The organism is Psychrobacillus syltrankelensis (assembly GCF_055454035.1).
On the sequence record NZ_CM144227.1, the window covers coordinates 2,750,858 to 2,807,615 of the forward strand.

Consider the following 56,758-nt stretch of genomic DNA (forward strand, 5'->3'; position numbering starts at 1 on the left):
CCAACTATTAACAGAGGGAATGCGTATGATGGCTTTTGTAGGATTTGTCATGATTACTGCAAATGGTTTTGCTGCAGTTATTAACGCAACTGGAGATGTAGAGAATCTAGTAAATGCTTCAGCAAGTTTATTAAAAGGAAATGTGAGTTTAGCGGTTTTAATTATGTTATTCGTAGGCTTATTTGTAACTCTTGGAATTGGATCATCCTTTGCAACTATTCCAATCATTGCCGCTATTTTCGTTCCACTGGCGTTGGAACTTGGCTTAAGCCCATTAGCAATCATTGCGTTAATTGGAACAGCTGGTGCACTTGGAGATGCTGGTTCACCGGCATCGGATTCAACTCTCGGTCCAACTGCTGGGTTAAACGCAGATGGACAACATAATCATATTTGGGATACATGCGTACCTACATTTATTTGTTACAACATACCGTTAATTCTCTTTGGATGGATCGCGGTTACATATGTACTATAGTTAGGAAAAGAATGGACGCTCATTTAATTGAGCGTCTTTTTTAAAAGACAAGAAATTATATGAAATTGGTATACTAGGAATCTAGTATTCACAACGACTTGAATGCTTTCAAATAGTGACTCTCTTATGAAGGATCTCCCATATAGATAATGTCTTCCCGGATTTAGCGCTCTGGTATTCGCTTTCCGCGGGGCGAGCGACGAGCCTCGGGCCAACACGATGTTGGTCATGAAGGCGTTGCCTCAGGATGAGGCGTCTTAAGCCTTCCTTCCTATTAAACGCTTCGTGCGGGGTCTCGTCTGTCTCGCTGATCCCGCAGGAGTCTCATACCGCCGCGCTATCTCCTTAAGAGTAGTAAAGAGATAGTGATGGAATTCTATAGAACTAAAGCATTAGTTTGCACACTCCAAGATAAAAGCTATTTTGCGATTCTCGTTGCTGACTTTGCAATTGGTATTCTCTATCTTGCGAATATGTCTATAAGGATAAGGGGAACGGCAAGAATGTTGCCCATAATTTTTTTCCTAAGGTTAACATGTAATTGGTGTACCAAGCGTTCGCGCATATATTAGTTATTTGGAGAAGCGTCCGCTCGACTCCTGCGGGAAAGCGGAGTAATCGAGACCCCACAGGAGCAGAGCGACGAGGAGGCTCGATACTTCGCCCGCGGAAAGCGAGCGGACGCTTCGGAAAACAACTGAGTGGAGACCCCAGTGTTCTTATAGGACGCTTGCGCTTTTCTTATATAGAAGTAAGGCTAACAACTTAATTTAGCTTTTCATTTGAAATAATAACGAAAGTTTTGTTTACTGATAAACGGCTTAAAGAAGCTTGTTCATTAGTTAAGAGATATAATATATCAACATTTAAAAAGAATTTCATAAAAACACTTGCGAAAACTTTTTTTATTGTATATAATGTTGAATGTTGGTCTTTGACTGCGATGAAGCGAGAGGTTACCGACACACCCGGCCGCTTTGCCATGGCGAGTGTACGGAAAATTTTCGTGGAGAATGTCTAGAAAATAGGCGAAAAGGAGGGAAAATAATGGCAAAACAAAAAATTCGTATTCGTTTGAAAGCGTATGATCATAGAATCCTTGATCAATCTGCTGAGAAAATTGTGGAAACTGCTAAACGTTCAGGTGCAAGTGTATCGGGTCCGATTCCACTTCCGACTGAAAGATCTGTTTATACGATTCTTCGTGCTGTTCATAAGTATAAAGATTCTCGTGAGCAATTCGAAATGCGTACGCATAAACGTCTTATCGATATCGTTAACCCAACACCACAAACTGTTGATGCGTTAATGAAGCTTGACTTACCATCTGGCGTTGATATTGAAATCAAACTTTAATGGTAAAAATAAAAAATAACAAATTATTATAGGAGGTGTGACGGATGACCAAAGGAATCTTAGGTAGAAAAATCGGTATGACGCAAGTATTTGCTGAGAACGGTGACTTAATCCCTGTAACTGTAGTTGAAGCTTCTCCAAACGTAGTGCTTCAAAAGAAAACAGTTGAAACAGACGGTTACGAAGCAATTCAGTTAGGTTTTGAAGATAAGCGTGAAAAGCTTTCTAACAAACCAGCAAAAGGGCACGTAGCTAAAGCAAGCACTGCTCCTAAGCGCTTCATCCGCGAATTCCGCGGCTTGGATACAGCTAATTACGAAGTTGGTCAAGAAGTCAACGTTGAAAGTTTCGCAGAAGGCGATGTAATTGATGTAACAGGTGTTACTAAAGGTAAAGGTTTCCAAGGTGTTATTAAACGCCACGGACAATCTCGTGGACCAATGGCCCATGGATCTCGTTATCACCGTCGTCCGGGTTCAATGGGGCCAGTTGCTCCGAACCGCGTATTTAAACAAAAGAAATTACCTGGTCAAATGGGTGGGCACGTAGTTACAATCCAAAACTTAGAAATCGTAAGAGTGGATGCTGAACGTAACTTACTACTTATTAAAGGTAATGTTCCTGGTTCTCGTAAATCATTAGTAGTTGTAAAAACTGCTATTAAATCGAAATAATCTCTGAAGAAAGGAGGAAACAGGAATGGCAAAAGTATCTTTATTCAATCAAACAGGAGCTTCTGTTGGCGAAATCGAGTTAAACGACAAAGTTTTCGGAATTGAGCCAAACGAATCTGTTTTATTTGAAGCTATCATTGCTCAACGCGCATCACTTCGTCAAGGTAATCACAAAGTGAAAAACCGTTCTGAAGTAGCTGGTGGTGGCCGTAAACCTTGGAAACAAAAAGGAACTGGTCGTGCTCGTCAAGGTTCAATTCGCTCTCCACAATGGCGTGGTGGTGGTATTGTATTTGGTCCGACTCCACGTAGCTACAGCTATAAGTTACCAAAGAAAGTACGTCGCTTAGCTCTTCTTTCAGCTCTTTCATCTAAAGTTCATGAAGAAAGCATCGTAGTACTTGAAGGATTAGCTTTTGATGCACCAAAAACAAAAGATTTCGTGAAAGTATTAACTGGACTTTCAATCAATAAAAAAGCATTATTTGTAACTGCTGATTTAGATGAGAACGTTGCACTAGCTGCTCGTAACATCCCTGGAATCACAGTTGTGTCTGCAACAGGCATTAATGTATTAGATTTAGTTGGTCACGATAAATTAGTGATGACTAAAGCTGCAGTAGAAAAAGTAGAGGAGGTGCTTGGATAATGGAAGCACGTGATATTATTAAACGTCCGGTCATTACCGAGCGTTCTTCTGAAGTTATGGCAGATAAGAAGTACACTTTTGAAGTGGACACTCGCGCTAATAAAACACAAGTTAAATATGCAGTTGAAGAAATCTTTGGAGTAGATGTTGAAAAAGTAAACATCATGAACTACAAAGGTAAATTCAAACGTGTAGGTAAATTCGGTGGATATACAAACAAACGTCGTAAAGCGATTGTTACATTGACTACTGACAGTAAAGAAATCGAGTTATTCGAAATCTAATCCTTACAATAAGGAATTAATACTCAAGAAGGAGGGAATAAAATGGCGATTAGAAAGTATAAACCAACGACAAACGGACGTCGTAATATGACTTCATTAGATTACGCTGAAATCACAACTGACAAGCCTGAGAAATCATTACTTGCTCCTGTGAAACGTAAAGGCGGCCGTAACAATCAAGGTAAAATTACTGTTCGTCATCATGGTGGTGGACACAAACGTCAATACCGTATCATTGATTTCAAACGAAACAAAGATGGTATACCAGGACGTGTTGCTACTATTGAATATGATCCAAACCGCTCTGCGAATATCGCATTGATCAATTATGCTGATGGGGAAAAACGTTATATCCTAGCTCCTAAAGGCTTAGAAGTTGGAATGACAATCGTGTCAGGTCCAGAAGCTGATATTAAAGTTGGAAACGCACTTCCATTACAAAACATCCCAATGGGTACTACTATCCATAACATCGAAATGAAACCTGGTAAAGGTGGTCAGTTAGTACGTTCTGCTGGTACATCTGCTCAATTACTTGGTAAAGAAGGTAAATACGTAATCGTACGTTTACAATCTGGTGAAGTTCGTTTAATCCTAGGTGTTTGCCGCGCAACTGTTGGCGAAGTAGGAAATGAACAACACGAACTTGTAAACATTGGTAAAGCTGGTCGTAATCGTTGGTTAGGTAAACGCCCAACTGTACGTGGATCTGTAATGAACCCTAACGATCACCCACACGGTGGTGGTGAAGGACGTACGCCAATCGGTCGTAAGTCACCTATGTCTCCATGGGGTAAACCAACTCTTGGATACAAAACTCGTAGTAAGAAAAACAAATCCGACAAACTTATCATTCGTCGTCGTAAAAAATAAAGTGGTTTTACTACGGTTCAAAGAACGAACCGTGGTGCAATCACGGAGGGAGGTTCCAGCATGGGTCGTAGCTTGAAAAAAGGACCTTTTGCAGACGATCATTTATTAAAAAAGGTCGATGCTCAAAAGGACTCTGAGAAAAAACAAGTGATTAAGACTTGGTCTCGCCGTTCTACTATTTTCCCTACTTTTATCGGATTAACTATCGCGGTATATGACGGACGCAAACATGTTCCTGTATACGTGACTGAAGATATGGTAGGTCATAAACTAGGCGAGTTTGCACCAACACGCGCTTATAAAAGTCATGGTGCAGATGATAAGAAAACAAGACGCTAATTTGAGAGGAGGTCATTCAAATGTCACAAGCAAAAGCTATTGCTAAAACAGTGCGCATTGCTCCTCGTAAAGTAAGATTAGTCGTAGATTTAATCAGAGGTAAGCAAGTCGGTGAAGCAGTTGCAATTTTACAACTAACTCCTAAAGCAGCATCACCTGTTGTTGAGAAAGTATTAAAATCTGCTATTGCAAACGCTGAGCACAATTATGATTTAGATATTAACAATCTTGTTGTTTCCGAAGTCTTTGTTGATGAAGGTCCAACATTAAAACGATTCCGTCCACGTGCAATGGGGCGTGCAAGTGCTATAAACAAACGTACTAGCCACATTACAGTAGTGGTATCTGAGAAGAAGGAGGGATAATCCGTGGGTCAAAAAGTACATCCAATAGGATTACGAGTAGGTATTATTCGTGACTGGGAGTCAAAATGGTACGCTGGTAAAGACTATGCAACTCTACTTCACGAAGACTTAAAAATTCGTAAGCACATTGAAACTCGTTTAAAAGACGCTTCAGTTTCTACAGTAGAAATTGAACGTGCAGCGAAACGTGTAAACATTACAATTCACACTGCGAAACCAGGTATGGTAATTGGTAAAGGTGGTACAGAAGTTGAAGCACTTCGTAAACACTTGAACGATACTACTGGCAAGCGTGTACACATCAACATCGTAGAAATTAAAAGAGCAGACTTAGATGCTAAATTAGTAGCAGAAAGTATCGCACGCCAATTAGAAGGCCGCGTATCTTTCCGTCGTGCTCAAAAACAAGCAATTCAACGCACAATGCGTGCAGGCGCTAAAGGTATTAAAACTCAAGTATCTGGACGTCTTGGCGGCGCTGACATTGCTCGTGCTGAACACTATAGTGAAGGTACTGTACCACTTCATACATTACGTGCTGACATTGATTATGCACATGCTGAAGCTGACACAACTTATGGTAAGCTAGGCGTTAAAGTATGGATTTATCGTGGTGAAGTCCTTCCAGTGAAGAAGAACTCTGAGGAAGGAGGCAAATAATATGTTAATGCCTAAACGCGTTAAATACCGTCGTGAACACCGTGGAAAGATGCGTGGTGAAGCTAAAGGCGGGAAAGAAATAGCATTTGGTGAATTTGGTCTACAAGCTACAGAAGCTAGCTGGATCACAAGCCGTCAAATCGAATCAGCTCGTATTGCAATGACACGTTACATGAAACGTGGCGGTAAAGTATGGATTAAAATATTCCCACATAAACCTTACACGAAAAAGCCTCTAGAGGTTCGTATGGGTTCCGGTAAAGGTGCTCCTGAAGGTTGGGTAGCTGTTGTTAAACCAGGAAAAATTATGTTTGAAATTGCTGGTGTATCTGAAGAGATCGCTCGTGAAGCGTTACGCTTAGCATCACATAAGCTTCCTATTAAATGTAAAATAGTTAAACGTCAAGAAATTGGTGGTGAATCTAATGAAAGCTAATGACATCCGTGAACTTACTACTGCAGAAATAGAACAAAAGGTAAAATCACTGAAAGAAGAGCTTTTCAACCTTCGCTTCCAATTGGCGACTGGTCAATTAGAAAACACAGCTCGCATTCGTGAAGTACGTAAAGCGATTGCGCGTATGAAAACTGTGGTTCGCGAAAGAGAAATCAGTGCAAACAACTGATAAAGGAGGTTTTCAGGCATGACTGAGCGTAATCAACGCAAAGTATACACTGGCCGTGTAGTTTCTGACAAAATGGATAAAACAATCACTGTTTTAGTTGAAACGCATAAAAAACATAAATTATACGGTAAACGTGTTAAATATTCTAAGAAATTTAAGGCACATGATGAGCAAAACGAAGCGCAAATCGGCGATATCGTTCGCATCATGGAAACTCGTCCGCTATCAGCTACAAAACGTTTCCGTCTAGTAGAAGTTGTAGAAAAAGCGGTTATTATCTAATAATAAAATTCGGAACTCAATAATTCCGAAGGGAGGTTACCTAAGTGATCCAACAAGAAACTCGTATGAAAGTTGCTGACAACTCAGGTGCACGTGAAGTTTTAACAATTAAAGTACTTGGTGGTACTGGTCGTAAAACTGCTAATATCGGCGATATCGTCGTATGTACAGTTAAGAAAGCAACACCAGGTGGCGTTGTCAAGAAAGGTGACGTCGTTAAAGCTGTAATCGTTCGCACTAAAAGCGGCGTGCGCCGTAAAGACGGAACTTATATCAAATTTGATGAGAACGCATGCGTTATTATCAAAGATGATAAAGGACCGCGTGGAACTCGTATTTTCGGACCAGTTGCTCGTGAATTACGCGATAGCAACTTTATGAAAATCGTATCTTTAGCTCCAGAAGTTCTTTAATTTACATGAAAGTGCCAATCAAGGAGGTGCGACAGAATGCATGTTAAAAAAGGCGACAAAGTTAAGGTAATCTCAGGTAAAGACAAAGGGAAAACAGGTGTTATCCTTTCTGCTTTTCCTAAGAAAGACCGCGTGTTAGTTGAAGGTGTAAACATCGTCAAAAAACATATGAAGCCAAACCAAGCTAATCAGCAAGGCGGAATTGTGAGCCAAGAGGCTGCAATTCACGTTTCGAACGTTATGTTAATCGACCCAAAAACTGGCGAGCCGACTCGCGTAGGTTCTAAAGTAGAAGATGGCAAAAGAGTTCGTGTTGCTAAAAAATCTGGTGAAATTATTAAATAAGTAAAAAGAAGGGAGGTACACACATGAACCGCCTAAAAGAAAAATTTCTTAAGGAAGTTTCTCCTGCTCTAATGAGCAAGTTTGAATATAAATCAGTAATGCAAGTACCTAAAGTTGATAAAATTGTTATCAACATGGGTGTGGGTGAAGCTGTATCAAATACAAAAGCACTTGACGCTGCTGTTGAAGAGTTACAAATCATCGCTGGTCAAAAGCCTGTAGTTACTAAAGCTAAAAAATCAATCGCTGGTTTCCGTCTTCGTGAAGGAATGCCAATCGGTGCAAAGGTTACACTACGTGGAGAACGTATGTATGACTTCTTGGATAAATTAATTGCTATCTCACTACCACGTGTACGCGACTTCCGCGGTGTTTCTAAAAAAGCATTTGACGGACGTGGTAACTACACTCTTGGAGTAAAAGAGCAATTAATCTTCCCTGAAATCGATTATGATAAAGTTTCTAAAGTACGCGGTATGGACATCGTAATTGTAACAACTGCGAACTCTGACGAAGAAGCTCGTGAGTTATTAACACAATTCGGTATGCCGTTCCAAAAGTAAAATAAGGGAGGCGAAAACGTGGCTAAAAAATCAATGATCGTTAAACAACAACGTACGCCAAAGTTCCAAGTGCAAGAATACACACGCTGTGAGCGCTGTGGACGTCCGCACTCTGTATATCGTAAATTTAAGCTTTGCCGTATTTGTTTCCGTGAACTTGCATACAAGGGACAAATTCCTGGCGTTAAAAAAGCAAGCTGGTAATCCCCTAAACTGGGAAGGAGGTAAATGTAATGACAATGTCAGATCCAATTGCAGATATGCTTACACGCATTCGTAATGCTAACATGGTTCGTCACGAGAAATTAGAAGTTCCTGCTTCAAACTTGAAAAAGGAAATCGCTGAAATTTTAAAACGCGAAGGTTTCGTACGTGACGTTGAATATGTAGAAGATAGCAAACAAGGAATTATCCGTATCTTCTTAAAATATGGTCAAAACGACGAACGCGTTATTACTGGTTTGAAACGTATTTCAAAACCTGGTCTACGCGTTTACGCAAAAACAAACGAAGTGCCTAGAGTATTAAATGGTTTAGGAATTGCTTTAGTTTCTACTTCAAATGGTTTATTAACAGATAAAGAAGCTCGCGCTAAACAAGTTGGCGGAGAAATCGTAGCTTACGTTTGGTAATAATCAACAAACGAATGGAGGTGCAACAAAATGTCTCGAGTAGGTAAAAAACCAATTGAGGTTCCTGCAAACGTTACTGTGACTGTTAACGAAGACAATACAGTAGTAGTTAAAGGACCAAAAGGTGAATTAACAAGATCTTTTAACCAAGATATTAAAATTGAGCAAGAAGGTACTGTAATTACTTTAGTACGTCCTTCAGAGTCAAAAGACCACCGCACAATTCATGGAACTACACGTGCTCTATTAGCTAATATGATCACTGGTGTTTCTCAAGGATTTGAACGTGGACTTGAATTAGTTGGGGTAGGTTACCGTGCACAACTACAAGGTACTAAACTTGTACTTAATGTAGGGTACTCACATCCAGTTGAGTTCACTCCTGAAGATGGAATTGAAGTTGAAGTTCCTTCGAATACAAAAATTATCGTTCGCGGTATTAACAAAGAACGCGTTGGTGCATTAGCATCTAACATTCGTCAAGTTCGTCCACCAGAGCCTTACAAAGGTAAAGGTATTCGTTATGAAGGCGAAGTTGTACGCCGCAAAGAAGGTAAAACAGGTAAATAATGCATTTCGCATTAGAAAGGAGTGACCACTGTGATTACGAAACAAGACAAAAATCAAGTTCGTAAAAAACGTCATGCACGTGTTCGTACAAAAATCACGGGTACTACTGAACGTCCTCGTTTAAATGTATTCCGTTCTAATAAACATATTTACGCGCAACTTATCGATGACTCAAAAGGTCTAACAATCGTTAGTGCGTCTACTATGGATAAAGACTTTGATGGAACAGCTGGAAATGTTGAAGCTGCAAAATCAATTGGTGAAACAATCGCAAAACGCGCTGTTGAAAAAAACATCAAATCTGTTGTATTCGACCGTGGCGGTTACTTATATCATGGACGTGTTAAAGCATTAGCTGAAGCCGCACGTGAAAACGGCTTAGAATTTTAAGAAGAAGGAGGGACATATTTCATGCGTGGTATTGACCCAAACAAACTTGAACTTGAAGAACGCGTAGTTACGATTAACCGTGTTGCTAAAGTTGTAAAAGGTGGACGTCGTTTCCGTTTTACTGCATTAGTAGTTGTCGGTGACAAAAACGGACATGTAGGATTTGGTACTGGTAAAGCTCAAGAGGTTCCAGATGCAATCCGTAAAGCTGTTGAAGATGCGAAGAAAAACTTGATCGAAGTACCAAGAGTTGGCGGAACTACTCCTCACCAAGTCATTGGACGCTTCGGAGCTGGTTCTATTCTAGTTAAACCTGCAGCACCAGGTACAGGAGTTATCGCTGGTGGACCGGTTCGTGCGGTACTAGAATTAGCTGGTATCACTGATATTCTATCTAAATCACTTGGATCTAACACACCTATCAACATGGTTCGTGCTACAGTACAAGGACTAACTCAACTAAAACGTGCTGAGGACGTTGCTAAATTACGTGGTAAATCAGTAGAAGAACTGTTAGGATAAGGGGGGAAATTACAATGGCAACTAAATTAGAAATTACCCTTACTAAAAGCTTGATTGGTACTAAACCAAATCAACGCAAAACTGCAGAAGCTCTTGGATTACGTAAATTACACCAATCAGTTGAGCATCAAGACAATGCTGCTATCCGCGGGATGGTTGGCAAAGTAGCTCACTTGGTAACTATAAAAGAAATTTAAGGTTTAATTTAAGAATAAGGAGGTGCCACCATATGAAACTACATGAGTTAAAACCATCAGAAGGATCACGTTCTTCACGTAAGCGTATAGGACGCGGTATCGGTTCTGGTACTGGTAAAACATCAGGTAAAGGTCATAAAGGTCAAAACGCTCGTTCAGGCGGAGGGGTTCGTCCAGGATTTGAAGGCGGTCAAAACCCATTATTCCGTCGTTTACCAAAACGTGGATTTACGAACATTAACCGTAAAGAGTTTGCAATTGTGAACCTTGACACATTAAATCGTTTCGAAGAAGGCACAGAAATAACACCTGCTCTATTAATCGAAACAGGTGTTGTGAGTAGTGAAAAATCTGGTATTAAGATTCTAGGTAATGGAACTCTTGACAAGAAGTTAACTGTAAAAGCTCACAAATTCTCTGCGTCAGCTAAAGAAGCAATTGAGAACGCTGGCGGACAAACTGAGGTGGTTTAATGTTTCAGACAATCTCTAACTTTATGCGTGTGCGAGATATTCGAAATAAAATCATTTTTACTTTATTGATGTTAATTGTCTTCCGTATTGGTACATATATACCAGTACCGAATGTTGATGCAACTGTATTAAAACAAGCAGATCACTTAGGTGTGATTGGATTTTTAAATACATTCGGTGGTGGGGCATTAAAAAAATTCTCCATTCTAGCAATGGGAATTATGCCATACATCACTGCATCAATTATTGTTCAGTTATTACAAATGGATGTTGTTCCGAAGTTTACAGAGTGGTCGAAACAAGGGGAAGTCGGTAGACGTAAACTTGCACAATTCACTCGTTACTTCACCATCATCTTAGCTTTTATTCAAGCAATCGCAATGTCATATGGATTTAACCGTATGTTCAGCGGTTCTTTAATAAAAAACGAAGGCGTCATGACTTATCTTGTAATTGCAATTGTGTTAACTGCTGGTACCGCATTTCTAATGTGGTTAGGTGAGCAAATTACGGCAAAAGGTGTTGGTAATGGTATTTCTATTATTATCTTCGCCGGTATTGCCGCTGCTATTCCAAATGCAGTAAACCAAATGTATGCATCACAAATTCAGGATGCTGGAGATGCACTGTTTATCAATATAATTGTGTTAGTGTTACTTTTAGCGGCAATTATCGCTGTAACAGTTGGTGTAATTTATGTTCAACAAGCGTTGCGTAAAATACCGATTCAATACGCGAAACGTGTTGCTGGTACTGCTCAAACAGGCGCCCAACAAACACACTTACCTTTAAAAGTAAATGCTGCGGGAGTTATCCCAGTAATTTTTGCATCTGCGTTCCTTATGGCACCACAATCTATTGTTTTATTTTTTGGTCAAAATAAGGTAACTGATTTTATAACGCATGCATTAAATTACACACAACCTATTGGTATGACTTTGTATATTGCTCTAATCATTGCGTTTACTTACTTCTATGCATTCATTCAAGTGAATCCAGAGAATGTGGCAGACAATTTGAAAAAGCAAGGTGCGTATATTCCAGGGATTCGTCCAGGAATTAACACACAAAATTATTTAACTAGCGTATTATATCGGTTAACATTTGTTGGTTCAATATTCCTAGCGCTTATAGCGATTATGCCTTTATTGTTTGTCAAATTTGCGGGACTTCCACAAACGGCACAAATTGGCGGAACAAGCTTACTTATCGTGGTGGGTGTTGCACTCGAAACGATGAAACAGCTGGAATCACAATTAGTTAAACGTCATTATAAAGGCTTTATGAAATAATGTTGGTTTTTAGGAACAGAATAGTTCCTAAAAATCTACAAAATAGTCCTGGGGGGGCATTTCCGTATGAATATCGTTTTAATGGGTCTGCCAGGTGCCGGAAAAGGTACTCAAGCTGACAAAATTGTTGAGAAGTACGCAATCCCTCATATTTCTACAGGCGATATGTTTCGTGCAGCTATTAAAGATGGCACGGAACTTGGTTTAAAAGCAAAATCGTTTATGGATCAAGGTGCATTAGTACCTGATGAAGTAACGATTGGTATTGTCCGTGAAAGATTAAGTAAACCAGATTGTGAAAAAGGATTCTTACTTGATGGTTTTCCACGAACAGTTCCTCAAGCAGAAGCACTAGATGCTCTACTTGCGGATCTAGGGAAATCGATTGAGCATGTGTTGAACATTCAAGTTGAACAAGAAGAATTGATTAAACGTCTAACTGGTCGTCGTATTTGTAAAGAATGTGGCACTGCTTATCATTTAGTCTTTAACCCACCTGCTAAAGATGGGGTATGTGATAAAGATGGTGGAGAACTTTATCAAAGAGCGGATGATAATCCCGAAACGGTGACTAACCGTCTGGAAGTAAATATGAAGCAAACTCAACCTTTGCTTGATTTTTATGAGAACAAAGGTATTTTATCAAATATAGATGGACAGCAAGAAATTACAAAAGTTTTTGCTGATCTTGATGCTCTGTTACAGGGCAACCGCATCTAGCCCGGTGCCTGTCGCAGACGACTAATTGCCGGGCAGTATGCAAAGAACGAAAATGTTTTTTTCGAGAGCTGCAAAAGCATATTGCGCCCGGTATACGAACGGAAGAAAAGAAATGTATCAAAGCGAGGACCCCCTAGTCCACGTGCATTTCTGATTCTGAAGGGGTATAATGGGTTTCGTGGAAGCATCTATGTAACGAACGGGTACTATGGAACTCATCCAACACTTTCGTACGATTATGTTGACATGAGGGAGACAGGTTTCTACCAGTCAGTCTACTCCGTGGATTGCTAAAAGCGAAACCTTACGAGTGTCTTTCGAACATCTCTCATGATTTCCAAACATATGCTTGAAACGAATAGTTTCGTTCCATTAGAGGCTATACTAACAGCAAATTACGTTTGTATTTTGATGAGAACCTGATTTGTATATAGAAGGGAGACAGGGTTGATGGCGAAAGATGATGTAATTGAAGTCGAAGGAACAGTTGTTGAGACTTTGCCAAACGCGATGTTTAAGGTAGAATTAGAAAACGGTCATACAATACTTGCGCATGTATCGGGTAAAATTCGCATGCACTTTATACGCATTTTACCTGGAGATAAAGTCACAATTGAACTATCTCCTTACGATTTAACACGCGGTCGTATCACGTACCGTTTTAAATAATCTTTTGCACTCCGGACTACTAAGGAGGTTAGGTTAGATGAAAGTGAGACCATCTGTGAAACCGATCTGCGAAAAATGTAAGGTTATTCGCCGACGCGGTAAAGTTATGGTAATCTGTGAAAATCCTAAACACAAACAAAGACAAGGCTAATTAGAAGGAGGTGCACGACACATATGGCACGTATTGCTGGTGTTGACATTCCACGCGATAAACGCGTTGTTATTTCATTAACATACATTTTCGGAATTGGTAAAACTACTGCACAAAAAGTATTAGCAGAAGCTGGTATTTCTGAAGAGACTCGCGTACGCGATCTTACAGAAGACGAGTTAAACAAAATCCGTGAACAAATCGGTGTATACAAAGTAGAGGGTGACCTTCGTCGTGAAGTATCACTTAACATCAAACGTTTGATGGAAATCGGTTCATTCCGAGGTATCCGTCATCGTCGCGGCTTACCAGTACGTGGACAAAATACGAAGAACAATGCTCGTACTCGTAAAGGTCCTCGTAAAACAGTTGCGAACAAGAAAAAATAATCGGTAAAGGAGGTTTCTTCTTAACATGGCACGTAAACAACAAACACGTAAGCGTCGTGTGAAAAAGAATATCGAATCCGGTATTGCTCACATCCGCTCAACATTTAATAATACAATTGTGACTATCACGGACATGCAAGGTAATGCACTTTCTTGGTCAAGTGCTGGAGCTCTTGGATTCAGAGGTTCTCGTAAATCTACTCCATTCGCTGCACAAATGGCTGCTGAAACAGCTGCAAAAACTTCCATGGAACATGGCATAAAAACATTAGAAGTAACAGTTAAAGGTCCTGGTGCAGGTCGTGAAGCGGCTATCCGCGCACTTCAAGCTGCAGGTCTAGAAGTTACAGCTATTAAAGATGTAACACCAGTACCACATAATGGTTGCCGTCCACCAAAACGTCGTCGCGTGTAATAGGTGAAACTCAAATAATTGTTTGAGAACATCATTTATTGTACAGACTGAGGTTGTGCAAACAGCAAACAGTTAAACGATCGAATTCATGATGGAAAGAACCTATACATTCGATGTTTTGAGGGAGGGTAAATTGGAATGATCGAAATTGAAAAACCAAAGATTGAAAGTGTAGAAATCAACGAAAATACCAAGTTTGGTAAGTTTGTTGTAGAACCGCTGGAACGTGGCTATGGAAATACTTTGGGTAATTCTTTACGTCGTATCCTTCTGTCTTCTTTGCCAGGAGCTGCAGTTACTTCTATTCAAATTGATGGCGTTTTACACGAGTTTTCAACTATTGAAGGCGTAGTGGAAGATGTTGCATCAATAATTATGAATGTGAAGAAACTAGCTTTAAAAATCTACTCTGATGAAGAAAAAGTCATTGAGATTGATGTAAAAGGAGAGGGAACGGTTACAGCTGCTGACATTACTCATGACAGTGATGTTGAGGTTTTAAACCCAGAACTCTATATTGCAACAATCGGCAAAAATGGTCATTTCCGTATGCGTATGTACGCAGGTCGAGGCCGTGGCTACACTCCTGCTGATCAAAACAAACGTGAGGATCTTCCTATCGGCGTAATCCCGATCGACTCTATTTATACTCCAGTTTCACGCGTTAATTTTCAAGTGGAAAATACTCGTGTTGGCCAATCGGCGAACTACGATAAATTAACTCTTGATGTGTGGACAGATGGCAGCACCGGTCCAAAAGAGGCGATTTCGCTTGGAGCAAAAATACTAACAGAGCACTTAAATATTTTTGTAGGGATGACGGATGAGGCAAAAACTGCTGAAATCATGGTCGAAAAAGAAGAAGATCAAAAAGAAAAAGTATTAGAGATGACTATCGAAGAACTTGATCTTTCTGTTCGTTCTTATAATTGCTTAAAACGTGCGGGTATTAATACAGTACTTGAGCTTGCTAGCAAATCAGAAGACGATATGATGAAGGTAAGAAACCTTGGACGTAAATCTTTAGAAGAAGTAAGAGCAAAGTTAGATGAGCTTGGCTTAGGATTACGTAAAGAAGACTAAGCGAATTTTGATATAGCTAGATTTGAACTATTCACCGAAGGAGGGAAACATCCATGGGTTACAGAAAACTTGGACGTACAAGTTCTCAACGTAAAGCGATGTTACGTGACTTAACAACTGACTTAATCATTCATGAGCGTCTTCAAACTACTGAAGCACGTGCAAAAGAATTACGTTCTGTTGTTGAAAAAATGATCACTTTAGGTAAACGCGGAGATTTACACGCACGTCGTCAAGCAGCTGCTTACATTCGTCGTGAAGTAGTAACTTCTACTGATGAAGAAGGTAATGAATCGACAATTTTTGCTTTACAAAAATTGTTTGATGATGTAGCACCACGCTATGCTGAACGTCAAGGCGGTTATACTCGTATTATGAAAGTTGGACCTCGTCGTGGAGACGGAGCACCAGTAGTAGTAATCGAGTTAGTATAATTTTATTTAGCTGGCGTATTTACAAAATACGCAAAGCGAATTTGATTTATATTTAAAGTTGAAGAGAGGGATTGGTGTTTCTACCACCCTCTTCTTTTTTCAAACATATTTATTAGATTTATACGACAATATAAAAGCTGAGTGTTATGATGAGCGGACTTTTACCTGATTGAATTGTGCCTACATAATTCAAAATCTGGATACTTAATTACGTCAAGGCGTAATTAATAAGTAGCGTCTCGTCTAGCTCTACGCACCTCATTTTTCTGATTGGTCTTGAGCAGCCAATCTTGAAAACGTTATAGAAGAGCGCATTTCTCAAAATGAGGTGCGCGCTTTTTTATTTTATCGTAAAATGGTAACAAGAGTTTAGAACAGCTGAGATGAGTCAGAGGAGGTAAAGGATGAAAAGCGAAATTATTTCTTTACAAGAAGTAACTTTTACATATGCAAAAGAAACAGATGATAAAAATGTACGTCCAGCCATAGATGATGTGTCATATACAATATACGCGGGAGAATGGGTAGCAATTGTTGGGCACAATGGATCTGGAAAATCGACACTTGCACGATTAATGAATGGTCTTCTATTTCCTCAGACGGGACAAGTGCGTGTTTTTGGGGAATCGTTAAATGAGCTTAACTTATGGGAAACACGTTCTCAAATGGGTATGGTGTTTCAAAATCCAGACAATCAATTTGTAGGAGCAACAGTTCAAGATGACGTTGCGTTCGCATTAGAAAATAACGGGATCCCTTTTGAGGAAATGGTGGAACGAGTAGAAGCGTCTTTAGTAAAAGTAAAAATGATCGATTTTATGAATAGTGAGCCACATCATTTATCTGGTGGGCAAAAGCAACGTGTAGCAATAGCAGGGGCTATTGCCTTAAAACCGAAAGTATTATTATTGGATGAAGCCACATCTATGCTAGATCCTCAAGGAAGAGAAGAAGTACTTGCTACAGTTCGACAGTTAAAAGAAGAGACTGATTTAACGGTAATATCCATTACTCATGATTTAGAAGAAGCATTGCTTGCAGACCGAGTAATTATGATGAATAATGGAAAAAAATATGCTGAAGGTACCCCAGAAGAAATATTTCAAAAAGGGCAAGAGTTAGTAGACTTGGGACTCGATTTGCCATTTGCAATGAATATTTCTCGTTTATTGCGTTTACAGGGAGTATCGTTAGTTGCAGATCATATGTCAGAAGAAGAGTTGGTGAATGATTTATGGACATCACACTTCAACAAGTAAGTTATGCTTATGCAAAAAATACACCATTTGAAAAACGAGCATTATATAATGTTGATTTATATATCCCATCCGGAAGCTATCAAGCAATTATCGGACATACCGGTTCGGGAAAATCCACCATTTTACAACATTTAAATGCATTATTAAAACCCTCGGAAGGTTCCATCCAAATTGGTGATGTAGAAGTTAAAGCTGATAAAAAGAATAGTCATTTACGTAAAGTAAGACAAAAGGTAGGAATTGTTTTTCAATTTCCCGAGCACCAACTATTTGAGGAAACGGTTTTGAAAGATATTATGTTTGGTCCAATGAACTTTGGTGTTCCAAAAGAGGAAGCAAGACTCCGTGCAATAAATTTAGTAAAATTACTTGGACTTCCCGAGGAAGTAATGGAGAAATCACCGTTCGACTTATCGGGAGGGCAAATGCGACGAGTTGCTATAGCAGGTGTACTTGCGATGAATCCCGAAGTGTTAGTGTTAGATGAACCTACTGCTGGACTTGATCCAAGAGGACGAAAAGAAATAATGGATTTATTTTATCAGCTTCATAAAGAGAAGGGCTTAACAACCGTATTAGTAACACATAGTATGGAGGATGCTGCGAGATACGCCGACCGTATTGCCATTATGCATAATGGTAAATGTGTTTTAGAAGGAGTTCCTCAAGCGATTTTCGAAAATGAAGAACGTCTAAAGGATTATCGATTAGAGTTACCACAAAGCGTTAAGTTTCAAAAAAAGATAGAGCAATTGATTGGAAAGAAGCTACCTACTATTTGCTTAACGGAAGAGTCATTAGCAGCAGAGCTTGCGCAACTTATTAATAAGGAGCGTGAATCGTAATGCTTGAAAAAATGATATTTGGTAGGTATATACCTGGAGATTCTTTCATTCACCGACTAGATGCACGAGCTAAAATGGTTTTTGTATTTTTATTTATAGCAATTGTTTTTATAGCGAACAACTGGATTACATACGCTATTCTACTGATATTTACTTTTTTAATAATTCGCATGTCAAAAATTAGACTATACTTTTTAATAAACGGATTGAAGCCCGTTGTTATATTAATCATCTTTACATTTTTCTTGCATTTAATATTTACTCGAGAAGGCGACATCGTTTTTCATTGGAAGTTTATAACGATTTATGAAGAAGGATTGAGACAGGGGATATTTATTTCCATCCGCTTTTTTGTACTAGTTATTTTAACATCGATTTTAACGCTCACTACGACCCCTATCTCGATTACAGATGCTTTGGAGTCATTATTAAACCCATTGAAGAAATGGAGGCTTCCAGTGCATGAATTAGCTCTAATGATGTCTATATCGTTAAGATTCATCCCTACGTTAATGGATGAAACCGATAAAATTATGAAAGCTCAAATGGCAAGAGGATCTGATATGACAACAGGTAATTTGAAAGAGAGAATGAATGCCATTGTCCCCCTACTCATTCCTTTATTTGTAAGTGCTTTTAAGCGTGCGGAAGATTTAGCAACAGCAATGGAAGTACGAGGCTATAAGGGTGGAGAAGGTAGAACACGATATCGTAAATTAGAATGGGCAACACGAGATACAATAATAATATTTTCTCTCGTAGTGCTAGCCGGAATTCTTGTATATTTTAGGCAATAAAACGAGGTGCAGTAATGAGAATAAAAGCAATCGTTAGTTATGATGGGAGTAGTTTTTCAGGGTATCAAATTCAACCAGGAAAACGAACTGTACAATTGGAGCTGGAAAATGTTTTATGTTCCATGCACAAAGGAGAAATTGTAAAAGTAGTTGCTAGTGGAAGAACGGATGCCGGTGTCCATGCAACGGGACAAGTTATTCATTTTGACAGTCCTCTTACAATACCAATGGAAAATTGGAGAACAGCTTTAAATGTACAGCTACCAGGAGACATACGCATATTATCGGTAGAGCAAGTAAGAGATGATTTTCATGCACGGTATGATGCTACGGGCAAAACATATCGATATATTTGGTCATTAGATCAAGTTCATAGTCCTTTTGAAAGGAATTATACCGTCCATGCAGATCGATACAAGCCAAATATCGAATTAATGAAAGAATCGACTGTTTATCTACTTGGAACACATGATTTCTCCAGTTTCTGTGCTTCTAAAACAAGTGTGAAAGATTTTGTACGAACTGTTCATTCGATTGAATTGGAATTGAAAAAAGAAACAAACCAATTGCACATGGTGATTAACGGAAATGGCTTTTTATATAATATGGTTCGTATTATTGCAGGTACTATGTGGGAAATTGCAATCGGAAAAAAAAGTGTTGGCGAGTTGCGAGGAATTGTGGAGTCTTGTGATCGTTCTCAGGCAGGGAAAACCGCACCAGCGCACGGTTTATACCTGGAAAATGTAGAGTATTCTCATTGAAGCAACCTCTCCAGGTGTTTTTCGGAAAACGCTTGACTAAATAGCATATCCGGGGTATGATGATGTATGGTATTTTCATTAACCCCACAATATAAGCCCCGAAACTTATTGGTATGAGGATATAGAAAATTTTAGATCGATTATGATTGAATTAGGAGGACAAAATACATGCGTACAACATTCATGGCTAAAGGTCACGAAGTAGAACGTAAATGGTTAGTAGTAGACGCTGAAGGCCAAACTCTTGGTCGTCTTGCTTCTGAAGTTGCAGCTATTTTACGTGGTAAAAACAAACCAACATTTACACCAAACGTTGACACAGGTGATCACGTGATCATCATCAACGCAGAAAAAATTCATTTAACTGGGAACAAGTTAAATGATAAAATTTACTACCGTCACACTCAATTCTCTGGTGGACTTAAACAACGTACGGCTTTAGAAATGCGTACTAAGTACCCAACTAAAATGCTTGAATTAGCTATCAAAGGGATGCTTCCTAAAAACTCTTTAGGACGTCAAATGTTTACAAAACTAAACGTTTACGCTGGAGCAGAACATCCACATGCAGCACAAAAACCAGAAGCATATGAGCTTCGCGGATAATTATTAAGAGGAGGACATACACTTGGCACAAGTTCAATATATCGGCACTGGTCGCCGTAAAAGTTCAGTAGCACGCGTACGTTTAGTACCAGGCGAAGGCAAAATTGTTATTAACAAACGTGACGTAGAAGATTATGTACCATTCGAAACTTTACGTGAAATTATTAAACAACCATTAGTAACTACTCAAACTCTAGGTAGCTACGATGTACACGTAAACGTTAATGGTGGTGGATTCACAGGTCAAGCAGGAGCAATCCGTCATGGTATTGCACGTGCACTACTTACAGTAGACCCTGATTTCCGTCCAGCATTGAAATCAGCAGGATTCTTAACACGTGACCCACGTATGAAAGAACGTAAAAAACCAGGACTTAAAGGCGCTCGTCGTGCACCTCAGTTCTCAAAACGTTAATTTCAAAATTTCAAAGACTCTCAACCAATTTTGGTTGTGGGTCTTTTTTATGTATGAAAATAGCTTATCACCACATTACATAACTCAATATATCTGTGAAATCTGCTTCAAAAAATGTGGCAATGTTACTAGCTTAAGTCATAATGCAGCTACACAAACAATAGGGGAATTGTTGGGTAACCTATATTTGTCGTGTTATTCAACTTAGTAGTTTGTGTAGTGTGGGATTTAGAAAGTGCGTATTCGAAGACAAAAGTAGGGAAAAAAATAGAAAGAATACTAAAATCGGCGAATATAAATGCTCGAGCTTTGATTTTATTGAATAGTGTACACTCCGCGTTAATGCGGAATAAAAAATTTCAAAATATCGCCATAGGTACTTCATCGTTTTTTCACTTCTTTTATGTAAACTAAGCCATGCATATAAACAATAGATAGAAGGAGAATAAATCAAGTATGAAAAGATGATATAGATGGAGAGGTTACACTTGATGAACAATTGAAAGTGACCGTTACATCTGGCAATTGGTTAAGGGGGTGAGTATTGGGAACAGGGAAACAGAGAGGATAGCATTGTCCCTGGTAGAAAACTAATGAAGATAGGGCTTGTCACTATGCAAGTATCTTTCGACCAAGTTGGGGCTTACAAAATGGATGCTCATACAATAGCACGAGGTGTGAATACCGTAATGAAAAAATCGATCACGATTGGGGGTGGATAGGATGGGGGTTACAACTGGACTTAATATCAGGAGGCTGTGCAAGAGGCTTTCTCATTTACTCAAAATGACTCCGTTTATTATTGTATTATATTTTGCATTATTCCAAACACAGACGGTATATGCTCATTCCACACTACTTGAAATGGAACCAGCTGAAAGGGTCCTTATCGAAAAACCTCCGTCTGTGTTAAAATTACGCTTTAATGAACCAATCGATCATGATTTAGCTATCGCCACGATTTATGATTGGAATGCAAAACCGGTCTTTACGGGTAATCCAGATGGAAATATTAAACGGTCTCCACTTCTTGAATTTTCTCTCCCGGAACTAAAGCAAGGAACTTATACGGTGAAGTGGAATGTCGTCTCAGTGGACGGACACCCAGTTAGTGGCTCTTACGCGTTTTCAGTCGGTAAGTCAACAGAAGGCGGGGTCAAATCGGTTGCAAATGATGCTAGTTCTGAAGGGGGATTAATAGCAGCTCGAGTTATTGTAGAAGGTTTACTTCTTTTAGGTGCTGGCCTTTTTTGGTTTACCTCGTTAGCTCAAAGAAGAAAGTTTCCTAGTCTCAATTCCTTATGGAAAATGGGCAGAAGTATTGGAGCTATTGTTCTTGTTCTTGGCACGATCGTTGAATTGATAACGTATGGCTTTTCTCTTCCACCAGGAATTATTCAAGTGATTTTTAAAGGAGAATGGGAACTATTACTACAATTTCCTTTTATCCTTATGTTAGGTGCGCAATTATTTTTCTTAATCTTATTATTTATGCCAGGAATGGTGCAGGGCTGGTATTTGGCACTTTGGCTAGTTTTGGCTGTAACTCCAGCTTTCGGAGGGCACGTATGGGGAATGGAACATCCGGTCGTCGCATTGATATTCCGAATGATTCATCAACTAACAATCGCATTTTGGCTTGGTGCTCTAGTTTACGTTATTTTATTGCTTATTTGGCAAAAGAAACAAAATACATTAATTTCATGGATGGAATTTAGAACATTTTTTGTTCAAAAAATGTTGATTGCCTCAGGATTAGTGTTTGTATCTGGTGTAATCATGGTCTTTCTTCAGACAGGTATAACAGCCGTCTTTACTCATTGGATGGCTTGGAGCACCGTAGTCATTATCAAAGTCATTTTAACGATTACTATGTTAGGTTTAGCCTTATTTCAGACAGTAAAATGGAGGAGAACTGGAAATTTTGTAACTGGGCGTTGGATTCAGAGTGAATGGATTGTCGGTCTGATTGTCATTGTATTTGGAGTATGGGCGAGTCAGATTGCTTATCCAATCGCTGTCCAATCATACGATAAAACCTTGGTCACTGATCAAATAGAAGCACAAATAAATATTGGGAAATTAGAAACGGGCTATCAGAAAATGACCGCAAAACTCTCAGTACTAGATGGGAAAGAGCCTGAAGAAGTTTCGGTGAAAATTACAATGCTACAGCACGATATGGGTTCGACAACATTTAAAGCCAAGCAAAATGATAGAGGGGAATATATTGTAGACTTGCCGTTTTCAATGTCTGGCAGTTGGTTATTAGAGGTTAGCGGAAAATACCCAGGTGGCGAGAGGAAAAAATGGGAAGATGAGATTTTTATCGCTAATGACGGGAAATAAAATATGAAAACAAAAATGGAGGAATTAGAATGAAAAACAAAAAATGGATGGCACCAATAATAGCATTACTATTTATATTTTTAATCGCACCAATAGCAGAGGCACACGTTACAGTTCGTCCGGGTGAAAGTTCGACAAATGCTTGGGAAAAATATTCGGTACGTGTTCCAGTTGAGAAGGATATTAACACGACAAAGATCGAATTGAGAGTTCCTAAAGGTATAAATCTTGTATCCGTTATGCCAGTAGAAAATTGGGATTACAAATTTGAAAAAGACGCAAATGATATCATTACTTCTGTCACATGGACTACAAACGGTGGCGGTATTAAACCAAATGAGTTTATGGAATTTTATTTTATCGCTTCGAATCCTAGCGAGCCTGGAGAATTTAGTTGGGAAGCTTTACAAACTTACGAAGATGGCTCCGTTGTAGAGTGGATTGGAGCTCTTGGTACGGATGAACCTGCTTCTGTAACGAAAGTTGTTGTGGCTGGAGCAGTAGGAGCAACTGAAAATGCTCATGAAGAATCTAGTGAAAGTATTACTTCTGGAAGCGTTAGCTGGTTACCAATTACGCTATCATCTGTTGCAATATTATTGGCATTGATAGGCTTATTCCGCAAAAAAGCTTAATAGCTCTGAGGAATTAAAGATGGCTATAGTCAATATTAAATAAACTGAAACAATCGAATTAAAAGTGACCGGTATTTATTTTTAGCGTGGAAACAGAAGTAAGTTTAGAAGGTTTTACGTGAAGTGATGAGCATGAAGCCATTACGAGTGTGAGCCAATATTCCTTGATGCTGACTTCTTGGCTTCTAAATCATGCCTGCAAAGACCTCATGTCAACCAACCAGCTTAAAGTAGCGAGAGTCAAAACAATGATCCGTATTAAATTTCGAAATGCATACTAATATAAAAAAGGAGGACCCAGAAATTGATGGGGTCCTCCTATTTGTATTACAGAATTATTACGGAATTATTACTGGTACCAGGCACCTGTAATACCAGGTATCTGTAATAAAAAGAACTCTCAAAAGAACAGGTTGATTTCCTCTGCAGACGCACGCTTTCCGGGGGGAAAACATTTAGCCGCTTCCATAGCTTTTGCGGTTACTCGTCGCAGAAAAGAGTTGCTCCTGCGCAAGCTCGCCACAAAAATTAATTTTGTTGAGTGCGAGGCCAGGGTCTTGATTTGCTTGCTAATCCCCTATGAGTCACCACCTTCAGCTCCAACTCAACAGTGCAGCTAAGAAAAGGACATAAAAAGTCGGACAACATGTATAGGATGTTGTCCGATCTGTCGATAGTTTATTTAAGTATTTTCTCATAATCAAATTCAAATTCTACATCTTCTGGTTTAACAAATTTCGTTTTCTTCGCAATTTTAAATCCAAGCCATAAGCAGAGGAAAAGCGGTACACCTAAGTATGCAGCTATTACACTGCCCCAATCCACTTTATCTGCAAGGAAAGCTTGAAAATTTTGAGCTAAAATTACGATTAATCCACAGGCAATAGCAAAAATTGTTCCAATTGGAAACCATTTAGCTTTATACGGTAACTTATCCAATGAATGACCTTGAGCCATAAATGCTTTGCGGAAACGATAATGACTGATAGAAATACCAAGCCAGAAGATAAATCCTGTAATTCCTATAGCGTTCATTAACCAAATATATACTTTACCATCACCGAAGAAAGAAGCCAAAAATGCAAGCGTACCGACCGCACATGTTAAAATCATACCAGCAACGGGTACACCACGTTTATTAAGTTTTGCAAAAATTTGAGGTGCTTGTCCTTCTTTAGCCATGGAAAATAACATACGAGTTGACGCATATAGACTAGAATTTCCTGCTGATAATACAGCAGTTAAAATAACCGCGTTCATAAGAGAAGCTGCAAATGCAATCCCGGCCTTTTGAAATATAAGAGTAAAAGGACTGACCATGACATTTTCACTTTGTAAACTTGGATGAGTGTAAGGAACAAGAAGCGCTATTACAAAAATCGCAAATATATAAAATAGAAGGATTCTCCAGAAAACACTTTTAATAGCGATGGGTATATTTTTTGCTGGATCTTCACTTTCACCAGCAGCCACCCCAACAATTTCTGTACCTTGAAAAGAGAACCCTGCTGCAATAAATACAATAAAAACCCCTAAAAGACCACCTGAGAAAGGAGCATCATCGACAGTAAAGTTTTTAAAGCCTACTGCTTCTCCACCCATGATACCAAAAATCATGAGTACTCCAACTACGATAAAGACGATAATCGCACTTACTTTAATAAAAGATAGCCAATATTCTCCTTCTCCATATCCTTTAACGGATAAATAATTCAAGAGGAAAATAAGTGTTAAGAATGAGGCACTCCATATCCATGATGAACTATTCGGAAACCAGAATTTCATAATCATCGTGGAGGCGGACAACTCAGCCGCAATAGTCATTGCCCAGTTAAACCAGTAGGTCCAGCCAAGAGCAAAGCCAAATGCCGGGTCTACAAATTTAGTACCATACGTACTAAATGAACCACTTGTTGGCATGAAAGCTGCCATTTCCCCTAAGCTTGTCATAACAAAATATACCATTGCGCCAACCAAAGCATATGCAAGTAATGCACCACCTGGACCAGCCGTGTGAATAGCTGCACCACTGCTTAGAAACAGTCCTGTACCAATAGACCCTCCAATAGAGATCATCGCTAAATGACGAGCTTTCAATCCCCGTTTTAATATATGTTCTTCTTGGTGAGGGGTGTGCTGTGAGAGGTTATTGTCTTTTTTTGGTACCATTCATCATCGATCCTTTCATTTTGTATAAATGAAGCGCTTTCTTTTCTTTTAAAAAAATAATTTTGTAGAATAAATAAATTTTCAAATTTTGAGAGAATTCTAAATGCAGAGTGGTCCATATAACTCGATCAACACCACGTTTGGATAGAGACAATCTAACCGAATTTGATCATTTAAATTTCTGCAATTTATATGTTAATTTCTTGAAAACATAAAGTCAATCATTTTTTTAGAATAATATTATAGGGGGTAACTCGTTTTCCTAATATACCTAGCTATAATCCGTTTTGGTAATTATAACCGTTCAAATGACTGATATTTTTATAATCTTGAATATTACAGAAGTGTTACTGGTGCCAGGCACCAGTAACACTTCTGTAATATTGTTTTGAAAAAAGGATTGTTTCTATGTTTTGGGAAGTGTATATTAATTAAATATTTGTTATAGATAAAAAATTTGATAGGAGTTAGCTAGGTGGAGTTTCCATCAGAAAGATTGTTATATCGTTCGTATACACAAGTGGACTTCGAATTTTTGTTGTCTATGCTATCTGATCCTGAAATGGTTCGTTATATTGGTAGTGGGAATATTCGTGATGAGCAAGAGGCAAAAACATTTTTAGATTGCATATGCAGTCATTATCAAATGAATATGGAATATGGGTTAAAGGTAATTGTTCGTAAAGAAGATAATGTTAAAGTAGGGCATGCTGGGATCGTTCCACAAAATATAAATGGTAAAAACGAACTTGAAATAGGATATTGGATTGCTAGAAAGTTTTGGGGAAATGGATATGCTTTCGAAGCAGCGAAGGCTTTTATAGATCGGGGTGAAAATCAGTTAGGTATTAATCGGTTCATTTCACTCATTCAGCCTGAAAATCAAGCTTCTAGAAAAATAGCTTTTAAAAATGGCATGAAACTAGAAGAACAGGTTTTATTAAAAGGAAAAGATGTATGCATTTATTCTTATGTATGTAAGGATAGAGATTTTTGAAAAGAAGAGGTATTTTATGAAAAGTAAATTTAATGTTGTGACATCAACGATTCTTGCTAGTATATTTATTGCGCGATTTGGAACATTTTTGGTGTTGCCATATCTTACACTGTTTTTACTGGATGAATTTCATTACACAGGTATTCAAATAGGTACAATTATTTCTACATTAGCTTTATCTAATTTGATTATGAGTTTCTTTGTCGGACCTTATATTGATAAGTTTCCCAAGAATCAAGTTATCATAACGGGGTTAATCGGTTATTTAGCTTGTTATCTATATTTTCCTTTTATCAATCAATATGCAGGGTTCATTTTATTTGCTGCGGTTTTAGGATTGAGCCAAGCAATTGTAGAACCGACATACCGAGTATTATTAAGTCTTTATACCGAATCAGAGAACAGGCGGTTCATATTTAACATTCGATATTTTTTGATTAATATCTCTGCGGCTATCGCTCCACTTACATCTGTGTATTTTCAACAATTTGGTATGGATAAATTATTTTTTATAGTTGGTTTTATTTTCTTAATCAATATCATTACATTTGCAATTATTTTTAAGAAGTTTCCAATGAAAAAAGTAGAGGTAAATTTGAAGAAGGCATCTATTTTTCAATCGTTCTACGTGTTCAAAAAGGATTATACATTTCTCGTTTTTATACTTGCTTTAATTTTTATCACTTTTGGATACAGTCAATTTGATTCTACCTTTAGCCAATACTTAGGAATAACGTTTAATCACGAAAAAGCGATACAATATTTTGCTTGGCTAATTACAACAAATGCCATTACGGTAATAGTCATTCAATATTTTGTTTATAGGTTAGGAGAAATTATTAGTACAACTACTTCGTTGATAATAGGCAGTATTTTATTATCAGCTGGCTTATTTTTCTTTGGCCAAAGTGAACATATTCTTATGTTAATTATTGCAATGATTATTTTTACGGCAGGTGAAGTATTAGTTTTCACAATGGTGGATATTCATATTGATGGCATGTGTGACGACCATGAAAAAGGAACTTATTTTGCTCTGTCGGGAGTGAAATCAATTGGGAAAATTGCCGGCCCAAGTATGGGCGGGTTTCTACTAGATAGTTTAAATGGTGGAGCAATGGTATTTATGATCATCAGTGTTATAACTATGTTGTCGATACCGTCCTTTTATTTAAGTAATAAAATGAGAGCAAGGGGGTAGCATACGTTTGTTCAATGTGATAAAAAATGAAAAAGAATATTGGTTGGTAGATCAAGTAAAAATTGAAGGTAAGTCGGAAGAGGATTATAAAGCAGAGTTTGCAAAACTATTAAGTGAATACGAAAAGGAAAATATTAATTATTTATCCTTACTAATGGAAGAAAGATTTGAGACTTGGCTATTAGATAATGGATTCCGAAAAATCTCGGTTATTCATGAATATATAAAAGGATTAGGTGAAGAAGAATACCACGAAAGCAATCTATCGTTTCACTCTCTAGCGGAACGAAGAATGGAGGATTCAGAGTTTGCTCAATTATACGAATTATGTCGGTCGGGAACTGCTAATAAAAATATTCCGCAGTCGATAGAGCAAGTGATGACGTCTATAAGCAAAGAATTAGGAGACGACTGGAGAAACAACTGCTTTTATTTCTTAAAGGATAATGAATTTATAGGAATAAGTATTCCACATATCGAGATGGGAACGATAGATGAAGGTAGAATGTTCTACTTTGGAATTGTACCCAATTGGAGAGGTAAAGGCTTAGGTGCGGAGATTCATAAAATCACATTAGAACTAATGAAGAAATTAAATGCTAATTATTATGTAGGAAGTACAGATGAAAGTAATGGACATATGATTAAAATTTTCGAGAAAAATGGTTGTAAATTAAGAAATAAAAAAGGAATATATCGGATAGACAAAAGATAACTTAATTTGCTAGGGGTTAAACCTCTTGGGATGTTATAGATTTTACAAGGATTTGCATGACATACCAAGCGCATCTGCGACGAGCTGTGCGCAGGAGCAATATGTTTTGCTGCGACGAGCTTTGCGCAGGAGCAACATGTTTTTCTGCGACGAGCTTTGCGCAGGAGCAACAATTATGATTGAAAACTTCCTGTGGAAAATTTGATATAAGTTGTTCCATAAAGCTAACATACTCTTTGTCCCTCATACGTATAATGAGTGAAAAAGGAGCGATGGATCTGAAAAAATGGCTGATAATCTTAGTATTGTTTTTGATATCTATTCTTGCTGTGTTTTATGGAACGAAAGCAAGTGATTCAAGTTTCTTCATGCCAGAACCATTAAGTGGAGTGAAAATTGTAATTGATCCTGGTCATGGAGGTTTGGACGGAGGAGCAAGTCATGGAGAAACAATAGAGAGAGATATTACTCTTTCCATGTCCTTGAAGCTAGAGAAAGAGTTAAAAGCTAAAGGAGCAACAGTTATTATGACACGGCGAAAAGAAGGAGATGCGATTGCTGAGCATGCACCAAATGGAGATTATCCAACAACACGTGCACGAAAGCGAGCAGACTTGCTTCTACGGGAAGAAATTATGAATAATTCTGAAGCCGATATTGTATTAAGCCTACATGTGAATGCAGTTCCAGAGGAGAGATGGAGAGGGGCACAAGTATTTTATCATGCAGAAGGCCACGAGGGTGGAGAACTATTAGCAAAATCCATTCAGGCGGCTATTCGAGAAAATATAGGAAATACAGAAAGAGAAGCACTTGCGATAAAACAAGTATATATTTTGAAAAAGGCAAAAGCTCCAGCTGTATTAGTTGAAACTGGATTTTTAAGTAATAATGAAGAACGGGAATTATTAAAATCAGAGAAGTATCAAAAGCAAATGGTTGATGCAATTACAAAAGGTGTACGTCGATTCGTAGATAATAATATTTACTAAGTAAGTGTATGTAAGGGATTGTAGACACTCGTATATGGTATACTATAATGCGAATAGTTAACTTTAAGGAGAGTGTCTACAAATGATTAATGAGCAACAAGTTCGAGCGTTACTTGGGGAATTAAACGATCCATTTTTACATAGAACTCTTGAAGAAACAAACGGAATTTCGGAAGTATCCATAAAAGAAGAGAAAAACCATGTAAGTGTGAAACTTGCTATAGCGAAAATCAATTCCAGCGAGCAAATGCAATTGCAAGGAAAAGTGGTAGAAGTATTAAAAAATGCAGGAGCGGCGACAGTTGGTATTCGTTTTGAGGAACTTCCAAAGGAAGTGTTAGAACAATTCCGTGGTCAAGCAAAAGGAAGCAATAGTGAAAGTATTCTTTCTCCAAATAGTAAAGTTAAAATTATTTCCATTGCATCAGGTAAAGGTGGAGTTGGTAAATCTACTGTATCCGTGAATTTAGCGGTAGCCCTTGCAAGATTAGGAAAAAAAGTTGGTCTAGTTGACGCTGATATTTATGGATTTAGTGTACCCGATATGATGGGTGTAAAAGATGTACCACAAATTAAAACAGATCGTATTATTCCTGTAGAAAGAAAGGGGGTAAAAGTAATTTCCATGGGATTCTTTGTGGAAAACAATACTCCAGTTGTATGGCGAGGACCAATGCTCGGAAAAGTATTAGATCAATTCTTTAAAGATGTAGAATGGGGAGAACTAGACTTTTTACTATTGGATTTACCACCAGGAACAGGCGATGTTGCTTTAGATATTCATCAAATGCTACCTGCATCTAAAGAAATCGTTGTTACAACACCACATCCAACAGCTGCATTCGTTGCTGCTAGAGCTGGTGCAATGGCACTGCAAACAGATCATGAAATATTAGGTGTTATTGAAAATATGTCATGGTATGAATCTAAATCTACTGGTGAACGTGAATTTGTATTTGGTAAAGGTGGAGGACCTAAACTTGCGGAAGAACTTCGTACAGAATTACTTGGTCAAATTCCACTAGGTCAACCGGATTGGAACGATATTGATTTTGCTCCATCCGTGTATGGGGAAACACATCCTACCGGTAAAATTTATTTAGATATCGCGCGCGAAGTAATCGAAAAAGCATAAGAAAAGGCCGTTCCTTAACAGGATCGGCCTTATTTTTTTGATTCTTTTTCCCCGCCTTTTGATGAGCCTGAACCTCCCGAAGAAGAGCCGCCGCCACCTTTTTTCTGAGAACCAGCTTCTTGCACGAGCTTTTGCCACTTTGTTTGCAATGATGGACTTTGAATCGTTTCTTCAACGACCTTTTCCATTTCTTTGCGTAAATCTGCAGACTGTAGAATTTTCCCTAGCTCTTTCTTCATATCAGCTGAAGCAAAAAAGCTTTCTAAATCCTTTAAGTAATCGGGGTCTTTCATTAAGGCTTTCATTAGTTCTTCTTGCTGTTTCACCATACTTTTTGCCATCTTCTCCGAGAATTTAGGATCTTGATAAACTTCTTTCCAAAAATTTTCTGCATCTTTGGATAACATGGTTTGTTCTACTGATTTCTTTACTTGATCATTATCAATTACTAACAAACTTTGAAATTCGGGGTCATCTAAAAGCTTTCGAATGGATTTTTTTCCTTCTTCCGTTTGAAGAGCATCAATTACTATTTTCTTCATCTCTTCATAAGAAGGAGAAGATGAGTTAGAACTGCTACATCCAGCAAGTAAGCCAATAGTTAATAAAATGAGAGCAAAATACTTCAAATTAGTCACCATCCTTTCAATTATTATTCACATTTTTTTAGAAAATATGTATAGAAGTAATCAACAAATAGATTTTTTTGCTAATGGTTGTTACAATCTATAAAGGACTTAGTAGAATATGGAGGACTTTTTACAGTGACAATTCGAAATTGGTTTAAATTTTTTCTAAATGCAATGTGGATAGGTGGACTAATCACAGGTGTGTTAGGTTCAATTATATTATGGGAAAAAAACTTTGCATCATACTATGAAGCGGGACAATGGGGAGCGGTGATCGCTGCATTTATTGTCTTAGTTGGTTTTGGACTTATCATAAGTGTTATAGCACAAATGGGTTTCTTTGCTTATTTGACAATACATCAGATGGGCGTAAACATTTTCAAAAGCCTTACACTATGGAATTGGGTGCAACTACTTATCATAGCATTGGTCATCTTTGACTTAATTGTCTTCCGATTTAAGCCTTCTGAAGGAACGACAAGCCAAATCTGGTTACATATAGTGGCACTTGTTCTATTAATAGGTGCTTCGGTAATAGTAGCAATAATTAAGGCAAATAAAACAAAGAAACAAATATTGATTTCAGCCCTTTTCTTTATGATTGCTATTACGACACTAGAATGGGTAGCAGCACTTAAAGTTCAATCAAGCGATGCGGACGTATGGTTATTAATTGTTTTGGTACCACTTCTAGCAGTTAATGCATACCAATTATTGGCTTTGCCAAAATATAATGCAAAATCCGACGAAGATAGAAAAAAATTAGAAGCGCGTAGAAAAGCAAGAAAAGAAGCTGCAGCTTTAAAAACGAAATAACGAAAAAAAGCTCTGACTAAATGTCGGAGCAGCTCAGACTGTGGACAAACTCGGGTAAAATTGAGTTTGCCTATAGTCTTTTTTATTAAATAAAATTGATGTCAAAGCATCCAGGAGCAAGTAGAAAGTTTTCGTTATTCGGGTATTGTTTTACTTTTAGTTGTTAAACCAAAAATATTTTGTTCTATAGAAAGAAAAGAATCAGATTTAAGTAATTGATCCAATTGTTTTATATCGATTCTTTCCTTTTGGTGGAGCGGAACGCTAAGAATATCCCCTTTTTCTAGCTTGATTTTTTGATTTCCTTCCACCCAGTATTTAGTTGAACTCAACAAATTCACCTCATATTTCCATGCAGTCTTTTGTAATTCCATAGGAAATTCATAGTCCTTTGTTCGAAACCATAGTGGAACTTCTCCAACTGTTTTTTCAAATTGATCAATTTCCTTTTTGAATAAAGAAGGATCTTCGATATATTTATTACCTTCTTGCCCTAATAAGCTAATTGGAATACTCTTCTCTTTCATTATTTGAATAAGAGTAGGAGACCGATCTATCCAATCATTACTAATAAAAAAATGCGGATATGGTGCTTCCAGGTTTTTTAAGAAAGTTTCCATGTCCTCTTTACCGAAAGATAAATCGATGGTTATCGTTTTCCCATGTGATCCTTTGGAAACGACAGTAGGTTTTTCAACTAGCTGAAAAACAGGAAGCATAGAAGAGTACTTATTTGGGATAATAAAAAAAAGACTCACAAGAACTAGCATTGTTCCGATAAATAAAAGCTTTAATCTCATTGTAAACTCGCACCTTTCCCAGTCATTCTAATAAATTTTATGATTTAGTGTTGACATTCATGTTTAAAAGATGTTAAGATACAAAGGTCGCTGAAACAAGACGACAAATTAAACAACATGAACATTGAAAACTGAACATGCAAAACGTTAAGACATACAGCTTGAAAGACTAACTCTGTTAGTTTGATAGCAAAACAATTTTGACATCATTTAATGATGATGCCAGCAAAACAAAATGAGCTTTTTAAGTTCTCTATTATGGAGAGTTTGATCCTGGCTCAGGACGAACGCTGGCGGCATGCCTAATACATGCAAGTCGAGCGAATGACGAAGAAGCTTGCTTCTTCTGATTTAGCGGCGGACGGGTGAGTAACACGTGGGCAACCTGCCCTGTAGATTGGGATAACTCCGGGAAACCGGGGCTAATACCGAATAATCCATTTCCTCACATGTGGAAATGTTAAAAGACGGCATCTCGCTGTCACTACAGGATGGGCCCGCGGCGCATTAGCTAGTTGGTGAGGTAACGGCTCACCAAGGCGACGATGCGTAGCCGACCTGAGAGGGTGATCGGCCACACTGGGACTGAGACACGGCCCAGACTCCTACGGGAGGCAGCAGTAGGGAATCTTCCACAATGGACGAAAGTCTGATGGAGCAATGCCGCGTGAGTGAAGAAGGTTTTCGGATCGTAAAACTCTGTTGTGAGGGAAGAACAAGTACGAGAGTAACTGCTCGTACCTTGACGGTACCTCATTAGAAAGCCACGGCTAACTACGTGCCAGCAGCCGCGGTAATACGTAGGTGGCAAGCGTTGTCCGGAATTATTGGGCGTAAAGCGCGCGCAGGCGGTCCTTTAAGTCTGATGTGAAATCCCACGGCTCAACCGTGGAAGGTCATTGGAAACTGGGGGACTTGAGTACAGAAGAGGAAAGCGGAATTCCAAGTGTAGCGGTGAAATGCGTAGAGATTTGGAGGAACACCAGTGGCGAAGGCGGCTTTCTGGTCTGTAACTGACGCTGAGGCGCGAAAGCGTGGGGAGCAAACAGGATTAGATACCCTGGTAGTCCACGCCGTAAACGATGAGTGCTAAGTGTTAGGGGGTTTCCGCCCCTTAGTGCTGCAGCTAACGCATTAAGCACTCCGCCTGGGGAGTACGGTCGCAAGACTGAAACTCAAAGGAATTGACGGGGGCCCGCACAAGCGGTGGAGCATGTGGTTTAATTCGAAGCAACGCGAAGAACCTTACCAGGTCTTGACATCCCGCTGACCGTTCTAGAGATAGATCTTTCCCTTCGGGGACAGCGGTGACAGGTGGTGCATGGTTGTCGTCAGCTCGTGTCGTGAGATGTTGGGTTAAGTCCCGCAACGAGCGCAACCCTTGATCTTAGTTGCCAGCATTTAGTTGGGCACTCTAAGGTGACTGCCGGTGATAAACCGGAGGAAGGTGGGGATGACGTCAAATCATCATGCCCCTTATGACCTGGGCTACACACGTGCTACAATGGACGGTACAGAGGGTCGCAACCCCGCGAGGGTGAGCTAATCCCATAAAACCGTTCTCAGTTCGGATTGTAGGCTGCAACTCGCCTACATGAAGCCGGAATCGCTAGTAATCGTGGATCAGCATGCCACGGTGAATACGTTCCCGGGCCTTGTACACACCGCCCGTCACACCACGAGAGTTTGTAACACCCGAAGTCGGTGGGGTAACCCTTACGGGAGCCAGCCGCCGAAGGTGGGACAGATGATTGGGGTGAAGTCGTAACAAGGTAGCCGTATCGGAAGGTGCGGCTGGATCACCTCCTTTCTAAGGATAATATCGGAATACAGATTTTTATCTGTATCTTAACGTTTTGCAGTTCAGTTTTGAATGTTCATTTTATATGAAGATTCAACTCTTGTTCTTTGAAAACTGGATAAAACGACATTGAAAGAAACAAATTCAAGAAATTCAATTTGTAATCACATTTGTGATTATTTTTTGTGTAGTACTTTTAACTACTATTTTTGAGGATTTCAAGACACAAGCAGTGAATTGGAAGCCGAATGGTTAAGTTAATAAGGGCGCACGGTGAATGCCTTGGCACTAGGAGCCGAAGAAGGACGGCACTAACACCGATATGCTTCGGGGAGCTGTAAGTGAGCTTTGATCCGGAGATTTCCGAATGGGGAAACCCACTGTTCGTAATGGAGCAGTACATTTGCGTGAATACATAGCGCATCTGTGGCAAACCCAGGGAACTGAAACATCTAAGTACCTGGAGGAAGAGAAAGAAAAATCGATTCCCTGAGTAGCGGCGAGCGAAACGGGAAGAGCCCAAACCAAGAGGCTTGCCTCTTGGGGTTGTAGGACACTCTATATAGAGTTACAAAGGAATGAGCTAGACGAAGCGATCTGGAAAGGTCCGCAGGATAGGGTAAAAGCCCCGTAGTCAAAAGTTCATTCTCTCTTGAGTGTATCCTGAGTACGGCGGAACACGTGAAATTCCGTCGGAATCTGGGAGGACCATCTCCCAAGGCTAAATACTACCTAGTGACCGATAGTGAACCAGTACCGTGAGGGAAAGGTGAAAAGCACCCCGGAAGGGGAGTGAAATAGATCCTGAAACCGTGTGCCTACAAGTAGTCAGAGCCCGTTAATGGGTGATGGCGTGCCTTTTGTAGAATGAACCGGCGAGTTACGATTACATGCAAGGTTAAGTTGAGAAGACGGAGCCGCAGCGAAAGCGAGTCTGAATAGGGCGAATGAGTATGTGGTCGTAGACCCGAAACCAGGTGATCTACCCATGTCCAGGATGAAGGTAAGGTAACACTTACTGGAGGTCCGAACCCACGCACGTTGAAAAGTGCGGGGATGAGGTGTGGGTAGCGGAGAAATTCCAATCGAACCTGGAGATAGCTGGTTCTCTCCGAAATAGCTTTAGGGCTAGCCTCAAACGTTAGAATCTTGGAGGTAGAGCACTGTTTGGACTAGGGGCCCATCCCGGGTTACCGAATTCAGACAAACTCCGAATGCCAATGATTTATGTTTGGGAGTCAGACTGCGAGTGATAAGATCCGTAGTCAAGAGGGAAACAGCCCAGACCACCAGCTAAGGTCCCAAAGTATTTGTTAAGTGGAAAAGGATGTGGCGTTGCTTAGACAACCAGGATGTTGGCTTAGAAGCAGCCATCATTTAAAGAGTGCGTAATAGCTCACTGGTCGAGTGACGCTGCGCCGAAAATGTATCGGGGCTAAACAAATCACCGAAGCTGTGGATTGATACCTATGGTATCAGTGGTAGGAGAGCGTTCTAAGGGCGTTGAAGTCAGACCGGAAGGACTGGTGGAGCGCTTAGAAGTGAGAATGCCGGTATGAGTAGCGAAAGATGGGTGAGAATCCCATCCACCGTATGACTAAGGTTTCCTGAGGAAGGCTCGTCCGCTCAGGGTTAGTCGGGACCTAAGTCGAGGCCGATAGGCGTAGACGATGGACAACAGGTTGATATTCCTGTACCACCAAACCACCGTTTGAGTAATGGGGGGACGCAGAAGGATAGGGTAAGCGTGCTGTTGGTTATGCACGTCCAAGCAGTAAGGTGTGAGTGTAGGCAAATCCGCACTCTGTAACATTGAGCTGTGATGGCGAGGACTTAGTCCGAAGTTCCTGATTTCACACTGCCAAGAAAAGCCTCTAGCGAGGTGATAGGTGCCCGTACCGCAAACCGACACAGGTAGTCGAGGAGAGAATCCTAAGGTGAGCGAGAGAACTCTCGTTAAGGAACTCGGCAAAATGACCCCGTAACTTCGGGAGAAGGGGTGCTCTTTTGGGTGTATAGCCTAGAAGAGCCGCAGTGAATAGGCCCAGGCGACTGTTTAGCAAAAACACAGGTCTCTGCAAAACCGTAAGGTGAAGTATAGGGGCTGACGCCTGCCCGGTGCTGGAAGGTTAAGAGGAGTGCTTAGCGCAAGCGAAGGTGCGAATTGAAGCCCCAGTAAACGGCGGCCGTAACTATAACGGTCCTAAGGTAGCGAAATTCCTTGTCGGGTAAGTTCCGACCCGCACGAAAGGCGTAACGATCTGGGCACTGTCTCAACGAGAGACTCGGTGAAATTATAGTACCTGTGAAGATGCAGGTTACCCGCGACAGGACGGAAAGACCCCGTGGAGCTTTACTATAGCTTGATATTGAATTTTGGTGCAACTTGTACAGGATAGGCAGGAGCCTTAGAGCCCGGAGCGCCAGCTTCGGAGGAGGCGTCGGTGGGATACTGCCCTGGTTGTATTGAAATTCTAACCCATACCCGTAACCCGGGTAGGAGACAGTGTCAGGCGGGTAGTTTGACTGGGGCGGTCGCCTCCTAAAGTGTAACGGAGGCGCCCAAAGGTTCCCTCAGAATGGTTGGAAATCATTCGAAGAGTGTAAAGGCAGAAGGGAGCTTGACTGCGAGACCTACAAGTCGAGCAGGGTCGAAAGACGGGCTTAGTGATCCGGTGGTTCCGCATGGAAGGGCCATCGCTCAACGGATAAAAGCTACCCCGGGGATAACAGGCTTATCTCCCCCAAGAGTCCACATCGACGGGGAGGTTTGGCACCTCGATGTCGGCTCATCGCATCCTGGGGCTGTAGTCGGTCCCAAGGGTTGGGCTGTTCGCCCATTAAAGCGGTACGCGAGCTGGGTTCAGAACGTCGTGAGACAGTTCGGTCCCTATCCGTCGTGGGCGTAGGAAATTTGAGAGGAGCTGTCCTTAGTACGAGAGGACCGGGATGGACACACCGCTGGTGTACCAGTTGTTCTGCCAAGAGCATCGCTGGGTAGCTATGTGTGGACGGGATAAGTGCTGAAAGCATCTAAGCACGAAGCCCCCCTCAAGATGAGATTTCCCATTACGCAAGTAAGTAAGATCCCTCAAAGACGATGAGGTAGATAGGTTCGGGGTGGAAGCGTGGCGACACGTGCAGCTGACGAATACTAATCGATCGAGGACTTAACCAAATATGAATTTGAATTCATCAATGTCTTTTATCCAGTTTTGAGTGAACAAGCGCTCTAGTAAGAGGGTTTCAAGACACGAGTAATTCGAGGAAACGATTGAGAGAGGAAAGGAGCGTACTCAAGTACGTGACTGACCGAACGAATGAAGTTGACGAAGAAGTACGATGTGTATTGAAAGCCGTACAGTCTAGTGATGATGGCGAAGAGGTCACACCCGTTCCCATACCGAACACGGAAGTTAAGCTCTTCAGCGCCGATGGTAGTTGGGGGTTTCCCCCTGTGAGAGTAGGACGTCGCTAGGCACTATAAAAAGTCGTTACCGAGTAATCGGTAACGGCTTTTTTTGATGCATGCAATTATCTTGTTTTTAAATCGGATATTATATAACGACTAATTTTTTCTGCATAACAGCTTTTTTATTGAGAGTTTGATTGGTCTCATTCTGCCGCTTTCTAACTGCTTAGGGGTAAAGGATTTTCCGTATTGGAACTACTCTATCTAAATTCTCGCTGTTTCATGCCAATGATCTAACATCGTTTATTGCCTAGGAAATGATTTAAAGCTACCAGTTTTATATCTCTGTAGTTAAAGTTCGAAAATCTTCTATAAAATTTTAGAGAAATTGTTAAAATAAACTTGAAATAAAAAAAAGAGTTGTTATAATTATATTTGTACTTTAATTAAACATATCGTTCCGAAGTAGCTCAGTGGTAGAGCAATCGGCTGTTAACCGATTGGTCGTAGGTTCGAGTCCTACCTTCGGAGCCATTTTTTTGTCTTCGCTTCCATAGCTCAGCAGGTAGAGTGCTTCCATGGTAAGGAAGAGGTCACCGGTTCAAATCCGGTTGGAAGCTTACATATTAAGTAGGGGCAATCAAAAAAGAACTACTTGTCTTAGTATGGTAAATATGTTATTATTATATTTGTCCGGTTTTACAGGAGAAGAAAGCGAAAGAAGTTGACGCAGAAATGCGCCGCTTATTGTTATAACCCAGGAGGATTAGCTCAGCTGGGAGAGCATCTGCCTTACAAGCAGAGGGTCGGCGGTTCGAGCCCGTCATCCTCCACCATTTATTTTCATACTTAGCTTTGGAGGGGTAGTGAAGTGGCTAAACACGACGGACTGTAAATCCGTTCCTTAGGGTTCGGCGGTTCGAATCCGCCCCCCTCCACCATTTTATTGGGGTATAGCCAAGCGGTAAGGCAACGGATTTTGATTCCGTCATGCCCTGGTTCGAATCCAGGTACCCCAGCCATATCGTACATAAATATAAAACTTATTAAGGGGCCTTAGCTCAGCTGGGAGAGCGCCTGCCTTGCACGCAGGAGGTCAGCGGTTCGATCCCGCTAGGCTCCATAAAATATATAATGAATAAGAGGGTATTCCAATTCGATTGGAATACCCTTTTTTCGTTGGAACTTACTTTTCCCATACACGCTCGATTGAACAAATGTTATTGGTGAACTGCAATAAAAACACATCGGGGTTTCTTAACGATTTCCATTGCTCAAATCCAAAATTACTATCGTAATAATTCAATAGTAAAGACATGATATTTCCGTGTGTCACGATTATAGTATTTTCCAATTCAGTAGTTAAGATATCATTTATTACTTCTAATATACGTTCTTGTGCTTCAACACTTGATTCTCCTCCTATTAGTTTTAACTCCATATTGTTAAATGTCTCATTCAATTTATCGAGCCAATCTGGCATCGACAAGGAGCTTAGTACACGTTCTGCTAGTCGATCATCGATTTGAACGTCTATACTTTTGCTCTTTGCAAAAGGTTCAATAGTTTCTAGGGCACGTAAAAAAGGACTAGATATAATACGGTCAACTTTCATGTTTCTTAAGAATTCATTAAGCAGAATAGCTTGGATATATCCTTTCTTAGTAAGGGATGCATTGGATTCTTGTCCTTCCGCTTGGCAATGTCTAATTAGATATATTTGTTTCTTCATCTCTTTTCCACCTTTACTAAAAATATTATTAGCCAAAATAATATTGGGAAATCTTTTTTATAAATTCTTTTTCTAGTTCCCCCAATGATTCTAGTAAAAGAAAAGTCTTTACTTCGGGAAGTGGAAACAAATCAAAAGGTATACTCATTACACGCCCTTCTAAAAGTTCCCTTTTCACAATGGACTTTGGCAGAAATGATGTACCGAGACCTTCTTGAATGAAACGTTTTACTATATAGGCTTGCGTTACCTTCATCGTTTTCAAATTCAACACTTTCTTGCGGATTTGTAGAAGAAGGGGATCCCAAACGACTGGATGATGATGAGTAAATAAGTAATTGTCTTTTAAGTAGTCCTCTGCATCTAAAAATGGTCCTGATTCATCATCATAAGCATCAGTAGGAACAATAAATATAAGTGGATCTTTATAAAGTTCGATAGATTGAATACTTTTTCTTGTAGCATCTATAGCTGAAATGCCAATGTTAACTTCTCCACTACACACTAAATCTTCGATGGAACTAGATTCTGCTACTCGTATGGACACTTCAAGATATGGATGATTGTTCATGAAGGAACGCAAAATATAAGGTAAAATGGTTTCGGCCATTAAAGGAGATATAGCAATATTCCATTTGTGAGTATATCCTTCTGTAAAAGCATGGAGACGATTCACACTTACCTCAAAACCTTTAGTAAGTTGTTTAGCTTCTATATAAAACATTTTACCAGCTTCGGTTAAGTGCACTCGTTTATTAGTTCGTTCAAAGAGAGAAACTCCAAGATATTCTTCCAATAATTTTATATGGACAGTAACACTTGGCTGTGACATTAACAGTATTTCAGATGCTTTTCTAAAATTATTAGTTTCGGCAGCCGCTATAAAGGTTTTCAACCATTGATATTCCATTAAGATTCTCCTTTATTAATTAATAATATTAATCAACATAATAGACTTTATTTAATTTTAATAATTATATATCTTTCATATAATAAGGAAAAGGAAGGGGAATTAATATGTTTCAAAAAGGATTAAAAGGCATTGTTGCGGTGCAAACAAAAATTAGTTTAGTAGACGGAGAAAATGGAGTACTAAGATATCGGGGTACCGACGTAAAGGAGTTAATACCAGTTTATTCATTCGAACAAGTAGCATATTTTTTGTTCTACGACAAGCTACCAACAGAAGAAGAGCTTCTTCAGTTTAATAAAAAGCTAAAAGAAGGAAGAGTACTCCCTTTACATGTTCAAAATATAATAGATGCACTTCCGATGACAGTCTCTATTATGGATGTAATGAGAACAGCAATCTCAGCTTTTGCTACTACTGAATTTTTGCAAATGAATATGATGGAGCAGGCAATTGTTCTAACAGGTGCTCTTCCAGTCGTTGTAGCAAGGCACTATAGAAAGAAACTGGGCTTAGCAATAATAGAAACAAACGATGACTTCTCGCACACGAAGAATTATTTGTGGTTGTTAAATGGCGTGAAACCGACTTCAACACAAGTGGAGGCATTGGAAACGTATTTAAAACTGACAATGGAACATGGGTTAAATGCTTCTACGTTTGCAGCGAGAGTTACCGTATCCACCGAGTCGGACTTACCAGCAGCGATCACTTCTGCAATTGGTACGATGAAAGGACCCTTACATGGAGGCGCGCCATCCGGAGTGTTAAATTTGCTAGAAGAAATAAAAGATGAATCCAGGATTCGACCAGTCATAGAAGAAAAAATTAAAAATGGAGAAAAGGTGATGGGATTCGGTCATCGTATATACAAAACGGAGGATCCTAGATCGATTTTATTAAGAGAAGCGTGTTTACGTTTACAAGGCTCAGATCCATGGTTAGATTTGGCAACCAAGGCTGAAAAAGAAATCACAGGGCTTTTAGAAAAGTACAAACCTGGTAGAAAACTATATACGAATGTGGAGTTTTACGCTGCAGCAATTATGCGTTCAATAGATATGCCAACAGTTTTATTTACACCAACGTTTAGTGTGGCACGTATCGTAGGATGGAGTGCACATGTGATAGAGCAAGTGGATGATCAGGCTCTATTCCGTCCACAGTCAGTATACGTAGGTGAGATTAAAAGAAAATAATGCTTTTCAACACCTATATCTTTCTATTATGATATAGAAAAAAGTGAGGTGTTGGAATTTGGTAGAAAAAATTGTATTTGGCGATTTAACGCTACGCCCATTAGAAGAATCTGATATTCAACGGTTGTGGGAGCTTTACGATCCAAAGATTTTTGAATTTATGCTAAATAAAATAGAGAACTATGAACAGTTTGACCAATGGCTTCGAGCTGGAATTGAACAAATGAATATCGCCAAAACCGCTCTCACTTTCGTAATCGAGCATACAGAAACAAAAGAAATTATAGGGACAACAAGAATTTATGGCATTGATACGTTAAATTATGCGTGTGAAATCGGATCCACATTCTATGGGAAAAAATTTCAGCGAACACATGTTAATACTACATGTAAATATTTACTATTAAAACACTCCTTTGAAAACCTTGGTATGATACGTGTCCAATTTAGAACAGACGAATTAAACGTAAATTCACAACGAGCAATTGAACGTATAGGTGGAATAAAAGAAGGCGTTTTGCGAAATGAGCGCATACGTTCAAATGGAACTGTTAGAAATGCAGTAGTTTATTCAATTATTGATAGTGAATGGAAAGAAGTGAAAAATAACCTCGTTCAACTCATGAATAAATATTCATGATTTTGTTGGGTTGAGCCAAGTGCCCTTCAGGTATTACAATAGGTGTATAACCGGAGGGGAGTATAAAATTATGAATAAATTAAATATAACTATTATTGGTGTACCAATGGATCTTGGTCAAAATAGACGAGGAGTCGATATGGGACCAAGTGCTATTCGATACGCAGGAGCGATTGAACGATTAAAGTCACTAGGACATAATGTAAAAGACAAAGGTGACATAGTAATAGGAAGAAAAGAGATTTCGAATAACAAAAAGTTACGAAATCTGGAAGAGGTTGTAGAGGGCAATACAAAACTGGCAAACGAAGTGATGGAAATTTTAGCAGAAGGGGATTACCCTTTAGTTCTTGGTGGAGATCATAGTATCGCCATTGGTACGTTAGCTGGTTTGGCAGATAAATATAAAAATCTTGGAGTAATTTGGTACGATGCACACGCAGATTTAAATACGGAAGAAACTTCACCGTCAGGGAATATACACGGTATGCCATTAGCAGTAAGTCTTGGATTAGGACATACTGACCTCGTGAAAATTCGCACAACAACTCCGAAGATAGTACCAGAAAACGTCGTTATTATCGGCGCACGATCGGTAGATCCCGGTGAACGTGAACTAATCAAGGAAAAAGGTATTAAAGTTTTTTCTATGCATGAAATTGATAAGCTTGGAATGACAGAAGTGATGAACCAAACGATTGAATATTTCCGTGAGCGCGAAGTAGATGGGGTACATTTGTCTCTAGATCTTGATGGTATTGATCCGCTTTATACTCCAGGTGTTGGGACACCAGTTCCAGGGGGAATTAGCTATCGTGAAAGCCATTTAGCGATGGAAATGCTTTATTCGTCCAACTTAATCACTTCAGCAGAATTTGTGGAAGTAAATCCAATTTTAGATGAAAAAAATAAAACAGCAGACGTTGCTGTTGCACTTATGGGCTCTCTGTTTGGGGAAAGCCTCGTTTAAAAGGCAATCACTAATAAATACACTTGCCCTGCGCAAGCTCGCAGCAAACTTAGGCTGTTTCGCCTGATAAGTGTTTTTAAATCAGTATAAGATGCCGTATTATGAATATTTCTAAGACGAAAGCAGACACTTAAGTCTGCTTTTTCTTTTTATTTAATAACACAAAGAGGAAAAAATTTGGTAAAATTAAATTAATATAAAAAAAATGAAACCTGTTGGAACCTTTACTCGTATAGGTAAGACAGCCGCAAAGAGCGGAGGGGAATCACCATGGATGCGTTAGTGAACAAACGAATAAAACAAGTGTTAAAAGGGGACAAAGACGCATTCGCGGAGATTGTGGACCTGTATCAGCAAAGACTTTTTCAAGTATGCTTCCGCATGTTAGGAAATCGTCACGAGGCAGAAGACATAGCCCAAGAAGCATTTGTGCGAGCTTTTATTAATATTCATACATTTGATCAAAAAAGAAAATTTTCCACTTGGCTGTACCGAATTGCGACAAATTTATGTATTGATCGTATAAGAAAAAAGAAGCCAGATTATTATTTAGATGCGGAAGTTGCGGGTACAGAAGGACTTAATATGTACTCTCAGATTGCTGCGGCAGAAGAGCTTCCGGAAGAAGAGTTGATGAAACTCGAACTACAAGATCGCATTCAATATGAAATAAGCCGATTACCAGACAAGTATCGTTCGGCAATTGTGTTGAAATATATGGAAGAATTATCTTTGCAAGATATAAGTGAGATATTGGAATTGCCACTTGGAACAGTTAAAACTAGAATTCATAGAGGCCGAGAAGCACTTAGAAAACAGTTAAGTAAACAGCCCAACTTTTTATAGGAGGTAATCACGATGAATGCGTGTCCAGAGCGAATTGTTCACTATATGCATGAATATTTAGATGGTGAAATAAGCCGTGAACATGAGCTTGAGCTTAAAACTCATTTGCAGTCATGCGTCGATTGTCAGAAGCATATGCATGAGCTTAGTGATGTAGTTGCCTTCATAAAAGGAGCAGCTCATGTAAAGGCTCCATCTAATTTTAAAAAATCGGTTATGGATAGACTTCCAAAAGAAAGATCTCATGCTGGTGTCAGTAGATGGTTGCGACGCCATCCAATTCTTACTGCAGCAGCGTTATTCTTTTTGTTAATGAGTAGTGCATTATTTTCTAATTTTAATGAAGAGCAACAATTTTCTTTTACAAAACAAGAAAACGTTATTGTAGAAGGAGAAACAGTCATTGTTCCTAAAGGACAGGTCGTAAAAGGTGACCTTGTTGTAAAAAATGGGGATGTTCGAATTGATGGTGAATTGGATGGGAATCTAACCGTTATCAACGGTTCTAAATATATGGCTTCCACAGCAGTTATTACAGGTAAAACAGAAGAAATCAATGAAGTATTTGACTGGCTATGGTTTCATATAAAAGATGGAGCCAAACAGGTTGTTTTATTTTTTGAAAAAGAAGAAAGCGTAAAATAACGAAAAGTCTATCCAAAAAATGGGTAGACTTTGTTGATTCAAGAAAGCGGAAAATTACTTAACTATGCTATACTTACATTGTATGGATTTGTGATGAAAAGTGGGGGATGCCACATGTCGTTTATGGAGCAATTTACGAATTTAATGCCAGTAAACGTAATTGTAAACATTTTAGATGTTTTATTCGTTTGGTTTGTAATATATAAAATAATTACCCTTGTAAAAGGAACGAAAGCGGTCCAATTATTAAAAGGGATTTTTGTCATTGTTGTAGCCCGTGTCGTCACAGACTTTTTAGGTTTGGATACACTTGGATGGATGCTAGAACAGGTTATTAATTTTGGATTTTTAGCGATTATTATTATATTTCAGCCAGAAATTAGAAGAGCACTTGAACAAATAGGTAGAGGAACACTCTTTTCGAGAAGTTCTATGCAAGAAGAGGAGGAACAGAGCCGTTTACTAGGGGCAATGACCAAATCTGTGAGCTATATGGCGAAACGCCGTATTGGAGCATTAATATCGATTGAAAGAGAAACTGGTTTAACGGATTATATTGAAACAGGAATTCCTTTAAATGCGAATATCTCATCCGAACTAATGATTAATATTTTCATTCCAAATACACCACTTCACGATGGTGCAGTGATCGTACAAAAAAATAAAGTAGCTTCTGCAGCATGTTATTTGCCGTTGTCCGAAAGTCCTTTCATCTCTAAAGAGCTTGGAACGAGGCATCGCGCAGCAATTGGTTTAAGTGAAGTAACTGATGCTATAACAATAGTTGTATCGGAAGAAACGGGAGCAGTAAGTTTAACATCGAACGGAGATCTCCATAGAAATTTATCCATGGAAGAATTTGAATCACACTTGAAACGTCTTTGGTTTGGACCAACGGAGGAACAAGTAACTTCTTCTAAATGGTTGTGGAGGGGGAAACAAAATGGATAAAATGATGGATAATCCATGGTTCTTACGAATAATTGCATTAGTTTTAGCAATTTTGTTATTCGTTTCTGTGAAATCCGATATCGAAAATACGAATATGAACGCGAGTGGAAAGTCAGTAGGTGTGCTCCCAGAGGTACCAGTAGAAGTATATTATGATGACGACAGTTTAGTTGTATCTGGCGTGCCAAAAACCGTTTCCGTAAACATAGAAGGCCCAAGTCAACTTGTGCTTTCAGCAAAGGTGATGAAGGACTACAAAGTATTTGTAGACTTAAGAAAGTTAGCAATCGGGGAGCATAGAGTGGCCATTTCAACTGAAAATTTCTCGGATAAATTAAAAGTTCGGACTGATCCAGTTTATGTAAACGTGGTTATTGAAGAACGAATCTCTAAACAATTCCGTGTAGACCCAGATATGAATGAAAGTCTGTTGGCAGAAAATCACGTTGTTAAGTCCTATGATGTTGAGCCTAAAATGGTTACAATTACAGGTGCAAAAAGTTTGATAAATAGCATAGGCTATGTAAAAGCTACGATCGCGGGAGAACAAGGGATTAATAAATCTTTTGAACAAGAGGCAAGTGTACGCGTCTTAGACAAAGACTTGAACAAATTAGATGTAACAGTCGAGCCAAAAACGGTACAGGTAAGAGTGAGAGTTGAAGAGTACAGTAAAGAAGTACCTTTAGCATTGATGGAGAAAGGTACACCAAAACAAGGTGTGACGATTAATAAACTAACCACTAATGTTCAAAATATAAAATTATTTGGTCCTCGATCAGTATTGGACAAAATTGAGAAGTTATTTGTGGATGTTGATGTAAGTAAAATAGAAGACGCTGGTGAATTTGATGTGAAGTTGACGGTCCCAGATGGGGTGACGAAAATGTCCCTAGACAAGATTAAAGTTGTAGGCGATGTGACACCTGCTCCAATAACAGAACCGCCAGTAGATGAAGAGACTATTTCGAGTGTGAGCGAAAAGTCTTTTGATCAAGTGGCAGTGGAAGTGAGGGGACTTCCAGATCAATTAGAAAGTGTTTTTCAAACACCTACAGACGGATTAGTTTCCGTGACAGCTAAAGGAACTCCTGAAGCATTAGATAAAATAACAAAGAGCAGTATTGCGCTTTATGTAGAAGCACAAAATGCTGAAATAGGAGAAAATTCGTTTCCGATAAAAATGGATGCACCTTCTAATGTTGAATGGGAAATGACTGCGTCCGAGGTAAAATTAACAGTTAAAGAAGCTTAACTTTCTCAGTAGGATTACCTTTGCCGAGAAACAGCAAAAGCACATGAAAAACGAGGTGTCAGATATAGAAGTCCCTGACATTTATAGATATAAGAACGAGTTACGAGATCACTACAATTCAATGAAGGGTAGCCTCGGTTGAATATAGTTAAATCTTACGACGCATGCCAAGATTTAGATATGTCTATCTAGCAGACTTAAAAAGATCTGGGCGTACTTAGTCGAGGCGTAATTAATAAGCAGGACAACAGGTTTTTAAGGAGAGAAGTTTAAATGGGAAAATACTTTGGTACTGATGGTGTAAGAGGAGTAGCAAACTCAGAATTAACACCGGAAATTGCTTTTAAATTAGGTCGAGTAGGCGGATACATTTTAACAAAGGGAGCAGAGAGTCGCGCAAAAGTTTTAATTGGTCGTGACACGCGTATATCTGGTCATATGTTAGAAGGTGCGCTTGTAGCAGGGCTTCTTTCTGTAGGAGTAGAGGTAATGCGTCTAGGTGTGATTAGTACACCAGGTGTTGCTTACTTAACTAGAGTAATGAGTGCAGATGCGGGAGTAATGATATCAGCATCTCATAATCCAGTGGCAGATAACGGTATCAAATTCTTTGGTTCTGATGGATTTAAACTTTCGGATGAACAGGAAGAAGAAATCGAGCAATTACTAGATGCAGAACTAGACGAATTACCACGTCCAACAGGTGCGGGAGTAGGATCTGTATCCGATTATTTTGAAGGTGGACAAAAGTATATTCAGTATTTAAAACAAACATTAGATGAAGAATTCGTTGGAATACATGTTGCGTTAGATTGTGCAAATGGTGCTACATCTTCCCTTGCCACACATGTTTTTGCGGATTTAGATGCTGACTTATCTACAATGGGAGCATCTCCGAATGGCTTGAACATTAATGATGGTGTAGGTTCGACACATCCCGAAGAGTTAGCAAAATTTGTTTTAGAAAAAGGTGCACATGTAGGACTCGCTTTTGATGGTGACGGTGACCGACTAATCGCTGTAGATGAAAAAGGCAATATCGTAGATGGTGACCAAATTATGTATATTTGTGCCAAGTATTTAAACGCACAAGGCCGATTAAATAAGAGCACGGTAGTATCTACTGTGATGAGTAATATGGGCTTCTATAAAGCTTTAGAAACACATGAAATGACAAGTGTTAAAACAGCAGTAGGAGATCGTTATGTAGTAGAAGAAATGAAAAAGAATGGCTATAATCTAGGCGGAGAGCAGTCTGGACATATCGTGTTCTTAGATTATAATACAACTGGTGACGGCTTACTGACTGGTTTACAGCTGGTGAATATTATGAAAATAACAGGAAAAAAACTTTCTGATCTTGCTTCAGAAATGACCATCTACCCTCAAAAACTAATAAATGTTCGCGTAACTGATAAGCACGCAGTAACACAAAATGAAAAAGTAGCGGCAATTATTAGTGAAGTGGAAGCTGAAATGGCTGGTAACGGCCGAGTTCTTGTAAGACCATCTGGAACAGAACCGCTTGTACGTGTCATGGTAGAAGCAGCAACTGAAGAAGAATGTGAAAACTATGTAAACCGAATCGTCGAAGTTGTAATAACAGAGATGGGTTTAGCTGAATAAAGAATAGATGAAAATCCAGCCTTATGCTGGATTTTTTATTTGAGAAAATAAAAAGCATGAGGATGGTGTAGGCTAGATGCACTTAAAGGCCGCTTGTGTTTTCTTAAAGAAAGTATTTGGATTATCGTCCTGCAAAACCAGTGTCCATAGTACTTTAAAGAATTAAATAATACAGCGGATTTCCGTTTCAGGTGGACGCTTTCCCTACAATCCATTAAGTGAGTAGTACCTATCAAGAAGATTTAGCCTAGCTATTGCTTTTTATAATTTTGATTTAGTTCTAACTAATGTACGGAGGATCTACATGTCATCTATCTTACTAAGAAATGATATTACTACGGATACACTACTTAAAAGTGCCAGGTGTCTTTTTGTACTGTTTTTCAAAGGCTAATTCTTTGTGCTTTAAACAAAGATTGTATACGATAGTTCATATATTTCAGTAGAAGAGGAGTAGTAAAGTGAAAGCACTTATTTTTGAGACGTTTGGTGGACCTGAAGTACTTCAATATAAGGAAGTTGCTAGACCGGCTATTAAGGAAAATGAGGTATTGGTTAAGACGAAGGCTATTGGATTGAATTTTGCTGATATTTATAGAAGAAAAGGAAACTATCATTTAGCTGGTAATCCACCTTTTATTTTGGGATATGAGGGCTCGGGTATAATAGAACAAATAGGTGTTGGTATTAAAACTCTGAAAGTCGGAGATCGTATTGCATTTGCAGATGTTCCATTTGCAAACGCTGAATTCGTCGCAGTTCCGATGGAAAAGGCAATTCCTTTACCAAATGAACTATCATTTGAAATAGCTACTTCTATTTTGTTACAAGGATTAACTGCTCAATATTTAACTAGCGACAGTTATAAAGTGAATGCTGGAGATACAATTCTAGTCCATGCAGCAGCTGGTGGAGTTGGGCAAAATCTTATTCAAATTGGGAAATTACTTGGAGCAAAAGTGATTGGACTTACATCTTCATTAGAAAAATCTGAAGTTGCCTATTCAATTGGAGCAGATCATGTTTTTTTATACAAAGATAATTGGAGTAATGAAGTAAAGGAAGTAACGAACGGTGTTGGAGTAGATGTTGTTTATGAGTCTGTAGGTTCCACTTTAGCAGAAAGTTTTGGAGTCACAAGAATAGGTGGTACTGTAGTGTTTTATGGAATGTCAGGTGGGGATCCGGCACTCGTTGATCCACGTATGCTGATGGACACATCTAAAACCTTAACTGGTGGAGATCTTTGGAATGTACTAACCTCCTTAGAGGAAAGAAAACGAAGATCAAAACAATTATTTGATTGGATTTTAGAAGGTAAAATAATACCGAAGGAGCCTACTACTTTTTCATTACAAGATGGTGCAAAAGCTCATAGCTTTTTGGAAAGTCGCAAAAGCATGGGTAAAATCCTGTTAATTCCTTAGCAGTTACTTGAAGAAATAGAGAAAAGGAATAATTCTCTCTGTTAAATGTTTACTCCGTTTATTTGGTGGAATAATAAGAGTGAACAAACAAATAGGGAGTGAGTAAATGGCTAAAGTAGCAACATTAATCACAAATATGTTTGAGGATGTAGAATACACAAGTCCCGCACAAGCATTAAATGACGCAGGACACGAGGTATTTATAATTGAAAAGGAAGCAGGAAATGAAGTAACAGGTAAGCAAGGCGAAGCTAATTTAAAAGTAGATTATAGTATTGATGAGGTAAAGCCAGAAGACTTTGATGCATTATTCATTCCTGGTGGATTTTCACCGGACATTTTACGTGCGGACGATCGATTTGTTGAATTTGCAAAAGCATTCATGGATGCTAAGAAACCTGTCTTTGCAATTTGTCACGGACCACAGCTCCTCATTACAGCAAAAACATTGAATGGAAGAGATGCTACAGGTTACAAGTCGATAAAAGTCGATTTAGAAAATGCCGGAGCCAAATTTCATGATGAAGAAGTTTTCGTTTGTGGTAAACAACTTGTAACAAGTCGTACGCCAGATGATTTGCCTGCTTTCAATAGAGAAATCTTAAAGTTATTGGAGAAGTAATAGAAAAGGTTGCCCATTTTATTCATAAGTGGGCAATCTTTTATTTATAATGAATTAAAAAATGGAAACTATTACATCCAGGGAGAATTTTTAAACTATTAAATTATAGTAAGTTTTATATATACGAATATGAATATTAAAGGTTTTTTAACTAATTGGAAATATTTCAACCGTAAGACTTACATTCTGTCTTTCAAAGTGCATTTTCACTTCCCAAAGTAAAGTATATTTCGTATAATATCTATACATGGTAGAAAGTGGGTGTTGTATGAATTTGGATGCTATTGACAAGCGTATATTAGAATTATTGACGGAAAATGGCCGTTTGTCTTACGTTGATATTGGTAAAGAACTTAACTTATCAAGAGTTGCTGTTCGAGAACGAGTGCACCAATTACAAAATGAAGGCGTGATAGAGAGATTCACCGTTGTTATTAATTCAGAGAAAGTAGGTAAAAATGTCTCAGGTTTCTTTGAAGTGGATTGTGAACCTTCCTCCCTCGTAAAGGTTGCTCAAAATCTTGCTGATAATCCAAGTGTAGCTAGCTGTTATCAAATGACGGGACCATCAACCTTACATATGCATGTATTGGTAGATGACTTTTCAAGTCTTGAAAAGTTTATTAATAAAGAGTTATATGCATTAGAGGGTATTACACGAGTGGAAAGTCATATTTTACTTAGAAGATTTAAAAGTCGTAGTGGATTAAAATTATAAATTCATAAAAAGGACATTCCGTATAGGGATGTCTTTTTTAATAGATAAAAACGCATATCCTTTTTTTACTTAGTAACTGTCTAGACTCCAACACCTGTGTTCATACGCAAAATTCGTCGGAGAAGTAAATACAGGTCAGATTTGATATAGGTGCCTGCACATTGCTTATTATTTTTATTATCGAAATGATTGAATCATTTGAGGAAATAAGTGTGGAATGCAAATACAAAAAGATAGATAAATCACTATAGATTATTCAAAACGTAATTAAATTTTATCTAGATTATTCATAATGTATTAATATTTCTAAAAAAATAAATTTATTTGAATATTCGTATAGATTTTTATTCTTTATTGTATTATAATCACAAATAACAAATACTAAACATTTGTTAATTAAAAATGCATATTCAATTAACATTTGTAAGAGAGTGAGGGGGATATATGATTGCTTTAATTGTAAGAAGAGGTGTACAACTTATTTTTTTATTGTTGGGTATTTCTTTTTTGGTATTTTCATCCATGTACATTGCTCCGGGTGATCCAGCTACTATGGTAGGAGGGCCAACAGCTACGGCAACAGATTTAGAAGCAATCCGAGACAACTTAGGTTTGAATGATCCGTTCCTTGTACAATATGGTCGATATTTAAAAAATGCAGTACAAGGTGACTTCGGCTATTCTTATCAATCGAAACAATCAGTATCAGAAGCGATTTCCATACGGTTCCCAAATACTCTAAAACTCGCGGTAGCTAGTATGGTAGTAGCAATCATAATTGGGATTATTGCTGGTTTAATATCCGCTTTAAAACATAATTCTTGGCTAGATGTAACATCTACCACTTTTGCTTTAGCTGGAATATCAATTCCAAATTTTTGGTTAGGTGCTTTACTAATATTAGTATTTGCGGTTAATTTACAGTGGCTTCCTGTAGGAGGACTCTCAGCACCTTTTTATACAACAGAAGGATTTAAACAGATGATTCTTCCGGCAATTACTTTAGGGACAAGTTCAGCAGCTATGATTGCAAGGATGACAAGGTCCTCTATTCTTGAAGTTGTAAAAGCTGATTATGTAAGAACTGCTCGGGCTAAAGGAGTTAAGGAGCGAAAAGTTATCTGGGTACATACTTTAAAAAATGCGATGATACCAGTAGTAACTGTGATCGGAGTCAATTTTGGTGCTTTACTGGGTGGAACAATTATTACTGAAAAAGTTTTCGCTATTAATGGTGTTGGAAGACTTATGGTAGATGCAATAGCAATGAGAGATTTCCCGATGGTACAGGCTTCCGTATTATTAGTAGCAACGTTGTTCGTTGTCGTTAACTTAGTTGTAGATATTGTATATACGTTTATTGATCCAAGAATTACCTATGAATAACGAGGGGAGGCTTCCTATGACGAATGCGATTATAACAACAGGTGTACAAACATCCGTGAATAAGAAAAGAGAGAAAGTGTACATCACAACAATCAAAAGACTATTAAAAAATAAACTATCAGTAATCGGTATTGTCATTATTTTAGGTTTAATCTTTATGGCATTGTTTGCACCTTTATTAGCTACATATAACCCTGTAAAACAGAGTCTTGTAGATAGTGAACTACCGATGTTTTCTAATGGACATTGGTTAGGAACAGATAACTACGGAAGAGATGTATGGTCACGTATCGTATATGGATCCAGAATTTCATTAATCGTCGGCTTTACAGCAGTTTCTTTAGGGTTACTTGGTGGGATTATTCTTGGTTTACTTGGTGGTTATTACAAAAAATTAGATGGAGTTGTTATGAGGATTGTGGATTTACTATTCTCATTCCCAGGTATTCTATTGGCTATGTTAATTATTGCGATCTTAGGTACTAGTCTTGTAAATGTTGCGATAGCGATAAGTATATGGTCAATTCCAAGCTGTGCACGTATTGTAAGGGGGTCAGTTCTCTCTATTAAACAAAAGGAATACATCATGGCATTGAGGTCTTTAGGAGCTTCTGATTTACGTATTATGGTTCGTCACATATTGCCAAATGCTTTTGCTCCAATAATTGTTTTTGCAACAATGCGAATGGGGACTGCAATACTTTCTACAGCCTCACTTAGTTATTTAGGTTTAGGTGCTCAACCACCTTCACCGGAATGGGGTGCAATGATTTCTCAAGGCCAAAATTATATGTGGACATCTCCACATTTAACTATTGTTCCGGGAATAGCAATTATGCTAACGGTTTTTGCTTTTAATGTAGTAGGAGACGGATTAAGAGATGCATTAGATCCAAACATGGACATCCAATAAAAATAATAACTGGGGGAATAGAAATGAAAAAGAATATGTTATTAGTTGTTTTGTTTATTTTGTCAATCGTTTTAGCAGCATGTTCAAGCGGCGAATCCGCATCTGCACCAAAAAATACTGAGGGTACGAGTAGTGAAAAGCCGGCAAATAATAAAACCTTTACTTATGCTTCAACTTCGGATGCAGTAGGATTATCTCCTATTTTGATGAATGATTCACCATCGGCTAATATAACGGAGCAAGTATATGAACAATTATTCCAACGAAATGTGGATACAATGGAATTTGAACCTAAATTAGCAGAGTCTTATGAAACCCCAGATGAAAACACTTGGGTTATTAAACTAAAAGAAGGAATTAAGTTCCATGATGGAACACCTTTCAATGCTGAGGCTGTGAAATATACATTTGATAAATTACGTGATCCTGCAACGGCAGCACCTCGTGCATCATTATTAGAACCAGTAGATACAATTAATGTTTTAGATGAATATACAGTGGAAATAAAAACTAAATATCCGTATGGTGCATTTTTAGCATCTCTTTCACATACCAATGCGGCTATTGTTAGTCCAACAGCAGATCAAAAACAAGATTTAATGAAAGAACCAATTGGTACTGGACCATTTAAATTTGTGAGTTGGACTCCAGGAGACCAAATTGTATTAGAAGCAAACGAAGAATATTGGGATGGTGCTCCGGAGTTAAAGAAAGTAATTTATAAAGTAGTACCTGAAATATCAACAGCAATATCTATGCTACAAACAGGGGAAGTTCAATTTATTGATAACTTACCAACGGAACAAATTAAACGCTTAGAATCTTTGGATAATGTAACTATCGATAAAATAGATGGATCACCGGTTTATTATTTAGCTTTTAATCATTTAAGAGAAATAAATCAAGATCCCGAATTCCGTGAAGCAGTGGCGGCAGCGATTGATCGTGATGCTTTTGTTTCTAAATTAAATGGACTAGGGGTTCGAAGTGATAGTGTCATCGGACCTAAAGTTTTTGGATATGATGCGTCAGCAGATAAAGCAGGAACTCCTTATGATTTAGAAGTTTCAAAAACTCTGGTTGCGAAAAACGGATACGGAAATAAACCAATAAAATTATTAACTGCAAATCGTGCTAATTTTATATTGATGGCTGAAATAGTTCAAGCTCAATTAACAGAAGCGGGATTTAATGTAGAAATTGAGTCAATGGAATGGGCTACATTTTTAGATACGGCTCGTGCAGGAGATTATGATCTTACATTCTTAAGTTGGTCCAATGTAACAGGAGATGGATCTGAGTTGTTGTATCCAAACTTCCATAGCGATAATGTAGGATCTTCAAACCGTGCTCAGTATAGTAATCCAGCATTTGATCAACTAGTTGAAAAATCCCGTACAACAATTGACCAAGATGAAAGAAAAGCATTATTAGACAAAGCAAATAAAATGATGATTGAAGAAAATGCAGTTGTAGTAATGTATCACGGAATTGTCACAGCAGCACTAGACAAAACATACAAAGGCCTGGAATTAGATCCAAACGGTAAGTGGTACTTAAAAAATATAACTGGGAAGTAGGTTAGATAATGCGGGAGACATTACTGGAAGTAAATCATTTAGTAACTGAATTTCGCACAGCAGAAGGAGATGTACAAGCTGTGCGAGATGTCTCCTTCTCTATTGCAAAAGGAGAGACATTGTGTATTGTTGGGGAGTCTGGTTGTGGGAAAAGTATTACATCTTTATCGGTTATCGGTCTGCTTCCAAGTAACGGGAAGATTGCGGCAGGTGAGATTAAATACGAAGGCAAGGAAATACATAACCTACCTTACGAAGAAATGAGAAAAATGCGTGGTACCAAGATATCGATGATTTTTCAGGAACCTATGACTGCACTAAATCCAGTTTTGACAGTAGGATATCAACTACGGGAACCATTAATGCTACATCATAAGATAAGTAAAAGAGAAGCAACAAAACAAGGGATAGAATTATTAGAACAAGTCGGCATCCCTTACCCTCAAAAACGTATGAATCAATACCCACATGAACTTAGTGGTGGTATGAGACAACGTGTAATGATTGCAATTGCACTTGCTTGTCATCCTGGATTACTAATTGCGGACGAACCAACAACCGCGTTGGATGTAACTATTCAGGCTCAAATTTTAGAATTGATAAATGAATTAAAAGAAAAGCTTAACATGGGTGTTATGCTGATTACGCATGATATGGGCGTTGTTGCGGAAGTAGCAGATAAAGTAATGGTTATGTACGCTGGTAAAAAAGTAGAAGAAGGGCGAGTAGCAGATATATTTGATAATCCAAAGCACCCTTATACAATTGGTTTATTAAATTCAGTACCTAACGTAGATGATCCGGACTTTGAATTAGAGCCTATACCTGGCTCTCTTCCTAGCCTTCAAGAAAAGATTGTTGGATGCAGATTTCATCCGAGATGCAAATTTGCTACAGATAAATGTCATGAAATAGCACCACCAGAATTTAGCGCAGACCAAGGACATATTGTTAGTTGTTGGTTATATGAAGAGGAGGAAGTTAAAGATGGTCAATTTGTCCTCCAAAGCTGATCAAAAAATCCTCTTACGATTAGAAGGAGTAAAGAAGTATTTTCCTATTAAAGGTGGAGTATTAAAGCGTGTACAAGGTCATGTGAAGGCAGTTGAAGAAGTCTCTCTTAATCTGTATGAAGGGGAGAGTCTTGGGATAGTTGG

General features: G+C 38.7%; 66 protein-coding genes, 6 tRNA genes and 3 rRNA genes (2 of these 75 cut by a window edge). 70 read left to right on the forward strand and 5 right to left on the reverse strand.

Annotated features, from left to right (window positions below):
* From ACTSKG_RS13295 to ACTSKG_RS13485, 39 genes are all read left to right on the forward strand, one after another.
* Positions 1-478, forward strand: the final stretch of a protein-coding gene (locus ACTSKG_RS13295; protein WP_464755067.1) for a Na+/H+ antiporter family protein. 839 nt of this gene lie to the left of the window's left edge; 478 of the gene's 1,317 nt are visible here — the last part of the coding sequence; its start codon lies off the left edge, out of view; the stop codon is at positions 476-478.
* Between the two features lie 1,047 nt (positions 479-1,525).
* Positions 1,526-1,834, forward strand: coding sequence for a 30S ribosomal protein S10 (rpsJ, locus tag ACTSKG_RS13300; RefSeq protein ID WP_042478628.1), 309 nt, complete (start codon positions 1,526-1,528; stop codon positions 1,832-1,834).
* A gap of 44 nt (positions 1,835-1,878) precedes the next feature.
* A complete protein-coding gene (gene rplC / locus ACTSKG_RS13305; RefSeq protein ID WP_464755068.1) occupies positions 1,879-2,508 on the forward strand; it encodes a 50S ribosomal protein L3 in 630 nt (209 codons plus the stop codon).
* A 25-nt stretch (positions 2,509-2,533) separates the two neighbouring features.
* On the forward strand, positions 2,534-3,157 hold the full coding sequence (gene rplD, locus ACTSKG_RS13310) for a 50S ribosomal protein L4 (protein WP_387584596.1): 624 nt from the start codon (positions 2,534-2,536) through the stop codon (positions 3,155-3,157).
* Positions 3,157-3,441: a 50S ribosomal protein L23 gene (gene rplW / locus ACTSKG_RS13315; RefSeq protein ID WP_144540980.1), complete on the forward strand. Its 285-nt coding sequence runs from the start codon at positions 3,157-3,159 to the stop codon at positions 3,439-3,441. Before rplD ends, rplW begins: the two co-directional genes overlap by 1 nt.
* A gap of 42 nt (positions 3,442-3,483) precedes the next feature.
* Positions 3,484-4,314 (forward strand): 50S ribosomal protein L2, encoded by an 831-nt coding sequence (rplB, locus tag ACTSKG_RS13320; RefSeq protein WP_464755069.1) that lies wholly within the window; start codon positions 3,484-3,486, stop codon positions 4,312-4,314.
* A gap of 60 nt (positions 4,315-4,374) precedes the next feature.
* A complete protein-coding gene (gene rpsS / locus ACTSKG_RS13325) occupies positions 4,375-4,653 on the forward strand; it encodes a 30S ribosomal protein S19 (protein ID WP_090567829.1) in 279 nt (92 codons plus the stop codon).
* Between the two features lie 20 nt (positions 4,654-4,673).
* Positions 4,674-5,018 carry a 50S ribosomal protein L22 gene (gene rplV, locus ACTSKG_RS13330; RefSeq protein ID WP_144540983.1) on the forward strand — a complete coding sequence of 115 codons (345 nt, stop codon included), beginning with the start codon at positions 4,674-4,676 and terminating at the stop codon, positions 5,016-5,018.
* A gap of 3 nt (positions 5,019-5,021) precedes the next feature.
* Positions 5,022-5,678 (forward strand): 30S ribosomal protein S3, encoded by a 657-nt coding sequence (gene rpsC, locus ACTSKG_RS13335; protein ID WP_387584600.1) that lies wholly within the window; start codon positions 5,022-5,024, stop codon positions 5,676-5,678.
* A 1-nt stretch (position 5,679) separates the two neighbouring features.
* Entirely contained in the window at positions 5,680-6,114 is a 435-nt protein-coding gene (gene rplP / locus ACTSKG_RS13340; protein ID WP_387584602.1) for a 50S ribosomal protein L16, read from the forward strand.
* Entirely contained in the window at positions 6,104-6,304 is a 201-nt protein-coding gene (gene rpmC, locus ACTSKG_RS13345; RefSeq protein WP_090567840.1) for a 50S ribosomal protein L29, read from the forward strand. Before rplP ends, rpmC begins: the two co-directional genes overlap by 11 nt.
* Positions 6,305-6,322: 18 nt before the next feature.
* Positions 6,323-6,586 (forward strand): 30S ribosomal protein S17, encoded by a 264-nt coding sequence (gene rpsQ / locus ACTSKG_RS13350; RefSeq protein WP_142643411.1) that lies wholly within the window; start codon positions 6,323-6,325, stop codon positions 6,584-6,586.
* Between the two features lie 44 nt (positions 6,587-6,630).
* Positions 6,631-6,999 carry a 50S ribosomal protein L14 gene (gene rplN / locus ACTSKG_RS13355; RefSeq protein WP_053591327.1) on the forward strand — a complete coding sequence of 123 codons (369 nt, stop codon included), beginning with the start codon at positions 6,631-6,633 and terminating at the stop codon, positions 6,997-6,999.
* 36 nt (positions 7,000-7,035) lie between these two features.
* Positions 7,036-7,344 carry a 50S ribosomal protein L24 gene (gene rplX, locus ACTSKG_RS13360; protein ID WP_464755070.1) on the forward strand — a complete coding sequence of 103 codons (309 nt, stop codon included), beginning with the start codon at positions 7,036-7,038 and terminating at the stop codon, positions 7,342-7,344.
* Between the two features lie 23 nt (positions 7,345-7,367).
* A complete protein-coding gene (rplE, locus tag ACTSKG_RS13365) occupies positions 7,368-7,907 on the forward strand; it encodes a 50S ribosomal protein L5 (RefSeq protein ID WP_387584607.1) in 540 nt (179 codons plus the stop codon).
* Between the two features lie 18 nt (positions 7,908-7,925).
* Positions 7,926-8,111 carry a 30S ribosomal protein S14 gene (gene rpsN, locus ACTSKG_RS13370; RefSeq protein WP_387584608.1) on the forward strand — a complete coding sequence of 62 codons (186 nt, stop codon included), beginning with the start codon at positions 7,926-7,928 and terminating at the stop codon, positions 8,109-8,111.
* Positions 8,112-8,140: 29 nt separating this feature from the next.
* Entirely contained in the window at positions 8,141-8,539 is a 399-nt protein-coding gene (gene rpsH, locus ACTSKG_RS13375; protein ID WP_151701724.1) for a 30S ribosomal protein S8, read from the forward strand.
* A gap of 30 nt (positions 8,540-8,569) precedes the next feature.
* Entirely contained in the window at positions 8,570-9,109 is a 540-nt protein-coding gene (gene rplF / locus ACTSKG_RS13380; protein ID WP_464755071.1) for a 50S ribosomal protein L6, read from the forward strand.
* Between the two features lie 30 nt (positions 9,110-9,139).
* Positions 9,140-9,499, forward strand: a complete 360-nt coding sequence (rplR, locus tag ACTSKG_RS13385) for a 50S ribosomal protein L18 (protein WP_387584610.1) — start codon at positions 9,140-9,142, stop codon at positions 9,497-9,499.
* A gap of 21 nt (positions 9,500-9,520) precedes the next feature.
* Positions 9,521-10,021 carry a 30S ribosomal protein S5 gene (rpsE, locus tag ACTSKG_RS13390; protein ID WP_464755072.1) on the forward strand — a complete coding sequence of 167 codons (501 nt, stop codon included), beginning with the start codon at positions 9,521-9,523 and terminating at the stop codon, positions 10,019-10,021.
* A gap of 14 nt (positions 10,022-10,035) precedes the next feature.
* Entirely contained in the window at positions 10,036-10,218 is a 183-nt protein-coding gene (gene rpmD, locus ACTSKG_RS13395) for a 50S ribosomal protein L30 (RefSeq protein ID WP_387584612.1), read from the forward strand.
* A 32-nt stretch (positions 10,219-10,250) separates the two neighbouring features.
* Positions 10,251-10,691 carry a 50S ribosomal protein L15 gene (rplO, locus tag ACTSKG_RS13400; protein ID WP_387584614.1) on the forward strand — a complete coding sequence of 147 codons (441 nt, stop codon included), beginning with the start codon at positions 10,251-10,253 and terminating at the stop codon, positions 10,689-10,691.
* Positions 10,691-11,983 (forward strand): preprotein translocase subunit SecY, encoded by a 1,293-nt coding sequence (gene secY / locus ACTSKG_RS13405; RefSeq protein WP_464755073.1) that lies wholly within the window; start codon positions 10,691-10,693, stop codon positions 11,981-11,983. The genes rplO and secY overlap by 1 nt, the downstream gene beginning before the upstream one ends.
* A gap of 66 nt (positions 11,984-12,049) precedes the next feature.
* The gene (locus tag ACTSKG_RS13410) at positions 12,050-12,703 is read left to right on the forward strand and encodes an adenylate kinase (protein ID WP_464755074.1); all 654 of its coding nucleotides are present in this window, start codon (positions 12,050-12,052) and stop codon (positions 12,701-12,703) included.
* A 450-nt stretch (positions 12,704-13,153) separates the two neighbouring features.
* Entirely contained in the window at positions 13,154-13,372 is a 219-nt protein-coding gene (gene infA / locus ACTSKG_RS13415; RefSeq protein WP_016429904.1) for a translation initiation factor IF-1, read from the forward strand.
* A gap of 37 nt (positions 13,373-13,409) precedes the next feature.
* Positions 13,410-13,523, forward strand: a complete 114-nt coding sequence (rpmJ, locus tag ACTSKG_RS13420) for a 50S ribosomal protein L36 (RefSeq protein WP_003247619.1) — start codon at positions 13,410-13,412, stop codon at positions 13,521-13,523.
* A gap of 23 nt (positions 13,524-13,546) precedes the next feature.
* Positions 13,547-13,912 carry a 30S ribosomal protein S13 gene (gene rpsM, locus ACTSKG_RS13425; protein WP_151701716.1) on the forward strand — a complete coding sequence of 122 codons (366 nt, stop codon included), beginning with the start codon at positions 13,547-13,549 and terminating at the stop codon, positions 13,910-13,912.
* Between the two features lie 25 nt (positions 13,913-13,937).
* The gene (gene rpsK / locus ACTSKG_RS13430; RefSeq protein WP_090567882.1) at positions 13,938-14,327 is read left to right on the forward strand and encodes a 30S ribosomal protein S11; all 390 of its coding nucleotides are present in this window, start codon (positions 13,938-13,940) and stop codon (positions 14,325-14,327) included.
* Between the two features lie 138 nt (positions 14,328-14,465).
* A complete protein-coding gene (locus tag ACTSKG_RS13435; RefSeq protein ID WP_464755075.1) occupies positions 14,466-15,410 on the forward strand; it encodes a DNA-directed RNA polymerase subunit alpha in 945 nt (314 codons plus the stop codon).
* 53 nt (positions 15,411-15,463) lie between these two features.
* The gene (gene rplQ / locus ACTSKG_RS13440; RefSeq protein ID WP_464755076.1) at positions 15,464-15,844 is read left to right on the forward strand and encodes a 50S ribosomal protein L17; all 381 of its coding nucleotides are present in this window, start codon (positions 15,464-15,466) and stop codon (positions 15,842-15,844) included.
* A 404-nt stretch (positions 15,845-16,248) separates the two neighbouring features.
* Positions 16,249-17,103, forward strand: a complete 855-nt coding sequence (locus tag ACTSKG_RS13445; RefSeq protein ID WP_464755077.1) for an energy-coupling factor ABC transporter ATP-binding protein — start codon at positions 16,249-16,251, stop codon at positions 17,101-17,103.
* Entirely contained in the window at positions 17,079-17,948 is an 870-nt protein-coding gene (locus ACTSKG_RS13450) for an energy-coupling factor ABC transporter ATP-binding protein (protein ID WP_464755078.1), read from the forward strand. The genes ACTSKG_RS13445 and ACTSKG_RS13450 overlap by 25 nt, the downstream gene beginning before the upstream one ends.
* Positions 17,948-18,745 carry an energy-coupling factor transporter transmembrane component T family protein gene (locus ACTSKG_RS13455; RefSeq protein WP_464755079.1) on the forward strand — a complete coding sequence of 266 codons (798 nt, stop codon included), beginning with the start codon at positions 17,948-17,950 and terminating at the stop codon, positions 18,743-18,745. The genes ACTSKG_RS13450 and ACTSKG_RS13455 overlap by 1 nt, the downstream gene beginning before the upstream one ends.
* Positions 18,746-18,759: 14 nt before the next feature.
* Positions 18,760-19,509, forward strand: coding sequence for a tRNA pseudouridine(38-40) synthase TruA (gene truA / locus ACTSKG_RS13460; RefSeq protein WP_464755080.1), 750 nt, complete (start codon positions 18,760-18,762; stop codon positions 19,507-19,509).
* Between the two features lie 168 nt (positions 19,510-19,677).
* On the forward strand, positions 19,678-20,115 hold the full coding sequence (gene rplM, locus ACTSKG_RS13465) for a 50S ribosomal protein L13 (protein WP_464755081.1): 438 nt from the start codon (positions 19,678-19,680) through the stop codon (positions 20,113-20,115).
* Positions 20,116-20,137: 22 nt separating this feature from the next.
* Positions 20,138-20,530, forward strand: a complete 393-nt coding sequence (gene rpsI, locus ACTSKG_RS13470; protein ID WP_151701707.1) for a 30S ribosomal protein S9 — start codon at positions 20,138-20,140, stop codon at positions 20,528-20,530.
* Between the two features lie 593 nt (positions 20,531-21,123).
* On the forward strand, positions 21,124-21,252 hold the full coding sequence (locus tag ACTSKG_RS13475) for a hypothetical protein (protein WP_464755082.1): 129 nt from the start codon (positions 21,124-21,126) through the stop codon (positions 21,250-21,252).
* A gap of 1 nt (position 21,253) precedes the next feature.
* On the forward strand, positions 21,254-22,879 hold the full coding sequence (locus tag ACTSKG_RS13480; protein WP_464755083.1) for a copper resistance CopC/CopD family protein: 1,626 nt from the start codon (positions 21,254-21,256) through the stop codon (positions 22,877-22,879).
* A 29-nt stretch (positions 22,880-22,908) separates the two neighbouring features.
* On the forward strand, positions 22,909-23,514 hold the full coding sequence (locus ACTSKG_RS13485; RefSeq protein WP_464755084.1) for a YcnI family copper-binding membrane protein: 606 nt from the start codon (positions 22,909-22,911) through the stop codon (positions 23,512-23,514).
* Between the two features lie 678 nt (positions 23,515-24,192).
* Here ACTSKG_RS13485 and ACTSKG_RS13490 read toward each other — a convergent pair.
* Positions 24,193-25,683 (reverse strand): amino acid permease, encoded by a 1,491-nt coding sequence (locus ACTSKG_RS13490; RefSeq protein WP_464755085.1) that lies wholly within the window; start codon positions 25,681-25,683, stop codon positions 24,193-24,195.
* Between the two features lie 475 nt (positions 25,684-26,158).
* On the opposite strand from ACTSKG_RS13490, the gene ACTSKG_RS13495 reads away from it, so the two are divergent.
* From ACTSKG_RS13495 to ACTSKG_RS13515, 5 genes are all read left to right on the forward strand, one after another.
* A complete protein-coding gene (locus ACTSKG_RS13495) occupies positions 26,159-26,680 on the forward strand; it encodes a GNAT family N-acetyltransferase (RefSeq protein ID WP_464755086.1) in 522 nt (173 codons plus the stop codon).
* Between the two features lie 16 nt (positions 26,681-26,696).
* On the forward strand, positions 26,697-27,881 hold the full coding sequence (locus ACTSKG_RS13500; RefSeq protein WP_464755087.1) for an MFS transporter: 1,185 nt from the start codon (positions 26,697-26,699) through the stop codon (positions 27,879-27,881).
* Between the two features lie 16 nt (positions 27,882-27,897).
* The gene (locus ACTSKG_RS13505; RefSeq protein WP_464758032.1) at positions 27,898-28,596 is read left to right on the forward strand and encodes a GNAT family N-acetyltransferase; all 699 of its coding nucleotides are present in this window, start codon (positions 27,898-27,900) and stop codon (positions 28,594-28,596) included.
* A gap of 278 nt (positions 28,597-28,874) precedes the next feature.
* Positions 28,875-29,588, forward strand: a complete 714-nt coding sequence (locus ACTSKG_RS13510; protein ID WP_464758033.1) for an N-acetylmuramoyl-L-alanine amidase — start codon at positions 28,875-28,877, stop codon at positions 29,586-29,588.
* An 82-nt stretch (positions 29,589-29,670) separates the two neighbouring features.
* The gene (locus ACTSKG_RS13515; protein WP_464755088.1) at positions 29,671-30,723 is read left to right on the forward strand and encodes an Mrp/NBP35 family ATP-binding protein; all 1,053 of its coding nucleotides are present in this window, start codon (positions 29,671-29,673) and stop codon (positions 30,721-30,723) included.
* 29 nt (positions 30,724-30,752) lie between these two features.
* Here ACTSKG_RS13515 and gerD read toward each other — a convergent pair whose 3' ends face one another.
* Positions 30,753-31,352, reverse strand: coding sequence for a spore germination lipoprotein GerD (gene gerD / locus ACTSKG_RS13520; RefSeq protein ID WP_464755089.1), 600 nt, complete (start codon positions 31,350-31,352; stop codon positions 30,753-30,755).
* Positions 31,353-31,487: 135 nt separating this feature from the next.
* Here gerD and ACTSKG_RS13525 point away from each other — a divergent pair, with 135 nt between their 5' ends.
* Entirely contained in the window at positions 31,488-32,168 is a 681-nt protein-coding gene (locus ACTSKG_RS13525) for a KinB-signaling pathway activation protein (RefSeq protein WP_464755090.1), read from the forward strand.
* Positions 32,169-32,302: 134 nt separating this feature from the next.
* On the opposite strand, the gene ACTSKG_RS13530 is transcribed toward ACTSKG_RS13525, so the two are convergent.
* Positions 32,303-32,968: a hypothetical protein gene (locus ACTSKG_RS13530; protein ID WP_464755091.1), complete on the reverse strand. Its 666-nt coding sequence runs from the start codon at positions 32,966-32,968 to the stop codon at positions 32,303-32,305.
* Positions 32,969-33,223: 255 nt separating this feature from the next.
* Here ACTSKG_RS13530 and ACTSKG_RS13535 point away from each other — a divergent pair.
* The 9 genes from ACTSKG_RS13535 (at position 33,224) to ACTSKG_RS13575 (ending at position 39,304) form a co-directional block, all read left to right on the forward strand.
* Positions 33,224-34,778: ribosomal RNA gene (locus ACTSKG_RS13535) — 16S ribosomal RNA — on the forward strand.
* Positions 34,779-35,019: 241 nt separating this feature from the next.
* Positions 35,020-37,947 (forward strand): 23S ribosomal RNA (locus ACTSKG_RS13540).
* Positions 37,948-38,133: 186 nt separating this feature from the next.
* A 5S ribosomal RNA gene (gene rrf, locus ACTSKG_RS13545) occupies positions 38,134-38,249 on the forward strand.
* The 16S, 23S and 5S rRNA genes sit together here with 6 tRNA genes alongside, the layout of an rRNA operon.
* Positions 38,250-38,640: 391 nt before the next feature.
* A tRNA-Asn gene (locus tag ACTSKG_RS13550) sits at positions 38,641-38,715 on the forward strand.
* Positions 38,716-38,728: 13 nt separating this feature from the next.
* Positions 38,729-38,801: transfer RNA gene (locus tag ACTSKG_RS13555), tRNA-Thr, on the forward strand.
* Between the two features lie 140 nt (positions 38,802-38,941).
* Positions 38,942-39,017, forward strand: a tRNA-Val gene (locus ACTSKG_RS13560).
* 21 nt (positions 39,018-39,038) lie between these two features.
* A tRNA-Tyr gene (locus ACTSKG_RS13565) sits at positions 39,039-39,122 on the forward strand.
* 6 nt (positions 39,123-39,128) lie between these two features.
* Positions 39,129-39,203, forward strand: a tRNA-Gln gene (locus tag ACTSKG_RS13570).
* 28 nt (positions 39,204-39,231) lie between these two features.
* Positions 39,232-39,304: transfer RNA gene (locus tag ACTSKG_RS13575), tRNA-Ala, on the forward strand.
* 63 nt (positions 39,305-39,367) lie between these two features.
* On the opposite strand, the gene ACTSKG_RS13580 is transcribed toward ACTSKG_RS13575, so the two are convergent.
* Complete coding sequence (locus ACTSKG_RS13580) at positions 39,368-39,913, reverse strand: histidine phosphatase family protein (RefSeq protein WP_464755092.1); 546 nt, start codon at positions 39,911-39,913, stop codon at positions 39,368-39,370.
* A 28-nt stretch (positions 39,914-39,941) separates the two neighbouring features.
* Positions 39,942-40,823 (reverse strand): LysR family transcriptional regulator, encoded by an 882-nt coding sequence (locus tag ACTSKG_RS13585; RefSeq protein ID WP_464755093.1) that lies wholly within the window; start codon positions 40,821-40,823, stop codon positions 39,942-39,944.
* 107 nt (positions 40,824-40,930) lie between these two features.
* Between ACTSKG_RS13585 and ACTSKG_RS13590 the strand changes: the two genes are divergently transcribed.
* The 16 genes from ACTSKG_RS13590 to ACTSKG_RS13665 form a co-directional block, all read left to right on the forward strand.
* Positions 40,931-42,022, forward strand: a complete 1,092-nt coding sequence (locus tag ACTSKG_RS13590; RefSeq protein WP_464755094.1) for a citrate/2-methylcitrate synthase — start codon at positions 40,931-40,933, stop codon at positions 42,020-42,022.
* A 58-nt stretch (positions 42,023-42,080) separates the two neighbouring features.
* On the forward strand, positions 42,081-42,662 hold the full coding sequence (locus tag ACTSKG_RS13595) for a GNAT family N-acetyltransferase (protein ID WP_464755095.1): 582 nt from the start codon (positions 42,081-42,083) through the stop codon (positions 42,660-42,662).
* Positions 42,663-42,732: 70 nt separating this feature from the next.
* Positions 42,733-43,632, forward strand: a complete 900-nt coding sequence (gene rocF / locus ACTSKG_RS13600; RefSeq protein ID WP_464755096.1) for an arginase — start codon at positions 42,733-42,735, stop codon at positions 43,630-43,632.
* A 270-nt stretch (positions 43,633-43,902) separates the two neighbouring features.
* Positions 43,903-44,478, forward strand: a complete 576-nt coding sequence (sigW, locus tag ACTSKG_RS13605; protein WP_464755097.1) for an RNA polymerase sigma factor SigW — start codon at positions 43,903-43,905, stop codon at positions 44,476-44,478.
* A gap of 12 nt (positions 44,479-44,490) precedes the next feature.
* The gene (locus ACTSKG_RS13610) at positions 44,491-45,123 is read left to right on the forward strand and encodes a zf-HC2 domain-containing protein (RefSeq protein WP_464755098.1); all 633 of its coding nucleotides are present in this window, start codon (positions 44,491-44,493) and stop codon (positions 45,121-45,123) included.
* Between the two features lie 114 nt (positions 45,124-45,237).
* Positions 45,238-46,074, forward strand: a complete 837-nt coding sequence (gene cdaA / locus ACTSKG_RS13615; protein WP_464755099.1) for a diadenylate cyclase CdaA — start codon at positions 45,238-45,240, stop codon at positions 46,072-46,074.
* On the forward strand, positions 46,067-47,329 hold the full coding sequence (locus tag ACTSKG_RS13620) for a CdaR family protein (protein ID WP_464755100.1): 1,263 nt from the start codon (positions 46,067-46,069) through the stop codon (positions 47,327-47,329). Before cdaA ends, ACTSKG_RS13620 begins: the two co-directional genes overlap by 8 nt.
* Before the next feature lie 273 nt (positions 47,330-47,602).
* Positions 47,603-48,955 (forward strand): phosphoglucosamine mutase, encoded by a 1,353-nt coding sequence (glmM, locus tag ACTSKG_RS13625; RefSeq protein WP_464755101.1) that lies wholly within the window; start codon positions 47,603-47,605, stop codon positions 48,953-48,955.
* Positions 48,956-49,416: 461 nt separating this feature from the next.
* Entirely contained in the window at positions 49,417-50,382 is a 966-nt protein-coding gene (locus tag ACTSKG_RS13630) for a quinone oxidoreductase family protein (protein ID WP_464755102.1), read from the forward strand.
* Between the two features lie 106 nt (positions 50,383-50,488).
* Positions 50,489-51,004 (forward strand): type 1 glutamine amidotransferase domain-containing protein, encoded by a 516-nt coding sequence (locus ACTSKG_RS13635; protein ID WP_464755103.1) that lies wholly within the window; start codon positions 50,489-50,491, stop codon positions 51,002-51,004.
* A 268-nt stretch (positions 51,005-51,272) separates the two neighbouring features.
* Entirely contained in the window at positions 51,273-51,722 is a 450-nt protein-coding gene (locus tag ACTSKG_RS13640) for an Lrp/AsnC family transcriptional regulator (RefSeq protein ID WP_464755104.1), read from the forward strand.
* Between the two features lie 444 nt (positions 51,723-52,166).
* Positions 52,167-53,108: a nickel ABC transporter permease gene (gene nikB / locus ACTSKG_RS13645; protein WP_464755105.1), complete on the forward strand. Its 942-nt coding sequence runs from the start codon at positions 52,167-52,169 to the stop codon at positions 53,106-53,108.
* Positions 53,109-53,124: 16 nt separating this feature from the next.
* Positions 53,125-54,021: an ABC transporter permease gene (locus ACTSKG_RS13650; protein ID WP_464755106.1), complete on the forward strand. Its 897-nt coding sequence runs from the start codon at positions 53,125-53,127 to the stop codon at positions 54,019-54,021.
* 23 nt (positions 54,022-54,044) lie between these two features.
* A complete protein-coding gene (locus tag ACTSKG_RS13655; protein ID WP_464755107.1) occupies positions 54,045-55,601 on the forward strand; it encodes an ABC transporter substrate-binding protein in 1,557 nt (518 codons plus the stop codon).
* A gap of 8 nt (positions 55,602-55,609) precedes the next feature.
* Complete coding sequence (locus ACTSKG_RS13660) at positions 55,610-56,614, forward strand: ABC transporter ATP-binding protein (RefSeq protein WP_464755108.1); 1,005 nt, start codon at positions 55,610-55,612, stop codon at positions 56,612-56,614.
* Positions 56,589-56,758 carry the beginning of an ABC transporter ATP-binding protein gene (locus ACTSKG_RS13665; RefSeq protein ID WP_464755109.1) on the forward strand. It continues 844 nt past the right edge of the window, so the window shows 170 of its 1,014 coding nt (coding positions 1-170); it begins with the start codon at positions 56,589-56,591; its stop codon lies beyond the right edge, outside the window. Before ACTSKG_RS13660 ends, ACTSKG_RS13665 begins: the two co-directional genes overlap by 26 nt.

Bases quoted from the DNA above. Each gene is read 5' to 3' on its own strand.
- rpsJ (WP_042478628.1), top strand. From the start codon at position 1,526: ATGGCAAAACAAAAAATTCGTATTCGTTTGAAAGCGTATGATCATAGA.
- rplC (WP_464755068.1), top strand. From the start codon at position 1,879: ATGACCAAAGGAATCTTAGGTAGAAAAATCGGTATGACGCAAGTATTT.
- rplD (WP_387584596.1), top strand. From the start codon at position 2,534: ATGGCAAAAGTATCTTTATTCAATCAAACAGGAGCTTCTGTTGGCGAA.
- rplW (WP_144540980.1), top strand. From the start codon at position 3,157: ATGGAAGCACGTGATATTATTAAACGTCCGGTCATTACCGAGCGTTCT.
- rplB (WP_464755069.1), top strand. From the start codon at position 3,484: ATGGCGATTAGAAAGTATAAACCAACGACAAACGGACGTCGTAATATG.
- rpsS (WP_090567829.1), top strand. From the start codon at position 4,375: ATGGGTCGTAGCTTGAAAAAAGGACCTTTTGCAGACGATCATTTATTA.
- rplV (WP_144540983.1), top strand. From the start codon at position 4,674: ATGTCACAAGCAAAAGCTATTGCTAAAACAGTGCGCATTGCTCCTCGT.
- rplP (WP_387584602.1), top strand. From the start codon at position 5,680: ATGTTAATGCCTAAACGCGTTAAATACCGTCGTGAACACCGTGGAAAG.
- rpmC (WP_090567840.1), top strand. From the start codon at position 6,104: ATGAAAGCTAATGACATCCGTGAACTTACTACTGCAGAAATAGAACAA.
- rpsQ (WP_142643411.1), top strand. From the start codon at position 6,323: ATGACTGAGCGTAATCAACGCAAAGTATACACTGGCCGTGTAGTTTCT.
- rplX (WP_464755070.1), top strand. From the start codon at position 7,036: ATGCATGTTAAAAAAGGCGACAAAGTTAAGGTAATCTCAGGTAAAGAC.
- rplE (WP_387584607.1), top strand. From the start codon at position 7,368: ATGAACCGCCTAAAAGAAAAATTTCTTAAGGAAGTTTCTCCTGCTCTA.
- rpsH (WP_151701724.1), top strand. From the start codon at position 8,141: ATGACAATGTCAGATCCAATTGCAGATATGCTTACACGCATTCGTAAT.
- rplF (WP_464755071.1), top strand. From the start codon at position 8,570: ATGTCTCGAGTAGGTAAAAAACCAATTGAGGTTCCTGCAAACGTTACT.
- rpsE (WP_464755072.1), top strand. From the start codon at position 9,521: ATGCGTGGTATTGACCCAAACAAACTTGAACTTGAAGAACGCGTAGTT.
- rpmD (WP_387584612.1), top strand. From the start codon at position 10,036: ATGGCAACTAAATTAGAAATTACCCTTACTAAAAGCTTGATTGGTACT.
- rplO (WP_387584614.1), top strand. From the start codon at position 10,251: ATGAAACTACATGAGTTAAAACCATCAGAAGGATCACGTTCTTCACGT.
- secY (WP_464755073.1), top strand. From the start codon at position 10,691: ATGTTTCAGACAATCTCTAACTTTATGCGTGTGCGAGATATTCGAAAT.
- ACTSKG_RS13410 (WP_464755074.1), top strand. From the start codon at position 12,050: ATGAATATCGTTTTAATGGGTCTGCCAGGTGCCGGAAAAGGTACTCAA.
- infA (WP_016429904.1), top strand. From the start codon at position 13,154: ATGGCGAAAGATGATGTAATTGAAGTCGAAGGAACAGTTGTTGAGACT.
- rpmJ (WP_003247619.1), top strand. From the start codon at position 13,410: ATGAAAGTGAGACCATCTGTGAAACCGATCTGCGAAAAATGTAAGGTT.
- rpsM (WP_151701716.1), top strand. From the start codon at position 13,547: ATGGCACGTATTGCTGGTGTTGACATTCCACGCGATAAACGCGTTGTT.
- rpsK (WP_090567882.1), top strand. From the start codon at position 13,938: ATGGCACGTAAACAACAAACACGTAAGCGTCGTGTGAAAAAGAATATC.
- ACTSKG_RS13435 (WP_464755075.1), top strand. From the start codon at position 14,466: ATGATCGAAATTGAAAAACCAAAGATTGAAAGTGTAGAAATCAACGAA.
- rplQ (WP_464755076.1), top strand. From the start codon at position 15,464: ATGGGTTACAGAAAACTTGGACGTACAAGTTCTCAACGTAAAGCGATG.
- ACTSKG_RS13445 (WP_464755077.1), top strand. From the start codon at position 16,249: ATGAAAAGCGAAATTATTTCTTTACAAGAAGTAACTTTTACATATGCA.
- ACTSKG_RS13450 (WP_464755078.1), top strand. From the start codon at position 17,079: ATGGACATCACACTTCAACAAGTAAGTTATGCTTATGCAAAAAATACA.
- ACTSKG_RS13455 (WP_464755079.1), top strand. From the start codon at position 17,948: ATGCTTGAAAAAATGATATTTGGTAGGTATATACCTGGAGATTCTTTC.
- truA (WP_464755080.1), top strand. From the start codon at position 18,760: ATGAGAATAAAAGCAATCGTTAGTTATGATGGGAGTAGTTTTTCAGGG.
- rplM (WP_464755081.1), top strand. From the start codon at position 19,678: ATGCGTACAACATTCATGGCTAAAGGTCACGAAGTAGAACGTAAATGG.
- ACTSKG_RS13475 (WP_464755082.1), top strand. From the start codon at position 21,124: ATGAAGATAGGGCTTGTCACTATGCAAGTATCTTTCGACCAAGTTGGG.
- ACTSKG_RS13480 (WP_464755083.1), top strand. From the start codon at position 21,254: ATGGGGGTTACAACTGGACTTAATATCAGGAGGCTGTGCAAGAGGCTT.
- ACTSKG_RS13485 (WP_464755084.1), top strand. From the start codon at position 22,909: ATGAAAAACAAAAAATGGATGGCACCAATAATAGCATTACTATTTATA.
- ACTSKG_RS13490 (WP_464755085.1), bottom strand. From the start codon at position 25,683: ATGGTACCAAAAAAAGACAATAACCTCTCACAGCACACCCCTCACCAA.
- ACTSKG_RS13500 (WP_464755087.1), top strand. From the start codon at position 26,697: ATGAAAAGTAAATTTAATGTTGTGACATCAACGATTCTTGCTAGTATA.
- ACTSKG_RS13515 (WP_464755088.1), top strand. From the start codon at position 29,671: ATGATTAATGAGCAACAAGTTCGAGCGTTACTTGGGGAATTAAACGAT.
- ACTSKG_RS13530 (WP_464755091.1), bottom strand. From the start codon at position 32,968: ATGAGATTAAAGCTTTTATTTATCGGAACAATGCTAGTTCTTGTGAGT.
- ACTSKG_RS13580 (WP_464755092.1), bottom strand. From the start codon at position 39,913: ATGAAGAAACAAATATATCTAATTAGACATTGCCAAGCGGAAGGACAA.
- ACTSKG_RS13585 (WP_464755093.1), bottom strand. From the start codon at position 40,823: ATGGAATATCAATGGTTGAAAACCTTTATAGCGGCTGCCGAAACTAAT.
- ACTSKG_RS13590 (WP_464755094.1), top strand. From the start codon at position 40,931: ATGTTTCAAAAAGGATTAAAAGGCATTGTTGCGGTGCAAACAAAAATT.
- rocF (WP_464755096.1), top strand. From the start codon at position 42,733: ATGAATAAATTAAATATAACTATTATTGGTGTACCAATGGATCTTGGT.
- sigW (WP_464755097.1), top strand. From the start codon at position 43,903: ATGGATGCGTTAGTGAACAAACGAATAAAACAAGTGTTAAAAGGGGAC.
- ACTSKG_RS13610 (WP_464755098.1), top strand. From the start codon at position 44,491: ATGAATGCGTGTCCAGAGCGAATTGTTCACTATATGCATGAATATTTA.
- cdaA (WP_464755099.1), top strand. From the start codon at position 45,238: ATGTCGTTTATGGAGCAATTTACGAATTTAATGCCAGTAAACGTAATT.
- ACTSKG_RS13620 (WP_464755100.1), top strand. From the start codon at position 46,067: ATGGATAAAATGATGGATAATCCATGGTTCTTACGAATAATTGCATTA.
- glmM (WP_464755101.1), top strand. From the start codon at position 47,603: ATGGGAAAATACTTTGGTACTGATGGTGTAAGAGGAGTAGCAAACTCA.
- ACTSKG_RS13635 (WP_464755103.1), top strand. From the start codon at position 50,489: ATGGCTAAAGTAGCAACATTAATCACAAATATGTTTGAGGATGTAGAA.
- ACTSKG_RS13640 (WP_464755104.1), top strand. From the start codon at position 51,273: ATGAATTTGGATGCTATTGACAAGCGTATATTAGAATTATTGACGGAA.
- nikB (WP_464755105.1), top strand. From the start codon at position 52,167: ATGATTGCTTTAATTGTAAGAAGAGGTGTACAACTTATTTTTTTATTG.
- ACTSKG_RS13650 (WP_464755106.1), top strand. From the start codon at position 53,125: ATGACGAATGCGATTATAACAACAGGTGTACAAACATCCGTGAATAAG.
- ACTSKG_RS13655 (WP_464755107.1), top strand. From the start codon at position 54,045: ATGAAAAAGAATATGTTATTAGTTGTTTTGTTTATTTTGTCAATCGTT.
- ACTSKG_RS13660 (WP_464755108.1), top strand. From the start codon at position 55,610: ATGCGGGAGACATTACTGGAAGTAAATCATTTAGTAACTGAATTTCGC.